General features: G+C 56.9%; 43 protein-coding genes. 13 read left to right on the top strand and 30 right to left on the bottom strand.

Annotated elements, in window-relative coordinates:
* On the top strand, positions 1–235 hold a 235-nt coding region (locus AC2FLZ_RS13375; protein WP_496882266.1), incomplete at its 5' end, for a phosphatidylglycerol lysyltransferase domain-containing protein.
* A 3-nt stretch (positions 236–238) separates the two neighbouring features.
* Here the strand turns inward: AC2FLZ_RS13375 and AC2FLZ_RS13370 are convergent.
* From AC2FLZ_RS13370 to AC2FLZ_RS13345, 6 genes are all read right to left on the bottom strand, one after another.
* The gene (locus AC2FLZ_RS13370) at positions 239–1,789 is read right to left on the bottom strand and encodes an efflux transporter outer membrane subunit (RefSeq protein WP_480472349.1); all 1,551 of its coding nucleotides are present in this window, start codon (positions 1,787–1,789) and stop codon (positions 239–241) included.
* A gap of 11 nt (positions 1,790–1,800) precedes the next feature.
* A complete protein-coding gene (locus AC2FLZ_RS13365; RefSeq protein WP_480493357.1) occupies positions 1,801–2,946 on the bottom strand; it encodes an HlyD family secretion protein in 1,146 nt (381 codons plus the stop codon).
* 21 nt (positions 2,947–2,967) lie between these two features.
* Positions 2,968–3,330: a DUF3302 domain-containing protein gene (locus AC2FLZ_RS13360; RefSeq protein WP_480493356.1), complete on the bottom strand. Its 363-nt coding sequence runs from the start codon at positions 3,328–3,330 to the stop codon at positions 2,968–2,970.
* 35 nt (positions 3,331–3,365) lie between these two features.
* The gene (locus AC2FLZ_RS13355; RefSeq protein ID WP_480516744.1) at positions 3,366–3,935 is read right to left on the bottom strand and encodes a disulfide bond formation protein B; all 570 of its coding nucleotides are present in this window, start codon (positions 3,933–3,935) and stop codon (positions 3,366–3,368) included.
* Between the two features lie 10 nt (positions 3,936–3,945).
* Positions 3,946–4,101, bottom strand: a complete 156-nt coding sequence (locus AC2FLZ_RS13350; RefSeq protein ID WP_480493354.1) for a DUF5993 family protein — start codon at positions 4,099–4,101, stop codon at positions 3,946–3,948.
* A 107-nt stretch (positions 4,102–4,208) separates the two neighbouring features.
* Complete coding sequence (locus AC2FLZ_RS13345; protein WP_480493353.1) at positions 4,209–4,970, bottom strand: DeoR/GlpR family DNA-binding transcription regulator; 762 nt, start codon at positions 4,968–4,970, stop codon at positions 4,209–4,211.
* Positions 4,971–5,151: 181 nt separating this feature from the next.
* Between AC2FLZ_RS13345 and glpD the strand changes: the two genes are divergently transcribed.
* On the top strand, positions 5,152–6,738 hold the full coding sequence (glpD, locus tag AC2FLZ_RS13340) for a glycerol-3-phosphate dehydrogenase (RefSeq protein ID WP_496882265.1): 1,587 nt from the start codon (positions 5,152–5,154) through the stop codon (positions 6,736–6,738).
* 195 nt (positions 6,739–6,933) lie between these two features.
* Positions 6,934–7,479 (top strand): DUF2087 domain-containing protein, encoded by a 546-nt coding sequence (locus AC2FLZ_RS13335; protein ID WP_496882264.1) that lies wholly within the window; start codon positions 6,934–6,936, stop codon positions 7,477–7,479.
* A gap of 41 nt (positions 7,480–7,520) precedes the next feature.
* On the opposite strand, the gene AC2FLZ_RS13330 is transcribed toward AC2FLZ_RS13335, so the two are convergent.
* From AC2FLZ_RS13330 to AC2FLZ_RS13280, 11 genes are all read right to left on the bottom strand, one after another.
* Positions 7,521–10,658 (bottom strand): efflux RND transporter permease subunit, encoded by a 3,138-nt coding sequence (locus AC2FLZ_RS13330; protein WP_480553306.1) that lies wholly within the window; start codon positions 10,656–10,658, stop codon positions 7,521–7,523.
* Positions 10,659–10,661: 3 nt separating this feature from the next.
* Positions 10,662–11,819 (bottom strand): efflux RND transporter periplasmic adaptor subunit, encoded by a 1,158-nt coding sequence (locus AC2FLZ_RS13325; RefSeq protein WP_480516752.1) that lies wholly within the window; start codon positions 11,817–11,819, stop codon positions 10,662–10,664.
* A 249-nt stretch (positions 11,820–12,068) separates the two neighbouring features.
* Entirely contained in the window at positions 12,069–13,787 is a 1,719-nt protein-coding gene (gene metG, locus AC2FLZ_RS13320) for a methionine--tRNA ligase (protein WP_496882263.1), read from the bottom strand.
* A gap of 206 nt (positions 13,788–13,993) precedes the next feature.
* The gene (locus tag AC2FLZ_RS13315; RefSeq protein WP_480472365.1) at positions 13,994–15,214 is read right to left on the bottom strand and encodes an MFS transporter; all 1,221 of its coding nucleotides are present in this window, start codon (positions 15,212–15,214) and stop codon (positions 13,994–13,996) included.
* Positions 15,215–15,294: 80 nt separating this feature from the next.
* Positions 15,295–15,891, bottom strand: coding sequence for a YceI family protein (locus AC2FLZ_RS13310; RefSeq protein ID WP_496882262.1), 597 nt, complete (start codon positions 15,889–15,891; stop codon positions 15,295–15,297).
* Positions 15,888–17,102, bottom strand: a complete 1,215-nt coding sequence (locus tag AC2FLZ_RS13305; RefSeq protein WP_496808572.1) for an MFS transporter — start codon at positions 17,100–17,102, stop codon at positions 15,888–15,890. Before AC2FLZ_RS13305 ends, AC2FLZ_RS13310 begins: the two co-directional genes overlap by 4 nt.
* A 62-nt stretch (positions 17,103–17,164) precedes the next feature.
* The gene (locus tag AC2FLZ_RS13300; protein ID WP_480553311.1) at positions 17,165–17,785 is read right to left on the bottom strand and encodes an ImuA family protein; all 621 of its coding nucleotides are present in this window, start codon (positions 17,783–17,785) and stop codon (positions 17,165–17,167) included.
* Between the two features lie 48 nt (positions 17,786–17,833).
* A complete protein-coding gene (locus AC2FLZ_RS13295; RefSeq protein WP_480472373.1) occupies positions 17,834–18,415 on the bottom strand; it encodes a retropepsin-like aspartic protease family protein in 582 nt (193 codons plus the stop codon).
* A gap of 42 nt (positions 18,416–18,457) precedes the next feature.
* Entirely contained in the window at positions 18,458–19,078 is a 621-nt protein-coding gene (locus AC2FLZ_RS13290; protein ID WP_480472375.1) for a MarC family protein, read from the bottom strand.
* On the bottom strand, positions 19,075–19,467 hold the full coding sequence (locus AC2FLZ_RS13285; protein ID WP_480472377.1) for an ACT domain-containing protein: 393 nt from the start codon (positions 19,465–19,467) through the stop codon (positions 19,075–19,077). Before AC2FLZ_RS13285 ends, AC2FLZ_RS13290 begins: the two co-directional genes overlap by 4 nt.
* On the bottom strand, positions 19,464–21,314 hold the full coding sequence (locus AC2FLZ_RS13280; RefSeq protein WP_480553312.1) for an ABC-F family ATP-binding cassette domain-containing protein: 1,851 nt from the start codon (positions 21,312–21,314) through the stop codon (positions 19,464–19,466). Before AC2FLZ_RS13280 ends, AC2FLZ_RS13285 begins: the two co-directional genes overlap by 4 nt.
* A gap of 107 nt (positions 21,315–21,421) precedes the next feature.
* On the opposite strand from AC2FLZ_RS13280, the gene AC2FLZ_RS13275 reads away from it, so the two are divergent.
* Together AC2FLZ_RS13275 and ndk are read left to right on the top strand one after the other, a co-directional pair.
* Complete coding sequence (locus AC2FLZ_RS13275; protein WP_480553314.1) at positions 21,422–22,624, top strand: multidrug effflux MFS transporter; 1,203 nt, start codon at positions 21,422–21,424, stop codon at positions 22,622–22,624.
* Positions 22,625–22,739: 115 nt separating this feature from the next.
* Positions 22,740–23,162, top strand: coding sequence for a nucleoside-diphosphate kinase (ndk, locus tag AC2FLZ_RS13270; RefSeq protein WP_008757405.1), 423 nt, complete (start codon positions 22,740–22,742; stop codon positions 23,160–23,162).
* A gap of 59 nt (positions 23,163–23,221) precedes the next feature.
* On the opposite strand, the gene AC2FLZ_RS13265 is transcribed toward ndk, so the two are convergent.
* Positions 23,222–23,569: a TfoX/Sxy family protein gene (locus AC2FLZ_RS13265; RefSeq protein WP_480472383.1), complete on the bottom strand. Its 348-nt coding sequence runs from the start codon at positions 23,567–23,569 to the stop codon at positions 23,222–23,224.
* 211 nt (positions 23,570–23,780) lie between these two features.
* Between AC2FLZ_RS13265 and AC2FLZ_RS13260 the strand changes: the two genes are divergently transcribed.
* The 3 genes from AC2FLZ_RS13260 to AC2FLZ_RS13250 all read left to right on the top strand — a co-directional run bounded on the left by AC2FLZ_RS13260 (position 23,781) and on the right by AC2FLZ_RS13250 (position 26,524).
* Complete coding sequence (locus AC2FLZ_RS13260) at positions 23,781–25,301, top strand: CHAD domain-containing protein (RefSeq protein WP_496882261.1); 1,521 nt, start codon at positions 23,781–23,783, stop codon at positions 25,299–25,301.
* 3 nt (positions 25,302–25,304) lie between these two features.
* Positions 25,305–25,904 (top strand): ParA family protein, encoded by a 600-nt coding sequence (locus AC2FLZ_RS13255; protein ID WP_496882260.1) that lies wholly within the window; start codon positions 25,305–25,307, stop codon positions 25,902–25,904.
* Between the two features lie 152 nt (positions 25,905–26,056).
* A complete protein-coding gene (locus AC2FLZ_RS13250) occupies positions 26,057–26,524 on the top strand; it encodes a CYTH domain-containing protein (RefSeq protein ID WP_480516774.1) in 468 nt (155 codons plus the stop codon).
* Here AC2FLZ_RS13250 and AC2FLZ_RS13245 read toward each other — a convergent pair.
* From AC2FLZ_RS13245 to AC2FLZ_RS13205, 9 genes are all read right to left on the bottom strand, one after another.
* Positions 26,521–27,834 (bottom strand): sensor histidine kinase, encoded by a 1,314-nt coding sequence (locus AC2FLZ_RS13245; RefSeq protein ID WP_480516776.1) that lies wholly within the window; start codon positions 27,832–27,834, stop codon positions 26,521–26,523. The genes AC2FLZ_RS13250 and AC2FLZ_RS13245 overlap by 4 nt on opposite strands.
* Before the next feature lie 49 nt (positions 27,835–27,883).
* Positions 27,884–28,564, bottom strand: a complete 681-nt coding sequence (locus tag AC2FLZ_RS13240) for a response regulator transcription factor (protein ID WP_209504130.1) — start codon at positions 28,562–28,564, stop codon at positions 27,884–27,886.
* Between the two features lie 180 nt (positions 28,565–28,744).
* The gene (locus tag AC2FLZ_RS13235; RefSeq protein ID WP_480516778.1) at positions 28,745–30,181 is read right to left on the bottom strand and encodes a DegQ family serine endoprotease; all 1,437 of its coding nucleotides are present in this window, start codon (positions 30,179–30,181) and stop codon (positions 28,745–28,747) included.
* A 749-nt stretch (positions 30,182–30,930) separates the two neighbouring features.
* Positions 30,931–31,530, bottom strand: a complete 600-nt coding sequence (locus AC2FLZ_RS13230; RefSeq protein ID WP_496882259.1) for a nucleotidyltransferase family protein — start codon at positions 31,528–31,530, stop codon at positions 30,931–30,933.
* A 31-nt stretch (positions 31,531–31,561) separates the two neighbouring features.
* A complete protein-coding gene (locus tag AC2FLZ_RS13225) occupies positions 31,562–33,979 on the bottom strand; it encodes a GcvT family protein (protein WP_496882258.1) in 2,418 nt (805 codons plus the stop codon).
* 96 nt (positions 33,980–34,075) lie between these two features.
* Positions 34,076–35,365, bottom strand: a complete 1,290-nt coding sequence (locus tag AC2FLZ_RS13220) for an HlyC/CorC family transporter (protein WP_496882257.1) — start codon at positions 35,363–35,365, stop codon at positions 34,076–34,078.
* 81 nt (positions 35,366–35,446) lie between these two features.
* Positions 35,447–36,403: a site-specific tyrosine recombinase XerD gene (locus AC2FLZ_RS13215; RefSeq protein ID WP_496882256.1), complete on the bottom strand. Its 957-nt coding sequence runs from the start codon at positions 36,401–36,403 to the stop codon at positions 35,447–35,449.
* Positions 36,404–36,405: 2 nt separating this feature from the next.
* Positions 36,406–37,926: a hypothetical protein gene (locus AC2FLZ_RS13210; RefSeq protein ID WP_496808565.1), complete on the bottom strand. Its 1,521-nt coding sequence runs from the start codon at positions 37,924–37,926 to the stop codon at positions 36,406–36,408.
* Complete coding sequence (locus tag AC2FLZ_RS13205) at positions 37,916–38,065, bottom strand: hypothetical protein (RefSeq protein WP_480472404.1); 150 nt, start codon at positions 38,063–38,065, stop codon at positions 37,916–37,918. Before AC2FLZ_RS13205 ends, AC2FLZ_RS13210 begins: the two co-directional genes overlap by 11 nt.
* A gap of 79 nt (positions 38,066–38,144) precedes the next feature.
* On the opposite strand from AC2FLZ_RS13205, the gene AC2FLZ_RS13200 reads away from it, so the two are divergent.
* Both AC2FLZ_RS13200 and aroB read left to right on the top strand, forming a co-directional pair.
* Positions 38,145–38,732 carry a shikimate kinase gene (locus AC2FLZ_RS13200; RefSeq protein ID WP_480472406.1) on the top strand — a complete coding sequence of 196 codons (588 nt, stop codon included), beginning with the start codon at positions 38,145–38,147 and terminating at the stop codon, positions 38,730–38,732.
* The gene (gene aroB / locus AC2FLZ_RS13195) at positions 38,732–39,844 is read left to right on the top strand and encodes a 3-dehydroquinate synthase (protein WP_480472408.1); all 1,113 of its coding nucleotides are present in this window, start codon (positions 38,732–38,734) and stop codon (positions 39,842–39,844) included. Before AC2FLZ_RS13200 ends, aroB begins: the two co-directional genes overlap by 1 nt.
* An 8-nt stretch (positions 39,845–39,852) precedes the next feature.
* Here aroB and AC2FLZ_RS13190 read toward each other — a convergent pair whose 3' ends face one another.
* Together AC2FLZ_RS13190 and ssb are read right to left on the bottom strand one after the other, a co-directional pair.
* Complete coding sequence (locus AC2FLZ_RS13190) at positions 39,853–40,923, bottom strand: site-2 protease family protein (RefSeq protein ID WP_480516792.1); 1,071 nt, start codon at positions 40,921–40,923, stop codon at positions 39,853–39,855.
* An 18-nt stretch (positions 40,924–40,941) separates the two neighbouring features.
* Entirely contained in the window at positions 40,942–41,430 is a 489-nt protein-coding gene (gene ssb / locus AC2FLZ_RS13185; protein WP_480472412.1) for a single-stranded DNA-binding protein, read from the bottom strand.
* Positions 41,431–41,631: 201 nt separating this feature from the next.
* Between ssb and AC2FLZ_RS13180 the strand changes: the two genes are divergently transcribed.
* The 3 genes from AC2FLZ_RS13180 (at position 41,632) to AC2FLZ_RS13170 (ending at position 44,386) form a co-directional block, all read left to right on the top strand.
* The gene (locus tag AC2FLZ_RS13180; protein WP_496882255.1) at positions 41,632–42,210 is read left to right on the top strand and encodes a lytic transglycosylase domain-containing protein; all 579 of its coding nucleotides are present in this window, start codon (positions 41,632–41,634) and stop codon (positions 42,208–42,210) included.
* 96 nt (positions 42,211–42,306) lie between these two features.
* Positions 42,307–43,269: a LuxR C-terminal-related transcriptional regulator gene (locus tag AC2FLZ_RS13175; protein ID WP_480516794.1), complete on the top strand. Its 963-nt coding sequence runs from the start codon at positions 42,307–42,309 to the stop codon at positions 43,267–43,269.
* Positions 43,270–43,399: 130 nt separating this feature from the next.
* Positions 43,400–44,386 (top strand): MBL fold metallo-hydrolase, encoded by a 987-nt coding sequence (locus AC2FLZ_RS13170; RefSeq protein ID WP_480516796.1) that lies wholly within the window; start codon positions 43,400–43,402, stop codon positions 44,384–44,386.
* Between the two features lie 111 nt (positions 44,387–44,497).
* On the opposite strand, the gene AC2FLZ_RS13165 is transcribed toward AC2FLZ_RS13170, so the two are convergent.
* Positions 44,498–46,585 carry a dipeptide ABC transporter ATP-binding protein gene (locus AC2FLZ_RS13165; protein WP_480472418.1) on the bottom strand — a complete coding sequence of 696 codons (2,088 nt, stop codon included), beginning with the start codon at positions 46,583–46,585 and terminating at the stop codon, positions 44,498–44,500.
* Positions 46,586–46,645: the final 60 nt, after the last annotated feature.

Genomic DNA, 46,645 nt, shown 5'->3' with positions numbered 1-46,645 from the left:
GTTTTCAGGGATCGAAAACCGTCAGCTTGCTTCGCTTTGGAACCGCATCGGTGGGTTCGTTTACGAACATGGCGAGCAATTCTACCATTTTGAAGGCCTGCGCGCGTTCAAGCAGAAGTTCGATCCGGAATGGAGCCCGAATTATCTGGCCAGCCCCGGCGGGCTGGCCGCGCCCCGCATTCTGTATGAGGTCAATATCCTGATCTCGGGCGGATTGCGCGGGTTAACCAAGTAGCACTTAATTCAGGCTTGCGCGGGTTGGGGTTTTCTGCAGCAGATCGCCCCAGTCCGTGCGATAGGCCATCTCGGCCAGAACGGTTTCGGGCAGGAATTCCTGGTTTTGCCGGATCTGCCATCCGCCGCCCAGGCCCTTGTAAACCGCCACCAGATTGCTGGATACCTGCTGCCGTGCCTCGATCAGATTGGCCTGCGACCGCAATAGCGCGGTCTGGGTGTTCAGCACGCGCGAATAATCGGCAATGCCGTCTGTATACTGGCTGACGGCGATTTCGGCAGCTTTGCGTGAGGCCTCGACACTTTGTTGATAGAACCCGACCTGCTTACGTGCCTGCGCATAAGCGACCATGGCACTTTCAACTTCGGAATAAGCGGTCAGCACAGTGTTCTGATAATTCGCAATCAGCGCCTGATAAGCGGCGTCCTGCGCGCGAACATTGTTCTTGATGCGGCCATAGTTCAGCACATTCCAGACCACACCGGCACTGGCCAGACCGGTTGTGCTGCCACCGCTGAACAGATCGCGCCCGCCGGATGCCTGCAGCCCGATCGCGCCAGACAGGATGAATTGGGGATACAGGTCCGCCATCGCGATGCCCACTTGTGCCGATTGCGTGGCTGCCGCCAGTTCAGCCGCGCGCACATCCGGGCGGCGGCGTAGCAATTCAGCGGGAACGCCCACTGCCACATTTGCTCGGGCCGATGGAATGTGGCCGGAATTGCCCAACAGACCGGTCATGCGTGAAGGTGTCGTGCCCAACAACACCGCAAGCGCGTTCTTGGTCTGTTGCAAGTCGCTTTCCAGTTCGGGTACCAGCGCCTTAGTGTTGTTCAGCAGGGCGGTGGATTCCTGCACGTCCAGTTCCGTGGTGACGCCATTGTTAAACCGCAGCTGAGTCAGGTCTGCCGAATCCTGCTGCAATTTGATGTTCTCACGCGCAATTGCCAGCGTCTCTTGCAACGCCCGGATATTGACGTAAAGCGCGGCGACATCCCCGGTCAGCGTCACCAACGCGTCGTCGTAATTCGCCACTTGCAGGGCCAGATTGGATCGCGCGGCCTGAACGCCGCGCCGCTGCGCGCCCCAGACGTCCAACTCCCACTGGGCATCGAAGCCGACTTGCGAGGTCGAGAATTCGGTATCCAGCGGGATGACGCGATTGACATCCGAAATCGGCCCCAGATTGTCGCTGATCTGGCGCCGTTCAAGCGAGCCGCCAATGGCCTGCGACTGCGGGTAAAGCTCGCCAAAGGCGATACCCAGTTGTGCACGGGCCTGCAAAACCCGCGCGCCAGCGACCTGAAGTGTCAGGTTCTGGGCGTAGGCCTCGGCAATCAGTTTGTTGAGGGTAGGATCATTGAATGTTTGCCACCATTTCACGACAGGCGCACTGCGCGACGTCAGCCCGCTTTGACCGGCGCTGGGGTTGTTGACCTCAATCCACTGTTTCACGACCGGTGAGTTGGGGCGCACGAAATCCGGCCCAACGGGTGTGCAGGCCGCGAGAGTGGCGGCACAAATGGCGGTTCCCAACAACCTGCGGAGTGTCATGGCGCGCATCCTCAGATATCCAGAGGTCGGATGAAGTTGGCGAAGGAATAGAGACGGATGTTGATACGCCTCAGAAACTCAAAACTTTTGCCTTGGCCTGTATAGATCGCCACTGCGGCATGACCACCTGCTGGGAAAATGTGGTCTTCCGGAACATCGACGGTGATCTGGACCGCAATCCGACCGGGCAGTTTGGGCAGCTCGAAACCGGGCAGGCGGCCCGACGGGATGAGTTGCCCCTGCCGGGTGGCCCACCAGATCGCTTCGACCTTGCCCGTCAGGATTTCACCGGGATAAAGATCAAGTGCAACTTCGACCTCTTGCCCCGGCTCGACAAATTTCAGGTTCTGCTGGCGGAACGTGGCAAGGATATAAGGGCTTTCATCAGTCACAAAGCTGGCAATCGCACCCAATCGGACGTCACCGACTACCAATCCGGGGCGAGCCTGCTGTGAGACGATCATGCCATTTTCAGGCGCATAGATTGTTGTGTTTTCCAGAAAATATTCGGCTTCGGCCAATTGCGCCTGCGCCTGAAGGATGCCGGTGTTCACGCCGTCAATCTGCGATTCCAGCGCCAGCTGAGCCTTGGCCAGGTTCGCCTCGGCCTGTTTAACGGCGGCCTGATCTTCCGTCACCTGTTCGTTCCAACGGTCGAGGTCGTCCTGACGGGCACCTCCGGCGGGAACAAGGTTCTCATACCGCGCCTGTTGGGTTTGCGCATAAGCCAGTTGTGCATTGGCCCGTTCGACAGCTTCGGTCGACGCGATAACATCCTGTTCAAGGATTTTGGCATTCTGCGCTGCCGCCACCAACTGGGCCTGTGCATTATCGACCGCCAGCGAAAACACCGTATCGTCGAACCGATAAAGCGGATCGCCCTTTGTGACCGGTGTGTTCGGTTCAACAAGAACCTCGGACAGGATCGTCGGCTGTGTCAGCTTTGGGATGATCTGTATGGTCGAACGCACCACGTGGCTGTCTGCCGAAAACGGCTGAAAGAAGCGCAACGCCACAAGGAAGATCAGCAGCAGATGTGCGCCCACCCAGAACGAAACAATGCCCCAGGCAATGTTAAACTTCAGCCATTCCAGCTTGAAGAAAATGAGCCAGACGAAAATGATGTAGAACAGAGTGATGCCGAGGGCGACGAACATAGGTATTAGGGTCCTTCGGTCTTAACTGGGTTGTGTGTCGTCTGTGTCCAGACGATTCTGGTATTCGGGTTTGACCTTGCCGCCCAAGCGTTTGATTTCATCGCGAATGGCATCTTTTTCCTCGTCCGGGCCGCGGCGAATATCGACCGTGACGCCATCGTGAAAAGCCCACATGAAGGCGTGTACCCAGGGCACGACAGCCAAGAACCCCATCCATCCCATGATCTTTACAGCTTCGGCGTGGGGATGATTGCGTTTGATCGCGATCCGCCCCGGAAGGCCCATAATGAAAAGGAACAGCGCCATAACTGCTGCAAGCAGCAGGATCAGCGCGGCCAATGTCAGATAGTCATAATAGCCCAGCGGCTGGCCCAGTAGTCCCATGCGTGTGCCTCCATCAGGGGAAGGTTAGGGTATCCTCAGTCATTCGCTTTCAGTTCGTCAATCAACTTGTAGTCGGTGGGCGGGTCATCACAAATGCCCGGTCCGCATTCCAGCAGAGTTGAACCGGCGTTCAGCACGGCCAGTGCCAGCATGACAAAGAAGGCGGTTTTTGCCAGCTTGTTTCCCCCAAATCGTACCTCGCTGGTCGCGCCCGAGACATATTGGCGATCAAACAGCAGCATGAACGACGTACCCAGCAGGACTAGGAAAAAGGCGATGCCCGCCCAAGTGTAATAATGCAGCCCAAGAACGGGCGATCCATAGTGGCCGGTTCCCGGCACAATGTGCAACAGGATTTGCCGGATCGAAACACTGCCGCCATACAAAGCTGCAATCAGCATGATGGCATAGTGCTGCGGTCGCGCGCCATACAGCAGGTTCAAGCCCAGCCCGACGCCGACAGCAACAAAGCCGACACGCTGCAACAGGCAAAGCGGGCAAGGCAGTTCGTAAAGGAAAAGTTGATAAAAAAACGCCAGCGCCAGAACGAGACAGACGGCCAACATTCCGATCGCGTTAAATGTTCGTGACAGTTCAGGTGTCATGACGAGGCCCTCAAAGCTGAATTGTCAGCTGACTGGTGGCGTGGAATTTCAACCAGTAGACACTCAGGGCAATTGTAACAAAGAACAGCGCATTGCCTGCCTTCGTCATGTTGAAATAGTTGAGCCCCATCGTGGCGGTAAGTAGTGCAAATAAAAGCGCAATCATGGCCCGGTGCTCCCCTCCCGTGCACATATCTTTATGCAGACGATAGTGTCAGGCCGGGTGGCATCTGGCAAGCGACGTGGTAATTTTGAGACTATTCTTAATGTCCGCTAGTTACACAGTACGATGTCCGTTTGCCATTCCTGACTGCGCAGGTGCAGATCGCCAGGTAACGGCGCATCAGTGTAGATCGCGTCTATTTCAGCCAAGGAAGTGATGCGCGCCGGGGCCGAGCGGTGAAACTTTGAATGGTCGGCAACCAGAAAAGTTCGGCGTGCCTGCGCAATGATGGTCTGGCTGACTTGTACCTCCTGAAAGTCGAAGTCCAGAAGATCTCCGTCAGTGTCCAAAGCTGAACAGCCGATCACGGCAAGATCAAATTTGAATTGCCGAATGGTCGAAACAGTCAGGGTCCCGATCAACCCGCCGTCTGTGCGCCGCAGGACGCCTCCAGCCATGACGACCTCACAATCCGGGTTCTCAATCAGAATGTTTGCGACATTCATGTTGTTCGTCACAACCATCAGGTTCTTGTGGTGCAGCAATTGCCGCGCCACGGCCTCGGTTGAGGTCCCGATGTTCATGAAGATCGACGCACCGTCGGGGATATCGGTGGCGCAAGCCTGTGCAATACGGGTTTTGGCGTCGGAATTCAGGGCGCGGCGGTCTTCATATCCGATGTTGGAAACGCCCGAGCGCAGAACCGCGCCGCCATGCACCCGATCCAGTTTACCTGCCTCGGCCAGCTCGGTCAGGTCGCGCCGGATCGTCTGGACCGTGACACCAAATCTTTCGGCCAACCCGTCAACGGTGACGCGGCCTTCGGCCCCGGCAATGTCCAGAATGTCAGATTGGCGGAAAGACAGGGACATGGGTGTTTCCAGACTTGAAGTGTTTCTTTTCGTTTTTGTTCTTTCTGGCCGGTTTTGCAAGAACGGCATGCGAAAATTTCAGATCAGTGTTGTAAAACGAAAAAATTCGAACATAAACATTGACCATACGAAGGATGTTCTGGCAAATGCCTATCATCCATCCTGACAAGGAATCATTGGCATGCAGTCAGCGGACGTTCAGATAACGGACCTTTTTATCATCGGTGGCGGGATCAATGGTTGCGGCATCGCACGGGATGCTGCTGGCCGCGGGCTGTCAGTTGCTTTGGCAGAGATGAATGATCTGGCTTCAGCGACGTCATCAGCCTCGACCAAATTGTTTCATGGCGGGTTGCGCTATCTGGAATATTTCGAAATCCGTCTGGTCCGTGAGGCCCTGATCGAGCGTGAAACCCTGTTGCGCGCGATGCCGCATATCAGCTGGCCGATGCGCTTCGTGCTGCCATACCATAAGGACATGCGGTTTGACTCGGAAACGCCGACCTCACGGCTGCTCAGCACGGTCATGCCGTGGATGCGCGGGCGGCGTCCGGCCTGGCTGATCCGGTTGGGTTTGTTCATGTATGACAATCTGGGTGGTCGCAAAATTCTGCCGGGCACCACGTCGCTGAACCTGCGATCGGCTCCGGAAGGGGCCCCACTACAGGACAAATTCGAAACGGCTTATGAATATTCCGACTGCTGGGTCGAAGATTCGCGGTTGGTGGTCCTGAATGCCCGCGACGCCGAGGCGCGCGGTGCGCAGATCATGGTGCGAACCGAAGTGATTTCCGCCGAGCGGGTGGACGACCTTTGGCAGGTATTCATTCGCGATCGCGACGGCGGCGAAACCCGTCTTGTCCGGGCCAGAATGCTGATCAATGCAGGTGGCCCTTGGGTCGGGGACATCATCCAGTCCAAGATCCGTGTGAACTCACGCGAGGGTGTTCGGCTTGTTCGGGGCAGCCATATTGTGACACCCCGGCTGTATGACCACGACAAGTGCTATTTTTTTCAGGGCGAAGACGGCCGCATCATTTTCTCCATTCCTTACGAGCAGGATTTTACCCTGATCGGCACAACGGATCAGGATCACCCGGACCCTGACACGAAACCCGTCTGTACTGAGGCCGAGCAGGAGTATCTGTGCACTTTCGCATCGAAGTATTTCAAGCGCACTGTGACCCGCGAAGATGTTGTGTGGACCTATTCCGGTGTGCGGCCGCTTTATGACGACGGTGCCAGCAGTGCCACCGCTGCAACGCGGGACTACACGCTGAAAGTCGATGCGCAGGGTGGGGCGCCTGTATTGAACGTGTTTGGCGGCAAGATCACCACCTATCGACGGCTCGCGGAAAGTGCTCTGGAGAAGATTGGTGAATTCTTTCCGAATATGCCGGGCCCCTGGACCGCCGGTGTTGCGCTGCCGGGCGGTGACTTTCCGGTTGACGCTGTTGAAGCCCTGACTGATCAGCTTTTGGCCGCGTATCCGTTTCTGGGTGCCGCCTGGGCTACACGCCTAATCAGGGCCTATGGAACTGAAGCAGCAGATGTCCTTGGGGATGCGCAGCAGTTGTCTGATCTGGGCGAGGATTTTGGCGCAACACTGACCGCGCGGGAAGTCGCGTGGCTGATCGACAAGGAATATGCCAGAACCGCCGAAGATGTCGTCTGGCGGCGCAACAAGCTGGGCCTGCGAATGAGTGCCGAGCAGATCGCGCGGATCGACGGTTGGATGGCTGAACGGCGGATCAGCAGCACGGCCTGATCCATCTTTCTATCCTCTTGGCGGGTGATCCGTGTTGTGCTAGCCGTTGGTTACGGTCGGCAGACACCGAGGCGTCGCTGCTCTTACCCAGAGTGCTAAACCTGCCAGTGAATTTGAAACTATCGCAACCATCCGGGCGTTGTTTCGTCAAGTCAGCGACCAACGATCGCGAAAAACGCCCGATATGGATTTGTGATGAGCAAAACTCCTGTACCGTTGCACGCCGATGATCTGACCGGATTCGTGCGCACCTTGTCCCAACAACTTGGCGACTCCAGCCCGTCGCACCTGACCCTGATGAATATGGTCGCCCGTTCCGCCGGGTTTCAGAACGTGCAACATATGCGCGCCACCAGTGCCGCTGCCAGGCGGATTGAGGCCCGCCCGAAACAACTGGCTGCTGACATGCGTACGGTTGAGCGTACATTGCACCTGTTCGATGAGCAGGGCAGGCTTCGGCAATGGCCGTCAAAAAGATCTGTGCAGACTTTGTCCTTGTGGGGGCTCTGGTCTGCGGTACCGGCTGCTGCGGTGCTGCAAGAGGGTAACGTCAACGCGTTCCTCAATGCCGAACACTGTTTTGATGACCCTGCAACCCTGCGCCGGACCATGATCTCCTGTGGGCTGCTGACACGGAACCGGGATGGATCGGATTATCGCCGGGTCGAGCAGGCACCGACACCAGAGGCAAAGGTGGTGATCCGCGAAATCTCTGAACGGCGGCGGGGAAGATCAGACTAACGCCAGAAAAAGCCCCGCTGATGTGCGGGGCTTTGATTGGATCAGGCCGCTTCTTTTGACGGGCCGGGATCGTTTTTGCTGCCTTTCAGCCATTCGCGCATGCTTTGCATCAGGGCGTAGAGGACAGGCACCACGATTACGCCAACCAGCGTCGCGGCCAACATGCCACCGAACACGGCGACACCGATGGCTTTTTGGCTGGCCGCGCCCGCACCATTGGCAGCCAGCAGCGGTACGACCCCCAGCAGGAAAGACAGGGCGGTCATCATGACAGCGCGGAAACGCTGATGAGCGGCCTCGACGGCTGCTTCCTTGATCGATAGACCCTTGGCGCGTTGTTCCATTGCGAACTCAACGATCAGAATGCCGTTCTTCGAAGCCAGGCCCACCAGCATGATCATACCGATCTGCGTATAGAGGTTTATGTCACTGCCAACGATGGCAACCGCGGCCACCGCCCCGAACAGGGCCACGACCACTGACAGCAGGATCGAGACCGGCATAGTCCAGCTTTCATACTGTCCCACAAGAAACAGGTAACCGAATAGGATGGCCAGCCCCAGAATGATGATCACCAGGCTGCCGGACGCCAACTGTTGTTGTGCCGTCCCCGTCCATTCGAACGAGTATCCCGGCGGCAGGGCCGAAGCAGAAACCTCTGTCATCGCAGTGATCGCATCGCCGCTGGACAGGCCCGGTGCCGGTACTGCTGTCACAGTTGCCGACCGAAACAGGTTATGCCGTTTCAGCAGAACCGGCCCCAATACGTTTTCCACGTCAATCAGGGTACCCAGTGGCACCATGTCGCCCTTCTGTGAACGCACATAGAGGCTGGCAATGTCATCGACATTATCGCGATAGCTGCCTTCCGCCTGGATCATTACGCGATAGACGCGACCAAACAGGTTGAAGTCGTTGACATAATATGACCCCAGCTGGGCCTGCATGGTCTGGAAAATCTCAGCCACCGAGACGTCCAGCGTCTTGGCTTTCTCACGGTCCAGATCCACGAACAGCTGCGGAACATTGGCACGGAATGTGGTATAGGCCTGTCCGATCTCGGGTCGCTGGTTGGCCGAATAGACAAACGATCCCACAGCCGATGCCAAATCCTGCGGTGAACCGCCGCCGGTTTGCTGCACCTCCATCTCGACCCCGGCCGACATGCCGAGACCCTGAATTGGTGGCGGGTTGAAGGCAACGGTCGAGGCTGCGGTCTCATTATTCGCGATGGCCAGCACCTTAGCCAAAATGGCTTCGGCGCTCAGGTCTTCCTCCTGCCGTTCGCTCCAGTTGTCGAGGTTCACGAAGATCGCAGCGCCGTTGGTGATTGTGCCGTTCAGCAATGAGAAGCCATTGATCAGAACGGTGCTGGACACACCCGGGATCTCGCGTATCTGGTCATCAAGGCGCTTTGTCACGGCCTCGGTCCGTTCCAGCGTCGCGGCGTCAGGCAGTTGCACGTCAACAAAGAGATAACCATTGTCTTCCAGCGGGATAAACCCAGCTGACGTGTTCGACATGATTGCCCCTGTTCCCAGGCCGAGCCCAACCACGATGGCCAGCGCGATAGCCGGAAAGACAAGCAGTTTGCGAACAATGGCGACATAGCCATTGCGAACGCCACCAATGAGATTTTCGAACAGCGCAAGCAGCCCCTTGGGTGGCCCCGAGCGGGCCTTAAGGACCAGCCCACACAGAGCGGGCGACAGTGTCAGCGCGTTGATGGATGAGATTACAACAGCGGTCGAGATCGTAACAGCGAACTGAGAGTACAGCCGCCCTGAGATACCCGGCATGAAGGTCACCGGTACGAACACCGCCAACAGAACCAGTGTGGTCGCGATGACGGGGCCGGTGATCTGCCCCATAGCCTTACGGGTGGCTTCGGCTGGGGGCAGCCCCTCATCAGCGATGATGCGCTCGACGTTTTCGACCACGACAATGGCGTCATCGACCACGATGCCGATGGCCAAAACCAGCGCAAACAGCGAGATCGTGTTCAACGACATGCCGAAGGCCAGCAAGAAAGCAAACGTGCCGATCAGTGAGACCGGGATGGCAACCGCCGGAATGATCGTCGCGCGCCAACTTCCCAGGAACACAAAAACGACCGAGATCACGAGGGTAAAGGTCAGGATCAGTGTCGATACGACGTCATTCAAAGAAGCTTCGACAAAGTCTGTCGTGTTAAAGGGGACATCATACTCCACATCCGTCGGGAATGCGCGGGACAGCCGCTCCAGTTCCGCCTGCACGCGCTCTGAAACGGCCAGGGCGTTTGCGCCGGGGGCCTGATAGATACCGATCACGGTGGCGGGCACGGACTGAAAATAACCGGACGCCGAGTAAAACTGTGCACCAAGCTCAACCCGGGCGATATCCCTTACGCGGACAATTGCGCCGGCGTCTCCGGTACGGATCACGATGTTGCCAAATTCTTCGGCTGACGTCAGTCGCCCTTTGGACTTGATCGTGTATTGAAAGGTCTGGCCTTCTGGAACAGGCGGTGCACCAATCGAGCCTGCGGACACTTCGATATTCTGTTCGCGGATCGCGTTGATCACATCGCCTGGTGTGATGGACAGGGCTGCCATCTTGTCCGGGTCCATCCAGACCCGCATGGCATATTCAAGGTTGGTCAGAACATCAGCCTTACCCACGCCCTGCACACGCGCCAGCGCATCGCGCAGGTTGATCGAGGCATAGTTGGAAAGAAACACGCTGTCATAGGTGCCGTTGGGCGAGGTCAGCGTGACCAGCATCAGCATGTTGGTCGACGATTTTTGTGTAACAACGCCCGAAGATGTCACTTCGGCGGGCAACGACGACATTGCCTGTGCCACCCGGTTCTGCACGTTGACCGAGGCGATATCGGGGTCGGTGCCAACTTCGAAGGTTACGTCCAATGAATACGAGCCGTTGTCAGACGATCTGGACGTCATGTAGATCATGTCGTCCACACCGTTGACCTGCGCCTCGATCGGTGCGGCAACAGTGTTTTCCACTGTTTCCGCATTTGCGCCGGTATATTTGGTGGATACGTTGACGACGGGCGGGGTAATGTCAGGGAACTGCGCGACCGGCAGCACCAGATAGCCGATGCCACCCATGATGGTCAGTACCAGCGAGATGACAAACGCCAGCTTTGGCCGGCTAATGAACAGGGCTGAGAACATCGTTTATTCTCCCGGCTGTTCAGAAGCGACGACCGCGTCAACGGCCACGCCGGGGCGGACCCGTTGCAGGCCCTCGACAATCACGCTTTCGCCCTCACGCAAGCCTTCCGTAACGATGATGGCAGTACCTTCCGTATTGCCTGTGGTGATGTATCGCTGCTCCACCATCTGTTTGTCGTTTACTACAAGAACAAAGTCACCACGCTGGTCGCGTTGCAGTGCAGCTTGCGGCACCAGAACTTGCAGGGTTGGTTGCAGCGCTTCAATCTGCACGTTCACGAATGCACCATCCAGGATCAAACGGTCGGCATTTTCGAACTGGGCGCGCATTGTGATCGCACCGGTCAACGGGTCGATACGATTGTCAACGAATACGATCCTGCCCGTTTCATCCAACTTGGTTCCATTTGGCAGCGTGATATGCACATTGGGGCTTTGCGGGCTGTCAGCAAGAGAGGCGGAATTTGCGCCAACGGTCTGAAGAACCGAAGTGAAGATTTTTTCGTTGAGCGAGAAATTCACATAGATCGGCGTCTCGCTGACAATGTTCACCAGCGGGGGGTTGGTCGGGCCTACCACATCGCCGACACTGGTGGTGATGCTGCCGATACGCCCATCAAAAGGCGCGTGGATCTGTGTATAGCTGAGGTCCAGTTCGGCCTGCTGGATCGCTGCATTTGCGGCCTTGACCTGAGCCTCGGCGACCAGTTCGTTTGCCCGCGCGATGTCACGTTCGGATTCAGGTGTCGCGTCGCGCTTGTAAAGCTCTTCCTTACGCGCCAGGTCAACCTTGGCCAACTCAAGATTTGCCTCGGCCCGGTTCAGATCAGCTTTTCGGGCCTCCAATGTCGCTTCGTAAAGGTCCGGTTCGATGGTGAACAACAGGTCGCCTTCTTTGACCGTTGCCCCATCCTCGACATTTCGGCTGTTGAGAAAACCGTTCACGCGGGCGACGATGTCGACCTTATTGATCGCCTGAGCGCGCCCTATGAAGGAAGCCTCGTCGGTGATTTCTTCGGTGTAGGCGGCCGCAATCGTAACTTTCGGTGCCGCTCCTTCGTCCTGTGCAGTTGCAGGTTGGGCCAGTCCCAGGGATATCAGCAATAATGCGGTGGCAATTGGATTGCGGGCCTGAGTTGGAAAAGGGAAAACTTGGGACATGGCGAAAGCCTCGTGCATTTCAGAAACAATTGGTGTCCATCCCGGCGGTCACAATCGCGCGAGTCGACAAAACTTGTTTGCAGGATGGCTTGTTTACCACGATTTCTCAAGCGCGATGAATCCCGAGGTGGTTCGCGATGACGCCAAAAATTTCAGCAACTAAGCTGGTTTAGGTGTCGGCCCGTTCCGAGGTGCCGAACGAAAACAGGGGCCAACGGCCCCCGTTTGAGCTTCCGAATATCTGGGTGGTCAGCCGCGTTTACCGGCGAATTTTGCCTGCCATTCTTCGCGCTGTTCGTCTGTGATCTTGGCGAACAGAACGTCTGGCACGGTAAAGTCGTGACCCGCGGGTAGCGCGTTCAACGCTGCGGCTACGTCTTCCGGCCAGCTGGTATCAAGCGTGTTCATGGCGCTTAGCATCTTGGCCGCAGCATCAGGGATGAACGGCGCGCTGAGCACGGCATAGAACCGGATCAGGTTCAGACCCAGACGCACCTGTGCAGCGGCTTGTTCGGGGTCTTCCTTGAAGGTTGACCACGGCGCCGCAGCTTGCAGGAATTCATTGCCAGCCACCCAGATGGCCCGCAGCTCCTGAGCCGATTTGCGGACGTCCATTGCTTCCATATGCGCCTCATAGGCGCGGACACGTTTGGTAAGTTCATCGATCAGAGCGTTCTCACGCTCGCCAAACTCACCGCCTTCGGGCACCACCTCACCGAATTTCGAGCGGCAGAACTTAGTGATGCGGCTGACGAAGTTGCCCAGAACATCGGCCAGATCCTTGTTCACGGATTGTTGGAAGTTCTCCCACGTGAACTCGCTGTCGCTGCTTTCCGGTGCATGGCTCAGCAGCCACCACCGCCAGTAGTCAGCTGGAAGAATCTCGAGCGCCTGATCCATGAAAACGCCACGACCCTGCGAGGTCGAGAACTGGCCGCCGTCGTAGTTTAGATAGTTGAAGGATTTCAGGTGGTCGACCATTTTCCACGGCTCGCCCGACCCGAGAATGGTGGCGGGGAAAGAAAGCGTGTGAAACGGCACGTTGTCCTTGCCCATGAACTGGACATAGCGCACATCGTTCGCGCCCTTGTCGGTGCGCCACCAGCGTTCCCACTCGGAATCGGGTTTCCCAGTGGAATCCGCCCATTCCTTGGCACAGGCGATGTATTCAATCGGCGCGTCGAACCAGACATAGAAGACCTTGCCTTCCATACCGGGCCAGTCCTGATCGCCTTTCTTGACCGGAACACCCCAGTCCAGATCGCGGGTGATCCCCCGGTCTTGCAACCCGTCGCCATCATGCAGCCACTTCTTGGCAATGGATGTGGTCAGGATCGGCCAGTCGGTTTTGCTGTCAATCCAGGCATCCAACTGATCCTTCATTGCCGATTGGCGCAGATAGAGGTGCTTGGTCTCACACACTTCCAGATCGGTCGAGCCCGAAATGGCCGAGCGCGGTTCAATCAGGTCGGTTGGATCCAACTGCTTGGTGCAGTTTTCACACTGGTCGCCACGTGCGTTCTCATACCCGCAATTGGGGCAGGTGCCCTCGATATAGCGGTCGGGAAGAAAACGACCATCCGCGTTGGAATAGATTTGCTTTTCCGTGACTTCACGGATCAACCCGGCCTCATCCAGTTTCCCGGCGAAATGTTGGGTCAGCTTTTTGTTCTGCTCGCTGGATGAACGGCCAAAGTGATCAAAGCTCATCCCAAAACGCTTGGCGATGTCGGCCTGAATTTCGTACATGTCCGCGCAATACTCGGCCACAGGCTTTCCAGCTTTAGCAGCGGCCAGTTCGGCCGGGGTGCCGTGTTCGTCGGTGGCACACAGGAACATGACCTCGTTCCCCCGGCCACGCTGATAGCGTGCATACAAATCGGCAGGCAGTTGCGAGCCGATCAGGTTGCCGAGGTGCTTGATCCCATTGATGTATGGGATTGCCGAGGTGATGAGAATCCGAGCCATATTCCGTTTCCGCATATCTAACTGCGCGTTCGTCTAACCTATGTCACCGCTCAGCAAAAGCCCGGTTTCGTAGATGACTGGAATAACTCTGATTTGTGACGCGCCCCTGATGGGACGACCAAGCCGCCGATGGCCGTTGTAAACCGGTCAGATTGTAGTCAGCCAATTCGCAGACTCTCCGCAATGCAGGGCTGCGGGCTCGCTTTTCATTCCTCGCGGGCGCGTTTCAGCAACCTTCCGACCGTAAAGGATGTACGCGGTGCGTAGACGTAATTGGTTCTTTCCGCGGGTGTTGGACGCGACCGCATTCGGGCCAGGCCGAAGCCGATCAGGAATACGTGGCCGACCGCGACAAATGCAAACAGCGCGCTGGGTCCAAAATCCTGGATCAGTGTTGATGTGATATAGGGTGACGCAATTGCCCCCAGCGCGTACCAGAACATCAGGGCGGCAGACAACTCGACCCTCTGCTCGGTTGTCGCAAAATCGTTGGCATGTGCGGATGACACCGAAAAGATCGGGAATGTCGTAAACCCAAAAAGCCCTGCTGCCAGCATGACACCGACAGTTCCCGTGTCGCTTGCCGCCATTGTGACCCCGCAGCTTAGTACCGCCGCGACCGAAAGCCAGATCAAGACCCAGCGCCGATCATACTTGTCAGCGAGCCACCCCATCGGATACTGCGCCAGTGCCCCGCCCAGAACGAAAGAAGCTAGGAAGAAGGCGATTTGATCCACTCCCAGCCCGACTTCCTGACCGTAGACGGGCCCGACCATTCGGAAAGATGCTGAGCTGAGTGCCGAAACAATGACGCCCGCTACGGCCAACGGCGAACTGTGCCACGCCAGTTTCGGGCGCAGGCGGGGGGCGTCAGGCGTCTTCGGTTGACTTGCGCGTGTCAGCGTCAGCGGCAGCAACGAGGCGCAGCACAGGATCGCCAAGAGGTTGTAGGATACATACGAGGCGGGTGGCAGGACGGCGATGATCAACTGAGCACTCAGCGAGGCACCCATATCGACGATGCGATAGGTGCCCATGGCTCGTCCACGTGTCTCATTGGTTACTTTTGCATTCAGCCAGGCTTCGATGACGGTATAACAGCCTGCCACACATGTGCCCGAGGCGATGCGCAGCGCCGCCCATACATAAGGATTGTCTGTCAGGGTGTGGCCGATCAACCCCATCGCGCCCAGCGCTGTGCATACGGCAAATGCGCGGGAATGCCCGACGCTGCCCATCAGTCGCGGCGCCCACCAGCAACCTATGAAAAAGCCAAGAAAATGCGCCGAACCCAGCATACCGATCTGTTCGGTCGAAAAGCTTAACGTGATCCCGGAGATGGCATCCAGTGGCCCGACGCCGCCTGTTGAAAGCTGAAGCAGAATGACCGACAGAAACAGGGCGGCAAATGAAATGATCGTGCGCATGGTTTTCTCAGATAGGCGGCGTCACCGGACAATGCGCGCAACTATTCGACTTTATCCAGTCGTTTTTTGCTTTTTGTCAGTCAGGTTGCTCGAATGATCTCGGCACGAATGTCCAGCCCAACATGTTGTCCTACCAGATCGGGATAACCCGAGGCACCGAAATCGTGCCGGTTCAAAGTCCCGGTCAAACCTATGGACAGGCGGCTCAGGTCGTTCGCGGCTGTACCAGGCTGGCGGTACAGGTTGGCCTCCAAGGTGACCGGGCGCGTGATACCGCGAACTGTCAGTTCACCTGTGATGCGGGCACCATCCGATATGCGCCCATCCGCCCCCAATTGAATGTCAGTCGATACGAACTGAATTGTCGGATAGGTTTCGGCGTCCAATACACTGGGGCCGAGCATCGGCATGCGGGCAAAGGGCAAGCGGGTTCTGGCCTTGGTAACGTCCAGCACCACCGTGACCCGGCTGTTTTGCAGGCGTTGCGTGTCAATTTCCACGTTCGCGTCCCGGATCGGCATTGATCCGGTCTGGGGAATGCCGGAGAGGTCAAAGGTAGAACCGACCCGGGTGCCGTTCGGTGACAAATTGTATGGCTTCAAGGCGGCCTGCACCGTATTCGCCAAAGGCAGAGCCGCCATCCCCGTAAGTACGAAGCGGCGGGTCAGGTGTGTCATGCCATGACCGTGTCCCGTCTGGGGCGGGATCTTTTGATCAACATCAGAACGATGGCAATGTTCAAGCCGTTCCAAAGAATGCCGTTGACGAAAGCCAGTTGGTAACTTCCGGTGACATCGTAAATCCAGCCTGACATCCAGCCACCAAGCGCCATGCCAAGAATTGTCATCATCATGACGAATCCGACTCGCGCGCCGGCTTCTTGCGGCGGCATGTATTCGCGGACAACCAAAGCGTAGCTGGGCACGATGCCACCCTGCGCCAGACCGAATAGCAAGCTGATCACATAAAGTGAGACCATCCCGTCATACGGCAGGAACAGGAACAGCGCGATGCACTGCAATACAGAGCCGATCAGAAGTGTCATGACGCCACCGAGACGGTCGGCCAACAGGCCCGAGACGATACGGCTGGCGACGCCGCCCAGTAGCATCAGCGATAGCATCTCAGCCCCCACTGCGGGGCCGTATCCCAGCCCGACGCAATACGACACGATATGGACCTGTGGCATGGACATCGCTACGCAACATCCAATGCCGGCCAGACCAAGAATGTACTGTAACACGCGTGGTGAAACACCGACACTGTGTGCGTTGATCCGGGCTGTGGCCGCGGCTGTGTTGTGCGCTTCGATTGGGACCTTGCGGCGCAACAACAAGGACAGGGGGATGACAACCAGCAACGTCAGAGCCGCCAATGTCAGATAGACCTGTTGCCAGCCGTCGCGTGCCAGAATACCGGACAGCAGAGTAGGCCAGATTGCCCCAGACAGGTAATTCCCGCTGGCCACCAGTGCGACGGCGATTCCACGCCGTTTCATGAACCAGTGCGAGATATCGGCGATCAAGGGCCCAAATCCGATCGATGTTCCCAGCCCGACCAGCAGATGCGCCGCGGATAGTAGCGTTATATTCGGGGCCAGCGTTGCCAATAGATAACTGAAGGCGCTTAAAACAGCAGCGCCGATCAGGGCGCGTGTCACACCCAGCCGGTCCACCAGTTGCCCCAGCCACATATTGCCCAGCGCAAATCCAATCATCGTAAGTGTATATGGCATCGAGGCTTCGGCGCGACCGGCGCTGAATTCTGCTTCGACGGCGGGCATGACCACGATTACAGCCCACATTCCCACATTCGCCACAGTTGCGATGGCGAGCGTGATCAGAAGGCGTATCCAGGAATAGCGGCTGTCATGGATCGGATGGCTCATGCGGCGACGCTAGGGTGCGATCCGGAGTTTGGCCAGTCACATCTTGCGTGATCCTTGCGGCTTCACGTCAGAATGTCCTCTGTTTCAATGCGTTTCAGGTGCAGACCGGTGCGGGCAGCGGTCTGAGTGGCTTGCCAGCTGACCGGGGGCAGGGCGCGGGCGCGGCGGCGGGTCAGGGTCCAGTGCCTGGCATCCCCCTGATGGGCGGCGGCTATGTGCCAGCGTGTCTCAACCCCTTGTGCGCCGCCATCACCGGGCGTCAGCAGCAGGCCAAGCGGGGCATGGCCCATCGTGCCGCCTTGTTCTGCGGCCAGATGCATCCGCCGCACTGGTGTCAGCCCCGGCGCGCCGGGCAGGTCGCCTATGATCAGCGGGATGGCTCCGCTGCGCAGCGCCTCTTCAATACACCATAGCAGATCTTCGGCGCGGGTGGGATGGACGAACAGAAAACGCGCCGGATCAGCAAAGGCCATCATTCCGTCGGGATTCAGTTGGGCGGGCTCCCACGCGGGGGAAATCCACAGCACGGGCCCCTGTGTCTGACCGGCCAGCCAGATGGCAAAGCTGCGCCGGGCGGGGCCGCAAGCCTCGTGCATGCGGCCCGGTTGCAGGGTGATCTGCGAATGGAGATTTACCCCCGGTACCTGACGCGCAGGTTTGTGGCCAAGAAGCTGAGCAGACATGCCTGCAAGCTATCATGTTCCACTTTTGTTCTCAAGAGGTGAGGAGCATTAACGAGACAAGATCAGCTTGCCATCCGCAAACTGAATGCTTGAAAAACGGTGCAGATATTCCATCCCCAAAAGCGATTTATCCAGCTCACCCTCGTTGACCCAGGCCGAAACGTTCTGATCCGTAATGGGTCCTATCGTCAGGGTCTCAAGCCGCACCGGCGCGGTACGCACCTCACCGTTTGCAGTCAAGGCGCGCCCGAAATAACTCAGCTGATCGGGATCAATGCCTGCCCGTTTGGCATCCTGCGCGTTCAACACGATCTGGCTGGCACCGGTGTCGACAAGAAAGGTAATCAGCTCACCATTCACCAGAACCGGAAGGTAATAATGGCCGTCATAGGCGCGGGGAACCTCAACCGAGTTTCCGGTGACACTCATCTGCGGTGCGGGACCGACCGAGGAGCGAATATCCTCCCACAGGCCGACCAGTGCGATGACCCCGACGAATATGAACACCCATGCCATAACCTGCTGGAATGTCTTGCTAAGCGACTGCCGATTATGCGTGACAAACCACATCAGCAGCGCCGCCCCCAGCAGGGCCAGATAGATCAGGCGTCCAATGTCGAAACTGTCCATGCGGTTACCCGGAAATCCCTCTAACCTTGTGAATATGGGGATTTAAGATGCAAATCCAAAGGCCTTGAGGCCATCGAGAATGAACTGAACAGACAATGCAGCCAGCAGCATCCCAAGAAGCCGGGTCAACACGTTCAATCCGGTTTTCCCCAAAAGCCGTGCCACGGCCCCTGATGAAAGATACATCACAAAAACCATTGCCAGAACGACCAGCATAACGCCGATGACCACGGCCAGGCCCTGAATGCCGGGATGTTGACCGGCCAGCAGGATCATAGTGGCAATCGCACCGGGCCCTGCAATCAGTGGGATACCCAGTGGAAACACAGACGGGTCCGGATGTTCTTCCTCTTCGGCGCTGTTTTCACGACGTTTGGTCCGGCGTTCAAACAGCATATCGAGCGCGGTCAGAAACAGCAAAACACCCCCCGCAACACGAAACGCCTCCATCGAGATGCCGACAAATCCCAGCAGCGCTTCGCCGAAGGCCGCGAACATCGCCAGAATGCCGCCAGCAGTCAGGCACGCGCGAACAGCGACAGAGCGGCGCGTGTGCCAATCCATGTTCTGGGTCAGGGCCACAAAAATCGGCGTTTGCGCCGGTGGATCAAGAACCACGAAAAGCGTTGTGAACGCGGTGATCAGAAATGCGGTGTCAATCACTCTTTGCTACTCTGTTGCAGATGTTTCAAAATTCTCAGGGCGTCTTCGGCCAGTCCGGAGGGAACATAAACATGATCGTGGTGATAGCCCGCGACCATGTTTGCCGGAATTCCGGCCTGTGCCAACGCCCCCGAGACTGCAGCGGTCAGACCCACGCCTTCCAGCGAGGAGTGCACCTGAAGCGTGATACAGCGCATAGCGACCGCCTCTTTTGGTGCGCAATTGATCGGAACGACTAAAGACAGCCCTTCGGCCTCGACGTAACTGGCGCGTGTCCCGTCGGGCCAGTCCATATCTTCGGGCCAGACTACAAATGCGAATTCTCCGGGTTGAATTTCGGGATGCATTCCCGCGATCATTGCTTTGGTTTCAACGACAGGATCGCTCATACCGTTTCTGCCTGTTCCAGTCGCTCAGCAGCGGCGATCCAAAGCGCTTCTGCTTTTTGCATAGCCTCGACCACCTCGGCGAATTTGCGATTCCAGATTTCCAGATCGTTGATCTTGTCGTCTTCGTAAAGCGTCGGGTCGGCCAGTTTTGCCGCGAGCTTGTCGTGCATCTCTGTCAGTTTCTCGACCCGGTCCTCGCATTTGCGCAGGTCCGCCCGCAATGCCAGCATGGTATCGCGCGAGGCGCGTTTGGGCTTCTCTGTTTGTGGCTTTTCTTTCACCGGTTTGTCACGCGCCAGCAATAGGGCACGATAGGATTCAAGGTCACTGTCATAAGATTTGACCGTACCGTCCGAGACCAGCCACAACCGATCGGCAACAAGCGACAGCAGGTGCATGTCGTGGCTGACCAGCACGACAGCACCCGAATAGGCGGTCAGCGCTTCGACCAGCGCCTCACGGCTTTCGATATCCAGATGGTTCGTCGGCTCGTCGAGGATCAGCATATGTGGTGCGTCGATGGTTGCCAGCAGCAGCGACAGGCGCGCCTTCTGCCCACCCGACAGGCGGCCAACCTCGGTTTCCGCCTGAGCCGCGTTCAGGCCGAACCCCGCCAGACGCGAGCGCCACTTGCCCGGCGCCTCGTCCGGGCGCAGGCGGCGCAGGTGGTCCAGTGGCGTTTCGTTCACATAAAGCTCGTCCACCTGATGCTGAGCGAAATACCCGATGCGCAGCTTGTTGCTGCGGGTCATCTTGCCAGCCATCAAGGGCAGCCGGTCTGACAACAGTTTGGACAGGGTAGATTTGCCCTGACCGTTCTTGCCCAACAGCGCAATACGGTCATCCTGATCGATGCGCAGGTTCAGGCGGCGCAGTACTTCGGTTTCGCCATAACCGGTCACACCGCCTTCAATCTGGATGATCGGTGGCGACAGTTCCTCGGGTTCGGGGAAGGAAAACGCACGCAGCGCGGCCTCTTGCGGGGTTGAGACCAACTGGATGCGTTCGATCATTTTCAGGCGCGATTGGGCCTGAACGGCCTTGGATGCCTTATATCGAAACCGATCCACGAAGCTCTGCAAATGAGCGATGCGCGCCTTGGCTTTGGCGTTTTCGGATTCTGCCTGTGCCAGACGTTCCGCCCTCCGTTCAGCGAATTTGTCATATGGCACGGCGTAATAGGTGAGTTTGCGATCCTCCAGATGCAGGATCGACCCTACGGCACGGTTCAGCAGGCCCCGGTCATGGCTGATGATTATGACCGTATGTGGATACCTGGCCAGATAGCTTTCGAGCCACAACGCGCCTTCAAGGTCCAGATAGTTGGTCGGTTCGTCCAACAGCAACAAATCCGGTTGTGAGAACAGAACCGCCGCCAAGGCCACGCGCATCCGCCAGCCACCCGAAAAATCCGAACAGGGGCGCAATTGGTCTGCGTCGTCAAACCCCAACCCCTTGAGGATTGAGGCCGCGCGGGCCTCGGCCGACCAGGCGTCGATATCGGCCAGCCGGGTCTGGATTTCGGCAATTCGCGTGGGATCCGTTGCGTCGCCAGCCTCGGTCATCAGGGCGCTGCGTTCGGTATCAGCGGCTAGAACAGTGTCGATCAGCGAAACGTTGGATGATGGGACCTCCTGCGCGACACCGCCAATGCGGGCGCGCTTGGGGACCGCAATATTCCCCGATTCCAGCGCCAGTTCCCCGCGGATCAGGCGAAAAAGCGTGGTCTTTCCCGTGCCATTCCGGCCCACAAGGCCAACCTTGTGACCGTCTGGTACGGTTGCGCTGGCGCCATCAAACAATGGGCGGCCTTCAACGGCATAGGTGATGTCTTCGATCCGTAACATGAGGCGCTCTTAGCAGAGGTGTGATGCCGCCGCCAGCGGCTTGGCATTTTCAAGCATCAAGCAATGTGTTAGCGCTGTCTCGTTTGCTTTTTGAAGCGGTTTTTCACATGCGCGCGGCCCGGACGCCTCCATCCCTGATCACATTGATCTTTGCTACGGCGCTGTCTGTGCTAACGCTCAACATGTTCCTGCCGTCGCTGGCGCATATGAGTGAAGACTTCACGGTGGATTACGGCCTGATGAACCTGTCGGTCGCGGGGTATCTGGCGGTTTCGGCAGTGTTGCAACTGATCATGGGCCCGTTATCGGATCGCTTTGGGCGCAGACCTATCCTTTTGATTTGTATATCAATATTTGTCCTTGCGTCGATCGGATGCACACTGGCCGGATCGATCTGGGTTTTTCTTGGCTTCCGCCTGCTTCAGGCTGCTGTTGTCGCCGGCTCGGTCCTGTCCAGCGCGTCGATCAGAGACCGTTACGCACCGAATGAGGCGGCAAGCAAACTCGGTTACGTCGCGATGGCCATGGCCTTAGCCCCGATGCTTGGGCCGATGTTGGGTGGGGCGCTGGATATGCTTTTCGGTTGGCGTTCGGGATTTGTCCTGTACTCGTTGCTTGGAGCAGGGTTGCTGGTGCTGCTTTGGTTCGACCTGGGCGAAACCAACACGAACCGCTCGTCCACATTTGGTGCCCAACTGCGCGAATACCCACACCTGTTCCGTGCTCGCAGGTTCTGGGGTTATGCCCTATGCGCGGCGTTTTCGATTGGGGGGTTCTACAGCTTTATCACCGGTGCGCCGCTGGTTGCCGCAGCGTGGTTCGACCTGAGCCCAGCAACGCTGGGGCTGGGGATTGGCATCATCACCGGCGGGTTCATGGTTGGCAATTTTGTCACCGGTCGGATTGCGGCCCGGACGCGCCTGACGACAATGATATTGTCGGGGCGGATCGTGGCCTCAACTGGCCCGTTCTGCGGATTGATGCTGTTTCTCGCTGATCTGGGATCGGTCTGGGTCTTCTTCGGTTCGGCAATCTGTGTCGGCTTTGGCAACGGTTTGACCAATGCCAATGCCGCGGCCGGTGTCATGTCGGTACGCCCCGGGCTGGCAGGTAGCGCGGCAGGGCTGTCGGGGGCAATGATCGTGGCTTTGGGAGCTGTTCTGACCTCAATGACCGGCGCGTTCGTCAGCCCCGAAAACGGGCCGTATCTGGTACTGGGCATGATGTGGGCCTGTAGCTTTGCCGGCTTGATGGCGGTGCTTTACGTTCGTCGACTGGACCGTGTCGACCCTTTGCCAGAAACAATCTGAACTGCAAAGCCACCGGCAAGGCATCATTACACTTTTCATGGATCAAAGACCGTGATACCCGGCGCGCGATGGATTTCGGCGCGGATCCCGCGTCACATTATAAGGAGAGGCCGATATGGCACTGGAACGCACATTCTCGATCATCAAACCCGATGCAACCCGCCGCAACCTGACCGGCAAGATCAACGCCAAGTTCGAAGAAGCAGGCCTGCGCATCGTGGCGCAAAAGCGCATTCACATGACCAAAGCTCAGGCTGGCAAGTTCTATGACGTTCATGCCGAACGTCCGTTCTATGACGAACTGTGCGAATTCATGTCGTCGGCTCCGGTTGTTGTTCAGGTTCTGGAAGGCGAAGGCGCCATTGCAAAGAACCGTGAAGTCATGGGCGCAACGAACCCTGCGGACGCAGCCCCCGGCACCATCCGCGCTGAATTCGCGGAATCGGTCGGTGAAAACTCGGTCCACGGTTCGGACGCACCGGAAACCGCAGCGGTTGAAATCGCATACTTCTTCTCGGGCATTGAACTGGTCGGTTAAGCCACAGCCATTGGTGACAAACAGGGGCCGCATCCTTGGTTGGGTGCGGCCTTATTCGTTCAGAGCTGCTTTAAGTCCTTTGGTGCAACACGAACTCCGATGGCGTCCAGATCTGCAATCATCTGGTTTTCCGGAGCAGCACCGTTACCAGCTTTGATTGCGTCGAACCTTTCGCGCAGGGCTTTCTTCTCGTCGCCCTTGCAATCGTTCCACGGGCGGCCCTGCAATCCCATCACCAGAACATAATATCCGATGAAATGCGCCCTGGTGCCGGCGCGCAACAGGCGGGCATAGGCTTCGTCCGGCCCCAGTTCTCGCAGCGCCTCAGCCGAATGAATACCAGCACGTGCGCAGGCCTGTTCAAAGGCGGGGCCAAGGTTTCGGATCGAAGATACTGGTTCGCTCATAGCGGTGTCTTACTTCGGCACCCGAGGCCTGTCACCCCGTGATTACACTCGGTCGCAGGCATAATGCCTTGATGTCCTTTCGGGTTCAGCCGAGACTGAAAAGGAGAACCTTGGATGGCGTTGGAGCAACCAAACCAAACAAGGGGCGCGCGCATATGATCGTTGAGAAACCTGTAAAGGGGTTTCTGAAGTTGAACTGGAAAGGCGTATCATGACCAGATCGTCAAGCGATCAGTTCATTTTCCCAGCGAGGATTGACGAAACGGCTCTGGCAAATGCCATTGCCGGGTTTTCCCAAAAAGTTTCACCCGATAGCCCCGTCGCAGCTTTCGCATTGCTGGATTGTCACGATCAGTCACTGCGCGCCTCGGGTCGTGCTTTGATCGATACTGGCGGGGTGTTGCACCTGCTGCGGAAGGACCACGGCCCTTTGTCTCAGCAGCACTCGGGGCATCTGCGGTTTGCACGGGACTTGCCAGAAGGGCCGGTTCAGAAGGCGCTGAGCGACTTTCCTGAACTACGGGCGCTGACGCAGATTGGTGTTGGAGAGATCGAGGCAAAGACCTTCGCCGTGCTTGATGATCTGCAAAAGACAAAAGTCAGGGGAACTTTAACGTACATGTCGACGCCATCAGGGCAGGCAACCATTGTACGAATTCAGCAGTTGCGCGGGTATAAGAAGGCCTATCAGTTGGTCCGTTCCGCTCTCGATCGCGTTTCGGGCGGTGTTCGTGACGTTGAAACGGTCTATCCCAGTCTGTTTCCAGACATGGTTCCCTATCAGGCCAAGCCTGAAATAAAGTTCGGTCAAGCAGATCCTTGCAGCGAAGTCGCTGCGAAAATCTTTCAAATATATCTGAGGGTTGCACGGCAAAACGAGGAGGGCATGATCGCTGATATCGACACCGAGTTTTTGCACGATTACCGGGTTTCGTTGCGCAAGATCAGGTCAGTGATCAGCCTGTTCAAGGGTGTGTTGTCCGAGGCCCAGACGGCCGAACTGAAGCGGCTCTTTTCCGATCTTATGGCCCCCACGGGACCTCTGCGTGATTTGGATGTCTACCTTCTGAAAAAAGACAAGTATTTCAATCTTATCCCGCCGAGCCTTCACGCAGGACTGTCCGAGATGTTTGATCAGTTTCAAACGGAACGTACACAAGAGCAACTGCGCCTATCTCGCTGGTTGCGCAGCGCCGACTACACGACGTCCATGACCGACCTGACCGCAATGTTCACCAGTACTGATCACTTGGACCTCGGACCAAACGCGCATCGCGGCACGTATGACTATGCCTGCGCGCTGATCTGGAAGCATTATCGCAAGATGTGCAAACTGGCGCGCGGCATAAGCGATGATACGCCAGACAAGACGGTGCATGAGCTTCGTATCGAGTGCAAAAAACTAAGATATCTGATGGAATTGTTTGCCCCGCTCTTCGATGCGAACGGATTGAGAACGATCCTTAAACCGTTGAAAAAACTTCAGGATAATCTTGGTTTGTTCAACGACTATTCTGTGCAGCAAGACGCGTTGCTGACCTTTGTAGCGTCGCACGCCGATACGCAAGGCCACGTAAACGCGCAGATCGGTTTGTCCGTGGGCGGCCTAATCGCTGTGCTTGATCAACGTCAGAAGACCGAAAGAAAACGCGTTGTCGCAAGCTTCCTTCAGTTCGACGGGCAAGAAATCCGGCACATGTTCCGCAGTCTGTTTCACCACAAAAAGGAGTAGGGAATGAAGATCATTGCCTGTTACAGCAATAAGGGCGGTGTCGGAAAAACCGCTACTTCGGTGAACCTGGCCTATGCCTATGCGCAGGCTGGCCAAAAAGTTTTGCTATGCGATCTCGATCCTCAGGGGGCGTCCGGGTTCTATTTTCGGGTGAAGCCGTCAAAAAAACTGACGGATGCCCGTTTTTTTGAGGATGTGGAGCGGTTTACCAAAGCCATCCGGGCAAGTGATTTTGACGGGTTGGACGTTCTGCCCGCAAACCTGACTTTCCGCGACTTTGATATCTTCCTGTCGCGCATGCGGAACAAACGCTCGCGTTTGAAAAGGGCATTGTCGGCGGCTGGCAGTGACTATGATCTGGTTCTTCTGGATTGTCCGCCCAATTTTTCCACCTTGTCCGAGAATATCTTTCGGGCCGCTGATGAAATCGTTGTTCCGATCATTCCCACAACCCTGTCCGAGCGGTCATTCGATCAGCTGGTTGGCTTTTTCGACAAACACGGGCTGCGTAAGAAGAAGCTGCGGGCGTTCTTTTCGATGGTGCAGAACCGGAAGTTGTTGCATCGGGAAACGATGGTTTCAATGCGCGCCCAGCATCCCTAGCGCATTTTACACGCGGTTGTGCCTTTCGCTGCGGATGTCGAAAAGATGGGGCAATATCGGGGCCCTGTCTGTACTTACGCAGGTCGTAGCGCTGCTGGTGCGGCATATCGGGCGCTGTTTGATGAGCTGGAAGAAAGAGCGGGGGCACCCTGATGAGCAAAGAAATTGAACGCAAGTTTCTGGTGGCAAGGTTGCCGAACCTGAGCCGCGCAGAAAAAGCAGAGGTGCGTCAGGGGTACCTCACCGCGCCGGAGGACTCGACCGAATTGCGCCTTCGGCAAAAGAACAATGTGTTTTTCCTGACCTTAAAAGGCGGCGGTGATCTTGTACGTGTTGAGCGTGAGGCAGAGATAACCCGAGACCAGTTTGAAACCTTCTGGCCGGAAACCAAAGGTCGCCGGGTCGAGAAGGTGCGTTACACGGATCTAATGCCAGACGGCCACCAGTTCGAGCTGGATGTTTTTTCAGGCGGTCTGGAACCCCTGCGTTTGGTTGAGGTTGAGTTCCATACCAGTGAAGACGCAAATGCCTATGTCCCGCCGGGTTGGTTCGGTGCGGAAGTTACAGGGGATAAACGGTACAAAAACAAGGTATTGGCGATAAACGGACTGCCGGATTAACTCTGAATTGCCAGATTGATCGTAGTTTCCAAACCTGGGTCGCAGTTTCGGGCTGCGAATGTCCCGCCATGCATATGTGAAATCGCGGCAACCAGCGCGAGCCCCAATCCCGCATTGCGTTCCGTCCGCGCCGGATCAAGTGTGACGAAGGGAAGTTGAAGGCGATCCAACTCTCCGGGCGGAACACCCGGACCACGGTCCCGAACCCGCAATTGGGCAAATCCGTCCTTGGTACCGATAGAGATCGTGATTGCGGTATCCGCCGGTGCATAACGCATCGCGTTTTCCAGCAAATTAGAAAGAGCCTGCGAGAGTAGGGGCCGGTGCCCCTGAATAGCCGGGGCAGAGCCTGTAACCTCAAGGCGGATGTCCTGATCTGCGGCCACCGGGTCATACAGTTCCACGACATCTCCAACCAGTTGCTGCAAGTCAATGTCTTCGAATTGCTCGCGCCCTAGACCGGCCTCGGCCCGCGAAATTTCGGTAAGCTGCCCCAAGACCCGCAAAACATGGTCGATTTCTCCCGTAGCCCGCGCAATGTCGATTTCGCGGTCCAGATCGCTTTTGCCGGGCTCGGAAAGGGATTCGACCCTTTGGCGAAGGCGGGACAAAGGAGAGCGCAAATCATGTGCGATAGAGTTCGACGTGGTGCGCAGATTGCTCACCAGCTCTTCGATCCTGTCGAGCATGTTGTTCAACGTGCCAGAGACCTGATCGAACTCGTCCCCGGTTCCGCGCAGGGGCATCCTCTTGGAAAGATCGCCGGAAACGATGTTTTCGGCTGTGCTTGCGATGTCTGACAGGCGCGAAAACACCAGACGTGTGAACAGCCAGCCAGTGATCACGCTCAGAACAAATGCTATTCCTAGTGCCAGTGCCAGAGATCGGAACAATACACGGTCGAATTGTTGACGGGCCGCCGCATCCCGTCCCACCAAAAGGCGTTCACCACCGGGCAATCGGATCGAAGCGGCCGAGATGGGCACCAGTTGGTCATTGTCAGCCCTGCGCAACTCGAGGTCGACCCAACCGCTTCCGGCGGTCACATTGACCGGCCAGGTTTTCAGGTTACCCACAAGCTTGACGCCCTGCCGATCCGCCAGCAGATACAGCGCGTCTCGATCGGACGCGCTTGGAAGACGACGCTCGATCGCTGTAATCAGCCCGATCAGCCCGCGCCGTTCATATTCATCGGCAAGCCCGGTCAGTTCGGCGGACACGACCGATCGGGTCTCGGATTCGATGCTCCGGTTGGCTGTCACATAGACCAATGCCAGCACAGACGCGGTCAGTAACGTGCTTAGCACCATGCTGGTGGCGACAAGTCTTGTTCTTGAATTATTAAGGGAAAGCCGAAGGTTATCCATCGGACATCATGTAACCCGCACCGCGAACTGTTTCAATCAAAGGTATGTCTCCGCCTTCATCCAACTGGCGGCGCAGCTTTGAAATATGAACATCCACAACGTTTGTGTTCGGGTCGAAATGATAATCCCAGACGCCTTCAAGCAGCATGGTACGCGACACGACACGGTTCTTGCGGCGTAGAAAGAACTCAAGGATCTGGAATTCACGAGGCGTCAGCGTAATCTCATGGCCGTCACGCGTAACCTTGCGGGTCAGTAGATCCATTTCAAGATCCTTGCAGGTCAGCGTCGGCGTTTCCTCGGATTCCTGCGGACGCCGCAACAAGGCTTCGATCCGCGCATGAAGTTCCTGAAACGAGAAGGGCTTGACCAGATAATCGTCGGCGCCTGATCGCAATCCTTTGACGCGCTCATCCACTGCGCTCATGGCCGTCAACATCAAGACCGGTGTTTTCAACCCCGCTGCACGCAGGGATTTGATCAGGGACAGACCGTCCAGACCGGGCAACATCCTGTCCAACACAATGGCGTCAAAACCGCCGTCCGTAGCGTGGTACAATCCCTCGCGGCCATCAGCAGCCGTTTCGACCACATAGCCTTCTTCGCCAAACCCTTTGGCAATGAAATCCCTGGTGTCAGCGTCATCTTCGACGATCAACAGACGGCGGCTCATGATGTGGTTCCTTTCCCTAAGGATTTAAACACAAAATTCAAACAAAGCATATGGTTTGCTGACGATCTTGCCGGGTGCTGGGCACGCACCCGGCAAGCCCGACGGACAGCGGACAACTCAGGTCCGCCGGGTGAGGCACGCGCCGGATCTCCCCATCAAGCGGCGCGCGCATGGTGTTAGTCAGACCAGTTCGACAGCAACGAAAATCTGGCTGCCGGCCCGATTGATCAATACCAGTGCCGGGTCTGTCTTTTCGCTGTCCAGTGCGGCCTTCAGCGCTTCGGGTGTGAACGTGTCCTGGTTGCCCAGTTTGACGATCACGTCACCTCGTTGCAGACCCGCCCGGGCCGCAGGGCTGTCCGGTTGCAAGTCTGTGACGACCACACCTTCGACGGTTTTAGCAATACCCGCTTCAGCCCGCACCGTTTCGGTCAGCGGGGCCACTGTGACACCAAGCGACGTGCCTGCTGCATCAGATTCGACAGGGCTGTCGGACTGAGCCGCCGCTGCCTGATGCTGGCCAACGGTCAAAGTGACCGTTTCCTGTTTGCCATCGCGCAGAATGGTCAAATTACTGGCGGTGCCGACCTTGGTTGTGCCCACCAGAATAGGCAGGTCACCACTGGAGTCTACGGCTTCGCCATTGAAAGACAGGATAACATCGCCTTGTTCCAGGACGCCATCTGCAGGGCTGTCGGCGACAACATCTGCCACCAGTGCACCCGAGGAGGCATCAATACCCAGCGCCGCCGCAAGCTGCGGGCTGATATTCTGGATCGAAACACCCAGCCACCCACGGCTGACCTGCCCGTCATCCTGTAGATCGGCTGCAATATGTTCAACGATGTTCGAGGTTACGGCAAATCCCAGCCCGACAGATCCGCCACTGGGGGAATAAATGGCCGAGTTTACACCAATCACTTCGCCGTCCATGTTGAAAAGCGGGCCACCAGAGTTGCCCTTGTTGATAGCTGCGTCCGTTTGAATGAACTCGGCATATGGCCCGTCCGAGATATTGCGACCTTTAGCCGATACAATGCCGGTAGTGACCGTGGAGCTCAAACCAAACGGGTTGCCGATCGCTACGACATCTTCGCCAACACGGATTGCATCGCTGTCACCCAGTTCGACGGCTTGCAGGCCCGGGACTGCATCGATCTTCAAGACTGCAATGTCTGTCAGCGGGTCGGTGCCAACCACCTCGGCCTCAAATGTCCGGTCATCACTTAGGCGAACGGTTACAGTCGCGGCATTGTCCACCACATGGTGATTGGTGACGATATAACCGGCTTCATCCAGTACAAACCCTGACCCGAGCCCTTGTGCCGGACCGCGTTGAGGCATGTTGAACCCTTCAGGCCCACCAAATCGTTTGAAGAATTCCCCAAACGGGTGACCGTCAAAGTCAAAATTCTGACCCTGTGTGGGGCTTGGGGCGGTCTTTTGCTCGGCAATGATGGTTACAACCGAAGGGGAAACGGTTTCGACAAGATCGGCAAGCGCTTCATCCGCCATCGAAGGTATAGCGGTTGTGGCCAGCATGGCTGCGCCCAATGCGCTGACCCCCATCCAGTTGGATGTGCGGGGAAGTAAAAGCGAAGATTTTCGGATGCTCATTTCTGTCTCCTGGTTTGATCACGCAATTTCCGTTGCGCGTTGAGACATGAGATGCACTGTCAGGATTGGGGTTTCCTGACTGATCAATTAATAAATCTTAATTTTGCCACAAAGCGGGTGTTTTGTGGTGAAGGACGTTGATCAGGATTCGCTGATTTAACCGAGGAGGTCGAAGGCGAATCGGAGGATTGTTGCCAAAACAGACGTCAAACTTTCAAAAAAGTTGAATTTTCATTGTTTTGTTGACAATGCTTTCACTGAACAGTGGGGAAAAATGCTGCTCTTCCAATGGTTGTGGGCGAGTCCGGGAAACTTCGGGCTTGACGCTGTAACTTTGCCGATAGGCAGCTGAATGGGTGCATAAGTTTGCGCTTAATCCCGAATCGATGATACGTGCACCGGACTTGGATCGCCTATAGGTTGAGCAAGCCTTGGTGCTATGTTGCCTAAAAGCCAAATCGAGGCACGCGAAATTAACCTATTCTTCCAATTTTACGTTGTTTCTAAGGATCGGATAAGTGAGGATGAAATTGCCCAAGTGAGGGGAAGCCAAAAGCGCTAGGGGGCGCTGGCGGCTAACTCAGTTACCGGAAGTTTTAGCGGCGTGTTAACGAGGGGGTCTTGTTTAGGTTTAGCGGCTAGGGAACCAGAGTGTCTTTAAGACCTATTGGTCAAACTTTTGGAATTGTGGAAAGTGGTAGTCCTGTATTGGGCACCGGCCCGGTCGATATCGACCGGGCCGTGTTTATTTAAACGGTGCGTTTCTTGCACCAAGCTGCCCAATCTTCCGGCGTATCCAGATCCAAAACCGCGTTTTGACCGGGCAGGGGTTGCAGGAATACGCCACCTTGTTGTGACCGGACCACCGTCTGCGCGCCGTGATCGCCGTGTAATGCCGAAAGCTTACTGAAAAGCGTCCGATCGAAGATCACCGGGTGCCCGGGCTTTCCATCTGTGGTTGTTCCGCGCCAGATTACATTTTCGGGATGCAACTGGCGTGCTTTCAAGATCGTTCTCAGATCGGTCTGGGTCAGGTCGGGTAAGTCGGCCAGCAAAACCATGACCGCGGGTGCATCAACAGGAAGGTGTTTTATGGCGGTGCGCAAACTGGCATTCATTCCCTCGGCCGCGTCCGGTACGGGAACGGTCTGTACGTCCATTCCTGCAAGAGCATCGTATCTTGGATGCGGGCGCGGTGGCAGGGCGACAAGGACAGGTGCCACGCCACGCGCTAGGGTCGCCGTACGGGTCAGCAGTGGAATGCCATCAATTTGCTGCATAAGCTTGTCCAGCCCGCCCATACGGCTGGAATGACCGGCAGCAAGCAGGATGATGGGGATTTCGGTCATTGCGCCACACTGCTGTCAGTCATGTGTGCTGTCATCCCCTCATGCGTGTGCCATCTGGGTCAAACAAAGGTGTCGAGATAACCTTCGCTTTGCGCATCTGCCCCAGAATCTCGATTTCAACCTCCAGACCATCTTCTATGCGCCCGGACGGCAGAAAGCCCATGGCGACAGATTTCTGCGCAAAATGAGAGTAGCCGCCGGAGGTACAGAACCCAACAACCGAACCATCCAGCCAGATCGGTTCATAGGCGTTGACGTCCGCATCGTCTGTTTCAACCTCGAAGGCTGCCAACTGGCGGATGGTTCCGTTGGCCCGTTCAAATTCCGCTGTATCGCGGCCGATGAAACGGGTGTTTTTGCGGAATGCAATGAACCGATCCAATCCCGTTTCAGCGGCGGTGTAATCCGGCGAATACTCTCGCATCCATGAGCCAAAAAACTTGTCCAGCCGCAGGCTCATCATTGCGCGCATTCCGAACGGAACAATTCCGTGGGGTTGTCCGGCCTCCCACAGTGTCCACCAAAGCTGACGCTGCGCTAACGGGTAGCAATAGATTTCATAACCAAGATCGCCCGTATAGCTGACACGCTGAACGATACAGTCGGTCATGCCGACAGTCATCCGACGCACGTCGAGGAAGTTGAAATCCGTCAGGTCGTCGCGGGTGCAGGCCGCCAGAACCTGCGTTGCCTTTGGGCCGGCAATCTGGAAGCCGTTCAACCGGTCGCTGATGTTTTCTATCCCCACGTCGTCCTGAGCGGTTTGCTGGAACCACCGCATGTGGAAAGCCTGACTGCCATAGGACGCCGTAAGCTGGAATTCAGTGTCACTCAGGCAGGAAACCGTGAAATCGCCGATAAGCTTGCCCTTGTGCGACAGCATCGGGGTCAAAGACAGCCGACCGGATTTCGGAATGCGACCAGCCATGATCTGGTCCAGCCAGTTCCGAGCATTGGGTCCGGTGATGCGGTATTTGCCGAAATTGTGGACCTCGTTGATACCTACTGCTTCACGCACCGCCCGCACTTCGCGCCCCGTCGCCTCGAACGCGTTCGAGCGGCGGAAGGATGGCGTTTCAAATCCCGGCTCGTCTTCCTGCGCAAAATAGTTTGGCACTTCAAGGCCGTATTGCTGCCCCCAAACCGCGCCAAGATCGCTGAAGATGTCATACATTGGTGTTGTGCGGTTGGGGCGTGCGGCGGGCAGTTCTTCGTTCGGATAGGCAACGCTGAAGCGTTTCTGATAATTCTCGATGACTTTGGGGGGGGTATAACCTGGGCTGATCCAGTCGCCGAAGCGGGCAACATCCATGGCAAACACATCGCGCTCTGGCTCGCCTTCGATCATCCACTGCGCCAGCGTCAGGCCAACGCCGCCACCCTGGCTGAACCCTGCCATAACACCACAGGCCGACCAGTAGTTGCGCATTCCAGGTACAGGACCGACCAGCGGGTTTCCATCAGGGGCAAAGGTAAACGGCCCATGGATGACCGATTTTATCCCGGCATCAGCCAGCACGGGAAAGCGGCGATAGGCGAATTCGATACTGTCGGTGATCTTGTCATAGTCATCGGGCAGCAACTCGTGCCCGAAGTCCCACGGGGTGCCGTCTACTGCCCAAGGCTTGCAGGGTTGTTCGTAGAACCCGATGCACAGACCACGCCCTTCCTGCCTTAAATAGCTTTCACCCGCCGGATCCATGACATGCGGATGCTCGCCACCCGCATCAATGATCGCTTCGATCTGGGGGATCGCGTCTGTGACAAGGTATTGATGCTCCATCGGGTGCAGGGGAAAATAGACACCTGCCATGGCACCAACTTCGCGTGCCCAAAGCCCGCCCGCATTAACAATGTGTTCGGCATGGATTGTGCCTTTGTCGGTGACGACATCCCAGCTTCCATCGGGGCGCTGGTTGGTTTCACGCACCATGCAATGGGTTTCAATCGTAGCACCGCCCATTCGCGCGGCCTTGGCATAGGCATGGGTTGTACCTGACGGGTCCAAATGACCATCCAGCGGATCGTAAAGAGCACCGATAATTCGGTCGATGTTCGTAATGGGCGCGATCTTTTTGATTTCTTCCGGGCCGACGATTTCTGTCTCAAGCCCCATGAACCGATGCTTGGCGCGTTCGGCCAGCAGCATATCAAACCGGTCCTGATTGTCGGCCAGTGTCACACCGCCCACGTGGTGCAGGCCACAGGACATGCCGGTGATCTGTTCCAGTTCTTTATACAGCCTGATCGTGTAGCCCTGTAGCGCCGCCATGTTGGTGTCGCCGTTGAGGGTGTGAAACCCGCCTGCTGCATGCCAGGTCGAGCCGCTGGTCAGTTCGGACCGTTCCAGCAACATGACGTCCGACCACCCAAGCTTGGTCAGGTGATAAAGAACCGAACATCCGACAACGCCGCCACCAATGACGGCCACCTGGCATGTGTTTTTCATCCGCTCCTCCTTTTCTGGTAGGACGGTGCAGATCAACGAAAAAGCATTCTGTCATACGAGCGACAGAGCGCGTCGTTTTTGTCTTGCGTCCAAACCCTATAAGGGCCGCACTTTCAGGGCTGTGATACGATTGCCTTCGCGTGCTGTTACCTCGAACCGGAAGCCATGGAACGAAAATACTTGCCCAACAACCGGGATCATCTGGGCTTCGTGGATGACCAGACCAGCAAGAGTGTTGGCCTCTTCATCCGGTAGCGACCAGTCCAGCGCACGATTGGCGTCACGAATGGTCATCGCGCCTTCGACAAGGAATTGGCCATCATCCGTCCGCACGACCGGCACCTCTTCGGCGATATCGAATTCATCGGCGATTTCGCCCACAATTTCTTCGAGAATATCCTCAAGCGTGATCAGGCCACGCAATGAGCCATATTCGTCTACGACCAGCGCAAAATGAGCGTGCATTCGCAGAAACTCGCGCATCTGGTCATCCAGAGTTGTGGTCTCTGGAACGAAATAAGGGGCATTCGCGACTTTGCCGATGTCAAAGCTGGCCAGACGGTCGGTGCCGCCGTCACTGCCGCCAGCCTGCGCATACATCGCGCGGAACAAATCCTTGGCGTGAACAACGCCAACAATGTTCTCCTGCTCGTCCCTGAAAACAGGCAGACGAGTGTGAGGGCTTTCAAGGCATTGCCTCAGGATAGCTTCGGGTGGGGCGTTCGCATCGATCATCTCGATGTTGGAACGGTGGAGCATGATCTCTTCCACCGTGCGGTCGCCCAGATCCAGCGCGCCGAGGATGCGGTCGCGATCTTCTTTTTCAACAACACCTTCTGAATGGCCCAGTTGCAGGGCGCCTGCGATTTCTTCGCGCACGGCCAGAATGTTGCTGTCAGGATCGATCTGAACTCCGAACAAGCGCAATACGCCACGCACCAGCAACCGCACGGCTGCGACGACAGGCGAAAACACCGTCACGACCACGCTGATGATCGGCGCAACGGCCGCAGCGGCCTTTTCGGAATTGGTGATGGCGTATGTCTTGGGCAGAACTTCCGCAAAGATCAGCACCAAAAAGGTCATGACCAGTGTCGCCAATGCCACGCCGCTTTCGCCAAAAAGACGTGTGAACAACGCCGTCGCCAGTGACGCAGCCAGAATGTTGACGAGGTTGTTGCCCAGCAGAACCGACCCGATCAGACGTTCGTTGTCGTCGGTGATTTCCAGCGCCTTTTTAGCCCCGCGCGATCCCTTGTCGGCCTGAGCGCGCAGTTTCCCCCTTGATGAGGCGGTCAGCGCCGTTTCCGAGCCCGAGAAAAATCCGGACAGGATAAGCAGAAACAGGATAGCGCCGGTCGTAAACCAGAATGCGCCGTCGATCATAGAAGGTAAGGGTTCCATTGGTCCTTGATAGGTTAGTGTACTGCATCCGTTATGGGGACGTCGCTCCGCTGGATCAAGGTCTTAGCCTTTGTCCTCATTGCGGTCTTTGCTCAGCGGGTGATGTTGCAACACCAGTTCCGCCAGACGTTCATCCAGAACATGCGTATAGATTTCGGTCGTCGCCACGTCTGCATGACCCAATAACGTCTGGATCGATCTCAGATCAGCACCATTGGCCAGCAGATGCGTAGCGAATGCATGGCGCAGCGTGTGTGGTGTGACTTTTTCAGAAGAAACACCGCCGCGTACAGCCAGCTCTTTCACCAGCAAAAAGAACCTGTGCCGTGTCAGATGACCGGACTTACCGCGTGATGGGAACAGAAAGCGCGAGCGTTGAGCGCCTTTTTCCACGGCCAAATCCTCGACCTCGTCCCGCGCGGTCAGCCACGCGGCCAGCGCATCCCGGGCCGGGGGCGACAGGGGGACCATTCGCTCCTTCCCCCCTTTGCCCAGCACCAGCAGCATCCGGGGATCGCCACGGGCCGAGGAGACTGGCAGGGAGACAAGTTCAGTCACCCGCATTCCGGTGGCGTACAAAACCTCCATCAGGCAGGTGTTTCTTAGCCTGTCAGCTTCGGTTCTCCCGGTTTTTCGGGCGGCCTCCAATAAACGATCAACTTCGGGCACATCCAGTGTCTTGGGCAGCCGTTTCTGCCGGCCGGGACCTTTGATCTGAATGGCAGGATTGGCTGCGCGCCAGCCTTCCTCGAAGGCAAACCGGTACAGCTGCTTTATTGCAGACAAACGCCGCGCGCGGGTCGAACGTGACAAGCCCTGTGCATCGCAGTCGATCAGGTAGGCTTCGATCAGGTCGCGATCTGCCTGATCAAATCCGGATTTCTTGCGGTCCAGCCATTCGGCAAAATCTTTCAGGTCGCGCCCATAAGCCAGCAGCGTATTGGTCGCAGCGCCAAGCTCTGCCGCCTGCGCCTGCAAGAACGTTGAAATCCACAGTGCATCTGATGCCGGAGAGCCCATGATCAACGTTTTTGCAGGATCAAAAGGGACAGGGCCGCACGTCGCGCGGTGTCTTCCAGCCCAACGCGCCGAAATGTTGCAATTGCCGCTGTCAGGTCCACCAGATTGCCCCGCGCGCCATGTGCAAACAATTGCATGGCTTCAATTATGGCTTCGCCCAACTGACCGTTGGTCAGCAACGCATCAATGTCGCCTGGCACAGGCGCTGCCCATTCGAACCCCTGAGCGACGGCATCAGCCAAAGGGGACGGGGACACCGCGCGCTCGGGATCGCCTTGTGCCAAAGCGGCAAGAAACCGGGTTTCGTTCGATGTGTCAGGTGTTGACAAGGCGGCCTGTTCGTAAAGCCCGGACAGCATCAGAATACGCCAGCGCAGGTTTTCGGTGGCAGCAACCGGTAATGTGACAGTCGACAAGCGCTCGGCAAACAGTTCGGCAAACGGAACCTCAAGCCCGACACCGCGCATCTGTTGCCAGACCGGCTGCAAGGTCTTTCCGATCGCTTCCGCGTTCCCGGTGTCTAACGCGCTCTCAAAACGCTGAACGGCGGCCACCCGATCCCAGACAGCACCTGAGGCCGCCGGGTCACGCTCAGTATAAAGGCCCAGCAGCTGATTGGGGGTTAATGCGCCAATGCGGGTAAGCCGTTCCGCTGCTTCGATCTGTGCCTTCCAACCTGCGACATCGCGCAGATCCGCATTGGCAAACGCCCGTGGCAGCGGAGCGGAGGGAAGTCGTTCGCCAATTGCCTCAAACAAACGGAACGTCAGGGGATCAGGGTTCTCAGGCTGCGGCAGGTAAGCTGCGCCTTCATACAGTTCCGGGCTGAGGAAACGGTCCAGAACTGCCAGATCCTCGGGTGGAAGGATTTCAAGCGCATGCGCTGCCTCAAGGGTCAGCGCGGCTGAAGCCCAATCCCCGCGGCGGGCCTTGCAGAAGATCTGAGCCGCATAGTCCCGCGAAAGATGCGGTTCGGCAATAAGGGCGGTACAACTGCGATCCTCATCCCCGGTCAAGAGCGTCGCATCGAACCAGCGCTTGAAACGGTCTTGCGTGTCAGTAGGTCCGGCCAGTTGAACAAGCGATTGCGCCGGATCAGCGGCACCCAGTTGCATCAACCGATCCAGCCGCGCCAGTAAAAGGGTTTCTTCGGCCAGAGGCCCTGACGGCGCGCGTGTTTCAGACAAGAGTAACGTGAACAACAATCGCTGCATCGCCGGGTTGTCACGCACGTGGACGTCGGCGATCAGTTCGGCCAAGCGATCCGCATCGCTGCCTTGCCAAAGGTCGACGGGCAGGCCAGTGACAGAGGACGAAACAAGGCCCAGTGGCTGCGACAGCGCCTCAAGCGAAGTCACTTCAATTTCTGGCAAAGCGCCATCTTGCGTGACCGGTGGTTCCAGCAGAACGGTTCCCGGCAGGTTTTCCGGCGGGTCTGTCAGCCATTCGATGGCGGATAAGGGTTCCTGCGCATGTGCCGACCCGGCCAGTGTGATTGCCAAAAGCAGTTGCTTAGTTGACATCCAGTACAACCGGCTCGCGAATTTCACTTTGAGGCGCAGAGAAATCCACACCAAAGAATGGACCGACATAGGCATAGGCAACCAGCCCGATAAATACCAGGCACAGAACATATATCAGGAATTTGATCAGACGGCTCATGGCGTCACGCTGCCTCAATTTTTGGTTTTGACCAAGTTATAACTGGCATTTTTCCCAAGATCACGTCATTCACGGTGAAATGAGCGAAATTAAGCATAACACGCACTCAGCGGACGCGCAGACCCGATTTGCTCTGCACAAAACCGTGGTTCTGGTGGGGATGATGGGGGCTGGTAAGACAGCCGTGGGCCGCGCTTTGGCCGCGCGTCTGGGTGTTCCCTTTCTGGATAGTGATGCCGAAATCGAATCAGCCGCCAACATGACCATCCCCGAAATCTTTGAGCGGGACGGGGAGCCGTTTTTTCGCACCAAGGAAACACAGGTCATCAGCCGTCTGCTGGACGAGAAAAAAGGCATCCTTTCAACGGGTGGCGGGGCGTTTCTTCAGCCCGACAACCGGCGTATGATCACCTTGCGCGGGGCGTCTGTCTGGCTGCGGGCAGACCTGAGAGTTTTGTGGAACCGAGTTCGCCACAAGGACACGCGCCCGCTGCTGCGCACTGCTGATCCTTATGCGACATTGAAAGCCCTCTACGAGGCGCGTGTTCCGGTTTACGCCGAGGCAGATTTGATCGTGGATTCGGATGGCGAAACTTCGATCGAGAATATGGTGGACCGGGTTGTCGACGCCTTATTGGCGCGCCCTGATGTTTTGGAAATCAGATAATGCATCAAAGAGTACACGTTGAACTTGGAGACCGGTCGTATGACGTTGAGATCGGTCCGGATCTTCTGGCGCGCGCAGGCGATTGGATTGCACCGCTATTGGCGCGCCCCAAGGTGGCCGTCCTGACAGATGAGAACGTAGCTGGCCTGCATCTGGACGCACTACGTGCGGGTCTGAAAGCCGCCGGAATCGAAATGTCCGCGCTGGCCTTGCCAGCCGGGGAGGCGACCAAAAGCTGGCCTCATTTCGAACGCGCGGTTGAGTGGCTGTTGGCTGAAAAGGTTGAACGCAGCGACGTTGTTGTGGCCCTTGGTGGCGGCGTAATTGGTGATCTTGCCGGCTTTGCCGCAGCCGTCCTGCGCCGAGGTGTTCGGTTCGTGCAAATCCCCACGTCTTTGCTGGCGCAGGTCGACAGCTCCGTCGGAGGGAAAACAGGGATCAACGCCCCTCAGGGGAAGAACCTTATCGGCGCTTTTCATCAGCCATCGCTGGTTCTGGCCGATACATCTGTGTTGCAGACCATGACCCAGAGGGACTTTCTTTCAGGGTATGGCGAGGTGGTGAAATACGGCTTGCTTGGGGATGCTGATTTCTTTGAATGGCTTGAGGCGAACGGGCAAAGCGTGTCCTCGGGTGACTTGGCCGCGCGGGTGCGTGCGGTAACCCGCTCGGTTCAGATGAAAGCCGATATCGTGGCCCGGGACGAAACCGAACAAGGTGACCGCGCCCTGCTGAATCTGGGACACACCTTCTGTCATGCCTTGGAGGCTGCCACTGGTTATTCGGACCGTCTTTTGCATGGCGAGGGCGTGGCCATCGGCTGTGCACTTGCGTTCGAGCTTTCGTCCCGCCTTGGGCTGTGTTCACAAGAAGACCCAAGCCGGGTACGCGCGCATCTGCGGGCAATGGGTATGAAAACGGATCTGGCTGATATTCCGGGCGAATTGCCAAGTGCCGAGTCACTGGTGGATCTGATGGGGCAGGACAAAAAGGTCGTGGACGGCCAGCTGCGGTTTATCCTGGCCCGCGGAATTGGTCAGGCTTTTGTGACCTCGGATGTGCCGAAGGATGCGGTCTTATCGGTTCTGTCGGACGCTCTCGCCCCGGTGTGACGCAGGGGTTAACGACCCTGAATGACCATCAGCTCGCCGATGTTTTCGCGGGTTATGTAACCGATCATACGACCGCCATGGCTCAGAACTGCAATCGCCGGCGCACCATTGTGCAGGTGTTCCAGTACGTCCTCAAGGCCGGTTGTCAGCAAGACTGTGGGAACGTCAGCATCCATGATCGAGGTCGCGGGCGCAGTTCTGGGCTGGTCGCTTGCCAGAGCGGTGAACAGGCGATCGCGTGTCACAAAGCCCAGCAAAGTGTGATTTGGGTCCAGTACCGGAAACTCGTGCTGTGTGGTGTGAATGACGGCTTGCGCAGCTGTGCTTAGCGTATCGCTGGGGGACAGGGCATGAAATTCAGTGATCATCGCGTCACGAGCCAGAACACGGCGGACCGCGGATCGCAAAGCGACATCCTGGCTTTCTGCATTCGCTGCAAAGAACACGAATACGGCGATCAATACCAGAATTGGATTGCCGGAGCTCAGTCCTAGAAATCCAAACCCGACAGCGACAATCTGGCCACCAACCGCTGCAATTCGGGTGGCTTTGACGCGATTCATGCGCAAACACAGAAGGGCGCGAAAAACGCGGCCTCCATCCATTGGGAAGGCCGGGATCAAGTTGAAGATGGCCAAAAGCAGATTGATATAGGCCAGCTTGTCCAAAATCCTCACATTTGGTGATTCCAATTGCGCGAGGGTCTCAAGCGGCATCCCTGCACCAAGCACGGCAAGGCCTATGAAGATAGCGATATTCACTGCCGGACCCGCAAGCGCCACCAGAACCTCTTGCATCGGTTTTTCCGGCATTCTCTCAAGTCGGGCCAGGCCACCGATGGGCAGAAGGGTGATGTCGGGGGTTTTGATACCATAGCGCCGCGCCATAAGAGCGTGACCGAACTCATGCGCGACAACGCAGGCAAACAGGGCCAGAACAAAGAGAAGGTTCTCAATCGCGGCTGGCAGGCCACCGGTCGAGAATGCGGCAAAACCGACCCAAGCCAGCAGCAGAAAAAAGGTGACATGGACCCTCAGTTCGGAACCGAGCAATCGGCCGAGAGAGAAGGACCATGTCATATTGTTACTCCGCTTTGGTTAGAACGGAATCTCGTCATCGTCGATTCCGCCCGAGGCTGGTGCCGCAGAGCTGGAAGGACCGCCATAGGGGTCATCGTAACCGCCACCGGCCTGGCCACCACCATAACCGCCGCCGCTGCCGCCACCGCCTTCACCACGACCGTCCAGCAGGGTCAGTTCCCCGCGATAGGGGCGTAGGACAACCTCGGTCGTATACCGATCCTGACCGGATTGATCCTGCCATTTGCGGGTTTCCAGCTGGCCTTCGATATAAACCTTGCTGCCCTTGCGCAGATATTGCTCGGCGATGCGGGCCAGCGGTTCCGAGAAGATGGCAACCGAATGCCACTCTGTCCGTTCGCGCCGCTCACCTGTGTTGCGGTCTTTCCAGTTCTCCGAGGTGGCAATGCGCAGGTTGCACACTTTGCCGCCGTTCTGGAACGACCGGACCTCGGGGTCGCGGCCAAGATTTCCCACCAGAATGACCTTGTTGACTGAACCCGCCATGTAAATCCTCGTTCTGTTCTGCGTAAATGCGCCGAATCTGACGCAATGAGTTTCGTGAGACCCTATACGGCCTGCATCATGGTTGAAAACAGTTGATACAACACTGTCGAATAAGAGTCTTACTGTACTATTTACCAAGCTTTCATTTTTTGCGGGAATACCTATACTCCCACTGGTTTTGATCGAGCAGGATAAGCAAAGATGCGTTCTTGGGTTGCTGGGTTTTCCGTTGCCTGCCTTGTATTGGCCGTTGCGCCGGTGCAGGCACAAACATTGTCCAGCAAAAGCCGCAAGGATATCTTCCTGAAACAGGCGAAGGTTCTGGATTCTCGTGCGGCAACCCAGTACCGCGACTCGGCCCGGCTGAAACCCAAAACAACGCGTGATCAGGTCAGCAAACGGTATTCAGGAAAATATCGTGGAGAATATCTGGAAATCGCACGGCGTGTTGCTCGCTTTCACAACATCCCTGAAGATCTCTTTTTGCGTCTGGTGCAGCAGGAAAGTGGATGGAACCCACAGGCGAAGTCACATAAAGGTGCGTTGGGATTGGCGCAGCTTATGCCACAAACGGCCGAGCTTTTGGGCGTAAACCCGCATGATCCCAAGCAGAACCTCGAAGGCGGTGCCAGATATCTGTCTTGGCAGTACCGCAAGTTCAAATCGTGGCCTTTGGCGCTGGCGGCCTATAACGCGGGTCCTGATGCGGTTGAAAAGCACGGTGGGATCCCGCCGTACAAGGAAACCCAGAACTACGTGAAGGTTATCTGGGGCGGCTGAAACTGATGCTGCGCTGCAGAGTGTCGTATTCTTGATTCAGTGCAACGCCTCCAACTAACCTGACAGGGTATCGCCCAGTAACTGGTGAGGCCCCTCATGCCTGTTGATCATCCGCAGATTCCCAAAGAAACGCTGGCAAACTGGCAGCAACTTGTTGATCTGGTCGCAGAACTGGCCGACGTGCCCGCAAGCCTGATCATGAAAACCGACGCGCCGGATCATGCGGTTTTGATCACATCCGATCACCCCGAGAATCCATATCCGGTCGGTCTGAGTTTCCAGTTGAACCCCAAGCTATACTGTAAGGGTGTTCTGGAGCGTGACGGAGAGTTGGTGGTCGAAGACGCCAAATGTGATCCGGTTTGGGCGGACAACGACGACCTGGAACACGGAATGACCTTTTACATCGGCTTACCGCTGAAATGGCCCGATGGATCGGTGTTCGGCACAATCTGTGTTCTGGACCGTAAACAGAACCGGCGGGCCTTGTTATTCCGTGAGGGGTTGGCGCAGTTCGCGCGCATGGTCGAGTCGGATTTGGCTTTGTTGCAAGAGGTTTATCTGAGACGCGCGTTGGAAGAGAAACTGAACGAAACACTTGCCCAGCTTGAAACGCGTGTTTCGGATCGAACCCGAGAGCTGCAGGAGACGAACACAGCGTTGCGCGTATTGCTCTCAAGTCTCGACGATGACCGCAAGAACCGGGATCACGAAATCGTCGAGCAGGTTCGCAGCAGAGTTTTGCCGTATCTTGAAAAGGTTCGGGCGCAGCTTTCAGGGGATGAGGCGCAGTTTGTCTATCTTGAGCTGGCCGAGAAGAACCTGAACGAGATCACGTCTTCGCTGTCTGACAAGTTGACGGATGCCTTTGCGGCAATGACCCCGACAGAAATGGAAATTGCTCAGATGGTCATGTTTGGGAGAACCACGAAGGACATAGCCAAGGCCCTGTCCCGAGAGACGTCGACAATCGATTTTCACCGCAACAACATTCGCCGAAAACTTGGACTTGAGGGCCGGGATAAAAACCTGCGCAGTCACTTGCTCTCGATTTCGTGAATGTCGAATATGGGGATTGCCCCCATATTCCACCCCTATTTTTTCGGTCTGAGCCGATGTGCTTTAGCTTGTTACCTTTTGGGATGAGGTGCGGAAAAAAGGCGCACGTCCAACAGAGAGGTACATAGATATGGATCGCAAGGATCTGAAGCCGACCATCCTGAAAGGGGACAGGGATCATCTGGCACCGGGTTTGTCTCGGCGGTCATTTTTCATGGCGGCAGGTGCTGCCGGTGTTGGCGCGACCGCTTCAGTGCTGGGGGCGAAACCGGCCGAAGCGCAATCGCAAGCCTGGTTGCAGCCAGGGAACAATAACCATGTGATTGACCTGCAGGGATCGACGGGTCAGGCCAGTGCCGGAGTTGTCGGTATCGATTATTATGGCCATTGCGCCATCAAGATCACTTCGCCCAACGGCGCAACGGTCCTGCTTGACCCCTGGCGTGATGACCCGTCGGGCGCGTGGGGGCTTTGGTTCCGCAATGAATTCCCCCAGATTCCGGTAGACATTACCCTGTCGACCCACGCGCATTTTGATCACGACGCGATCGAACGCCCAAGCTCGACCATGGTTCTGGACAGGATGGTGGGCAATTTCGAGTTCGCCGATATCAAGATCACTGGTTTTGCTGATAAACATGCCTGCGTGGCGCCGGGGTGGTACAACTGGACCAATGCACTGGCCGAGTTTGGGGTCGATGCCTGCCCACCGAACAATGTGGGTCATATGGATATGGTGGTCTATCTGGTGGAAACAGGCGGCATTCGTACGCTGATCTGGGGTGACAATCGCCATAACCCACCGCAGGAGTTTTGGGACGCCGTCGGACAGGTCGATGTTCTGACCCTGCCGGTAGACGGGTCGCAACATATCCTGAGTTTCGATCAGGGTAATGACATCGTGGCCAAGCTAAAGCCCAAGATCATTATCCCAACCCATTACCTGAATGAAGTCACGTCTTACACGCTGACCACGCTGCAATCTGCGGACGAGTGGGTAAAGGGGCAGAAAAGCTATCAGATGCTTGACAGTGCCAGCCTGAAACTGGAGGCCGGAGAGATTTCAGGCATGGATCAGGAGTTCATGCATTTCGGCAACAACGTCATGACCGGCTGAGAGTCTTGTAGGGAACCACCACTCACAAGCGTCGCCGGTCTCCTCGTGACACGCGGCGCTCACAGAAAGGGCCGGTCAACGACCGGCCCTTTCCAGTAAAGATCCGCAAACCTATTCAGCCGCGACTTTGATCACGGGTTGCATCCGTGCCAGCACCTCTTCGGACAAGTGGCACTTTACCTGATGACCCTCGGCCAATGTCTGCACTGGCGGTACATGCGACTCACAGCGACCGTCAGGCACTTCGGACTTCCAGCGACACCGTGTCTGGAACGGGCATCCCGGTGGCGGGTTCATGGCCGAAGGGATATCACCCTCCAGTACGATGTGCTGCTTTTCGACCGATGTATCGGCGATGGGAACAGCACTCAGCAGCGCTTCGGTATAAGGGTGGTAGGGGGGTGCAAAAACCTGGTCAGTTGTGCCCAGCTCGACCACGTGGCCCAGATACATCACCATTACCCGGTCGCTGAGGTATCGCACGATGGAAAGGTCATGGCTGATGAACAGCAACGTGGTTTTGTGCACGCGCTGAATTTCCATCAGCAGGTCGGTCACCGCAGCTTGCACGGAAACGTCCAGCGCTGATACGGGCTCGTCGGCCACCACGATGCGCGCATCACCAGCAAAGGCGCGCGCGATACCAACGCGTTGCTTCTGGCCACCTGACAGCTGACGCGGCATCCTGTCTGCAAAGGCGCGCGGAAGTTTCACCAGATCCAGCAGTTCCAGCATCCGCTTCTTGCGATCGGCCTCGGAATTACCAACACCGAAGATCTCCAATGCCCGGATGATCTGGCGCCCGACGGTCATCGACGGGTTCAGCGTGTCGAACGGGTTCTGAAACACCATCTGAACTTCACCAACGGTCTTTGCGTCACGCTCTTCTATGGGCACTTGTTCGATATTGCGGTTGTCCAGAAGGATCTGCCCGTCCGTGGCCGTCTCAAGACCCATCAAAACTTTGGCGAACGTGGATTTGCCGCAACCGGATTCGCCCACAATGGCCAACGTCTCGGATTCATGCGCCTCGAAACTGAGCGTTTCGTTTGCTTTCACAACCTTCTTTTCGCCACCGCCGAACAGGGCGTTTGCCGCAACCTCATAGTATTTTTTGAGGTTGTCCATCTTCAGAACGACCCTGCCGATCTCACCTTTCTCTTTCTGTTCACCCACCGTGATCGGTGCGTTCCAGTCGATCTCTTTGAATTTCAGGCAACGGGTATGGTGCCGGTCATTTCCGGGAACCGCCTCCATCAGTATGTCCTTGGCGTCACAGCGACCCTCTTCGAAATAGTCGCAGCGCGGGCCGAAATTACAACCAGGGGGCCGCTCATGGGGTAGAGGAAAGTTCCCCGGTATAGCCACCAGCGGGCGCGAATTCTTGTCGGCCCCCGGCAGCGGGATCGACCGGAACAGGGCCTGCGTATAAGGATGCTGCATCTCATCAAACACATCCTTGATCGAGCCGCGCTCGACCGCCTCACCTGAATACATCACGCAAAGCCGGTCACAGGTTTCCAGAACCAGACCGAGGTTGTGCGAAATGAACAGCATCGAGGTGCCGTATTTCTTGCCCAGATCCTTCACCAGCTCGACCACGGCAGCCTCAACCGTCACGTCAAGTGCCGTTGTTGGTTCGTCAAGGATCAGCAGCGCCGGTTTCGACATCAAGGCCATCGCGATCACGATGCGCTGCTGTTGACCGCCTGACAGCTGGTGCGGGAACGAGTTGAGCATTCGCTCGGGGTCCGGCAGGCGCACATCGGTGACAACTTCCAGAGCGCGCGAATACGCTTCTTCTGCGCTGACGCCCTCGTGAATCATGGGCACTTCCATCAGCTGCTTGCCGATCTTCATCGCCGGGTTCAGCGAGGCCATCGGCTCCTGATAGATCATCGCGATCTCATTGCCGCGTATGTCGCGCAATTCATCTGAACTCATTTCCGCCAGATCACGACCCTTGAACTTGATCGTACCGCCAACGATGCGACCGTTTTTACCAAGGTCCTGCATGACGCCCAGCGCCACCGTGGATTTACCGCAACCAGATTCACCGACCAGACCAACAGCTTCACCGGGTTGGACGCTGACTGAGAAATCCATCACAGCCGGAATTTCCCGCAGGCGGGTAAAGAAGGAAATCGACAGCTTGTCGATCTCAAGGATCGGGCCGTCATAATCCGCCATCTTGCTCATCTTGTATCTCCTCACCAGATCGAGGGGATCCCATTCATCTGGCTAAAAATATCTCGGGGG

This window comes from Ruegeria sp. YKSF131 (genome assembly GCF_059612645.1).
This window is presented reverse-complemented; position numbering and strand designations above follow the sequence as displayed.

Coding starts and splice junctions, on each gene's coding strand:
- AC2FLZ_RS13235 (WP_480516778.1), bottom strand. CDS start 30,181: ATGAGCATCCGAAAATCTTCGCTTTTACTTCCCCGCACATCCAACTGG.
- AC2FLZ_RS13325 (WP_480516752.1), bottom strand. CDS start 11,819: ATGTCCCAAGTTTTCCCTTTTCCAACTCAGGCCCGCAATCCAATTGCC.
- AC2FLZ_RS13360 (WP_480493356.1), bottom strand. CDS start 3,330: ATGGGACTACTGGGCCAGCCGCTGGGCTATTATGACTATCTGACATTG.
- AC2FLZ_RS13280 (WP_480553312.1), bottom strand. CDS start 21,314: ATGTTACGGATCGAAGACATCACCTATGCCGTTGAAGGCCGCCCATTG.
- AC2FLZ_RS13355 (WP_480516744.1), bottom strand. CDS start 3,935: ATGACACCTGAACTGTCACGAACATTTAACGCGATCGGAATGTTGGCC.
- aroB (WP_480472408.1), top strand. CDS start 38,732: ATGCATCAAAGAGTACACGTTGAACTTGGAGACCGGTCGTATGACGTT.
- AC2FLZ_RS13365 (WP_480493357.1), bottom strand. CDS start 2,946: ATGTTCGTCGCCCTCGGCATCACTCTGTTCTACATCATTTTCGTCTGG.
- AC2FLZ_RS13250 (WP_480516774.1), top strand. CDS start 26,057: ATGAGCAAAGAAATTGAACGCAAGTTTCTGGTGGCAAGGTTGCCGAAC.
- AC2FLZ_RS13180 (WP_496882255.1), top strand. CDS start 41,632: ATGCGTTCTTGGGTTGCTGGGTTTTCCGTTGCCTGCCTTGTATTGGCC.
- AC2FLZ_RS13345 (WP_480493353.1), bottom strand. CDS start 4,970: ATGTCCCTGTCTTTCCGCCAATCTGACATTCTGGACATTGCCGGGGCC.
- AC2FLZ_RS13260 (WP_496882261.1), top strand. CDS start 23,781: ATGACCAGATCGTCAAGCGATCAGTTCATTTTCCCAGCGAGGATTGAC.
- AC2FLZ_RS13165 (WP_480472418.1), bottom strand. CDS start 46,585: ATGAGCAAGATGGCGGATTATGACGGCCCGATCCTTGAGATCGACAAG.
- AC2FLZ_RS13305 (WP_496808572.1), bottom strand. CDS start 17,102: ATGAGCCATCCGATCCATGACAGCCGCTATTCCTGGATACGCCTTCTG.
- AC2FLZ_RS13265 (WP_480472383.1), bottom strand. CDS start 23,569: ATGAGCGAACCAGTATCTTCGATCCGAAACCTTGGCCCCGCCTTTGAA.
- AC2FLZ_RS13170 (WP_480516796.1), top strand. CDS start 43,400: ATGGATCGCAAGGATCTGAAGCCGACCATCCTGAAAGGGGACAGGGAT.
- AC2FLZ_RS13225 (WP_496882258.1), bottom strand. CDS start 33,979: ATGAAAAACACATGCCAGGTGGCCGTCATTGGTGGCGGCGTTGTCGGA.
- AC2FLZ_RS13215 (WP_496882256.1), bottom strand. CDS start 36,403: ATGGGCTCTCCGGCATCAGATGCACTGTGGATTTCAACGTTCTTGCAG.
- AC2FLZ_RS13245 (WP_480516776.1), bottom strand. CDS start 27,834: ATGGTGCTAAGCACGTTACTGACCGCGTCTGTGCTGGCATTGGTCTAT.
- AC2FLZ_RS13315 (WP_480472365.1), bottom strand. CDS start 15,214: ATGCGCACGATCATTTCATTTGCCGCCCTGTTTCTGTCGGTCATTCTG.
- AC2FLZ_RS13200 (WP_480472406.1), top strand. CDS start 38,145: ATGAGCGAAATTAAGCATAACACGCACTCAGCGGACGCGCAGACCCGA.
- AC2FLZ_RS13335 (WP_496882264.1), top strand. CDS start 6,934: ATGAGCAAAACTCCTGTACCGTTGCACGCCGATGATCTGACCGGATTC.
- AC2FLZ_RS13205 (WP_480472404.1), bottom strand. CDS start 38,065: ATGAGCCGTCTGATCAAATTCCTGATATATGTTCTGTGCCTGGTATTT.
- AC2FLZ_RS13230 (WP_496882259.1), bottom strand. CDS start 31,530: ATGACCGAAATCCCCATCATCCTGCTTGCTGCCGGTCATTCCAGCCGT.
- AC2FLZ_RS13300 (WP_480553311.1), bottom strand. CDS start 17,785: ATGTCTGCTCAGCTTCTTGGCCACAAACCTGCGCGTCAGGTACCGGGG.
- AC2FLZ_RS13310 (WP_496882262.1), bottom strand. CDS start 15,891: ATGACACACCTGACCCGCCGCTTCGTACTTACGGGGATGGCGGCTCTG.
- AC2FLZ_RS13370 (WP_480472349.1), bottom strand. CDS start 1,789: ATGACACTCCGCAGGTTGTTGGGAACCGCCATTTGTGCCGCCACTCTC.
- metG (WP_496882263.1), bottom strand. CDS start 13,787: ATGGCTCGGATTCTCATCACCTCGGCAATCCCATACATCAATGGGATC.
- AC2FLZ_RS13295 (WP_480472373.1), bottom strand. CDS start 18,415: ATGGACAGTTTCGACATTGGACGCCTGATCTATCTGGCCCTGCTGGGG.
- AC2FLZ_RS13175 (WP_480516794.1), top strand. CDS start 42,307: ATGCCTGTTGATCATCCGCAGATTCCCAAAGAAACGCTGGCAAACTGG.
- AC2FLZ_RS13220 (WP_496882257.1), bottom strand. CDS start 35,365: ATGATCGACGGCGCATTCTGGTTTACGACCGGCGCTATCCTGTTTCTG.
- AC2FLZ_RS13210 (WP_496808565.1), bottom strand. CDS start 37,926: ATGTCAACTAAGCAACTGCTTTTGGCAATCACACTGGCCGGGTCGGCA.
- AC2FLZ_RS13190 (WP_480516792.1), bottom strand. CDS start 40,923: ATGACATGGTCCTTCTCTCTCGGCCGATTGCTCGGTTCCGAACTGAGG.
- AC2FLZ_RS13330 (WP_480553306.1), bottom strand. CDS start 10,658: ATGTTCTCAGCCCTGTTCATTAGCCGGCCAAAGCTGGCGTTTGTCATC.
- ssb (WP_480472412.1), bottom strand. CDS start 41,430: ATGGCGGGTTCAGTCAACAAGGTCATTCTGGTGGGAAATCTTGGCCGC.
- ndk (WP_008757405.1), top strand. CDS start 22,740: ATGGCACTGGAACGCACATTCTCGATCATCAAACCCGATGCAACCCGC.
- AC2FLZ_RS13285 (WP_480472377.1), bottom strand. CDS start 19,467: ATGAGCGATCCTGTCGTTGAAACCAAAGCAATGATCGCGGGAATGCAT.
- AC2FLZ_RS13240 (WP_209504130.1), bottom strand. CDS start 28,564: ATGAGCCGCCGTCTGTTGATCGTCGAAGATGACGCTGACACCAGGGAT.
- glpD (WP_496882265.1), top strand. CDS start 5,152: ATGCAGTCAGCGGACGTTCAGATAACGGACCTTTTTATCATCGGTGGC.
- AC2FLZ_RS13255 (WP_496882260.1), top strand. CDS start 25,305: ATGAAGATCATTGCCTGTTACAGCAATAAGGGCGGTGTCGGAAAAACC.
- AC2FLZ_RS13275 (WP_480553314.1), top strand. CDS start 21,422: ATGCGCGCGGCCCGGACGCCTCCATCCCTGATCACATTGATCTTTGCT.
- AC2FLZ_RS13350 (WP_480493354.1), bottom strand. CDS start 4,101: ATGATTGCGCTTTTATTTGCACTACTTACCGCCACGATGGGGCTCAAC.